The organism is Paenibacillus sp. J23TS9, assembly GCF_018403225.1.
Classification (GTDB): domain Bacteria; phylum Bacillota; class Bacilli; order Paenibacillales; family Paenibacillaceae; genus Paenibacillus_AQ.
In genome coordinates this window covers 115,343-173,013 of record NZ_BOSG01000004.1, presented here as the reverse complement: position 1 = coordinate 173,013, position 57,671 = coordinate 115,343, and the positions used below count along the sequence as shown (strand labels likewise).

Below are 57,671 nucleotides of genomic sequence, written 5' to 3'. Positions count from 1 at the left end.
CATAATACCCAGATTAACATAACATCAACATCAAAGGATTATCATATCGGAGTGCAAAGTCCGTGCTGTGAACTCATGCCACTGTCGCAATACTCCAGGATGGAGGAGATATTGCGATTTTCGGAAGTTATCCGAAACCTCCGTGTCTGGTAAAGAGCTTATTATTTCTGGCTTAAACATAGTAAAAAATGGAAATATAAAACAAAAACGAGCTTGAATTAGTTAGAGACATTATGCACCGACTAACCACATCGCGGCGGCTCACTTTGTTCGCTCGGTGAGGGTTCTTGGATGCAAGAACGTTAGCAGAAATAAGTGCTGAATGGTTCTAAGAAAATCATAAGATGAAGATATACAATAATCATTATCAATGTTGGAGTCGAATAGTGGTGGGAGAGGGGATTTAATGAAAATCAATAAGGAAATTTTCAATCTATCGGCATGGTTAGCTCTGCTTACCATATTTATTATCCCGGGTAAAGTTTCTATTGTTGGGATACAAATGACACAGTATGGATACCCATTCAGATTTATTTCACTTTTCAATACTTCAACTCATATGGATAAATGGCTAATCAAAGATATTAATGTCCTACTACTCTATTACTTTTTTGATGTCATAATAATATACTGGATTATTCTTGGAGTAATGTTTATTAAAAATAAAATAAGATGATCAAGAAAAGAAAAGAATATCGTTTGCTTAAGTTGGTGGGAAGTCGTGAATACAAAAAACGTTATCCGAAATTCATGCATGACCTAGTAAATAATATTTTATAGATAACATAAATTCAATAAAGGAATGACTAGAATGTCTGAGAAGTTAATGGGTGCTGCAGCAGTTATCTTTAATTCTGAAAGACAAGTTTTATTAGTAAAACATAGTTATGGTAAGAACAATTGGGATTTACCAGGAGGGAAATCTGAAAAAGATGAGTCAGTGCAAGAAACAACTAAGAGAGAAGTAATGGAGGAAACGGGACTCGATGTGGAGATAGGCCAATTAACAGGGATTTATTATGATCCTAACTATGATATGCATCATTTTGTTTTTATCTCAACAATCAATCATGACCAAGAACCTGAAGCGACTTCACCTGAAATATTAGAATGCAGATATTGCTCGTTAGATGAATTGCCAAAACCAATAAGTGATTTTACTATAAGACGAATACATGAAGCGATTGAGATTAATTCAAAGCAATTATTTCACGTTATTGGTCCGAGAAAGTGGATTGAATAAATAACTTCTGAAACTATTCAATATCCCTTGTGATTATAACGAGGAGGGCATGAACAACGGGTAACACCCTATTCATGCTTCGGGCCATTCGGCCTCGGTCCGGCAGGAGTCCGAAGTGAATTCGGGGCATTTCAGTAGCTAGGTTTAACCGGACACCTCCCTCCACCTAACTGCATCGCGGCCGGTCACTTCGTGACCTAAAGGTAGAGAGACGTCGTTATAAGAAAACGGGTAGCCTTTTTGTAGTTAGTTTAAACGTTGGAGAATACGTTATTCGCCTCTCCGCTTTTTGTTTCGATAGTTCGATGAAAATACAGATGACCCGCAAGAGGGTCACTTTTTCAAAGTTTCCATCTTACGGGTCAGGAGTTGACGGTTTCTCATTGGTGAAGCTGGAATATTGCTTACTTCTTCATATTCTGCTGTTCTTCACGAGTAGGACCGATTAAACCTGGTACGGGAAGTCCTGCTTGACGGAGAAGAACCGTCATTTGACCGCGATGGTGAGTTTGATGATCGATCAGCATACGAAGAATAGCTCCGCGCGGCGTAGGACCGGAGAATGTCTCTACACTTTCTGCCATCATCTCATCTGTTAGCGTTTGCGCTGCAGCAGCCTTTACACGCTCTACAACTGTCTTATATGTAGCAAGAATCTCGCTCGCAGAAGTTGGAACGGACTTAGGATCGCCTACAGGTTCAACCGTAAGTCCTGCCATACCTGTGAAGAACACCGGGCATGTTGCCAGATGCCATCCTAGCCAACCGAGAGAACTGTGTCCCTCTACAATGGATTGATTTAACTTGTCATCCGTTAATGCTTCAAGCACCCTAATCGTTCCAGTTGCGGCATGTGACCAATCATTGACAAAGTCTTGTGCTGTTCTATACATAAACTACACTCCTTCAACGTTTATTGTTAGTTCATTAGCTAATTAACCCCACCCAACTATCATAGATAGAAATGGCAAAGAATTCAAACGGTATGAGGTGCTATATTTTTCTTTTTATTTTAGTAGGCTTAATTATATTAACGGGTTCGGTTTTTGAATACAAAAACATTGAGAAGATTGGAGAAATTGGATCATTGAAAGAAATAGTGGTTTACTTGAGGCAGTAGAAGATGGGATTTGTCAGTACTGGATAGAACTATAAGAACATGTGGGTATCTCGAAGAAGTGGCGCCATCTGATACTAAACCCCCAAAATTGATTGAAGGGATGAATCAATCATGAAAGAGTACTTTGGTAAAGATAACTCGATGAATTTGGCATATTCTCAAGCAATCAAAGTTGACAATACTATATTTGTTGCGGGCCAAGGACCGAATAATTTAGATGACCCTATTGATGAACAAGTAAGACAAACGATCAGAAATATGAAGAAAGTGCTTAATGAAGCAGGAGCCGATCTAAAAGACATAATAAAAACAACTGTAATTTTAAACTACAAATATATAACCCCTGGACAATTCGAAGTAATATATAAGGAGTTTTTTCAAACGCCATACCCAGTTAGAACGATTTTTAGTAGTGAGATAGGGTTTAATGTACAAATTGATGCAATTGCAGTAACACCATAATCGGAGCAAACATTAAGTGAAATCCATGCAAGAATATTAATAAGGAGAAACAATGAAAACATTAAATGATTTACAAACTAAACCTTCCAGTCGATATGATGAATTTGATCCCGCTCAAGATGGGAATAAAAACACTAAATTTTCAGATCTAATTATTGATGGGAAATCTCTTTATCAGATGCTCAAGAAATATGACATGGTCCCATCTTTAGGGTGGGGGAGCGAAGACCATCAAAGACAAGTTATTGACTATTTTTTACTGAAGAAACAACACGAGTATTTATATTATAGATATCCAATATTAGTATGCCCTTGGTGCGGGGATGAAGAATGTGGTTTTATATCAGTGAAAATTGATAAAGAAGAAGATGTTGTTATATGGAAGGACTTCAATTTGGAACACGAAAATAAACCAATACATATAGGTCCTTATTATTTCAATTGGGTAGACTACGAAAGAGTCATTAATGATACATTTGGAACAGAAGGAATCTAATAATATTAAATTGAGTAATTCATAGATGAAAGAGGCATCACTTAACACTGTATTTACGCAGAGAATTTTTAATGAAGCGAGATAGGTAAATAAACCTGTACCACCTAACCGCATAGCGATCGCGCCTTGGACTAAGGTGTGGGGCTTTGTAAATACAACAACATTGACTGAATTTGCCCAAAACCAAAGAAAAGGAGTCATATTATGGGGGAATATTATTGGGACGAAAAAATCGAATATCTAATGAACACAAGGAATCTTTATTATAACGATGATTACATTTCTTTTTTAGTTAGTAATGTTTGGAAGATAACTGAACCGGTCAATATAATTGATTTTGGGTGTGGCTATGGTTTTTTAGGCTTGAAGTTAATGCCGTTGTTGCCGAAAGGATCAAGTTACACTGGGGTCGATTTAGGTGACCGATTATTAAGCAAGGCAAAAGAAATATTCGATAATCTTTCATACGAAGCAAATTTTATTCAATGTGATGTGAATGAATTTGTAACTGAAAAAACATTTGATGTTGCTGTTTGTCACGCGCTTCTACTCCATATGTCCGATCCTGTACATACGCTCAATCGGATGATCGATTGTATATCTGATAACGGAAGAATCATCTGCTTTGAACCTCATTGGATAGCCAATATGTCAACATACAATGTAGACAAAGTAGACCAAACTAATATTGTCAAACTTGGGATACTGCAAAATTTATATGAAATGCAAACAAAGCAGAATGGTAAAGACGGAAATGTTGGCATCAAAATCCCAATATATTTAAGCCAACTGGGGGTGAAGAATATTGAATGCAGAGTGAGCGATAAAGTATTATTTCTTGATCCGAATTCAGATCTGGAGAACCGATCAAAGCTATATGAATCATTAGTCGAAGACGGAATTGGGAGTAATCCAGGTGAACTTGAAATCATTGTTAACCGACTCATGGAACAGGGGCTGGATATAGAAGATGCAAAGAATCAATATAATGCTGAACTTAATTTGCATAATCAGTTTTCTATGTCTTCAGCATTTGTTGGATCTGCCGGTATGAAAATAACGTCTGGAATCATTCAAAGATAGAGTGATTCTATTTCAAGGAAGTGGATGTATTTTTACTGCAAACTTGATTGGCAGAGTGTTATTCGATATTTGTTTACCTAGGGTCCCCTAATCCGCTTGAACATCAGGAATGCCCAAACGTTATCCGATTTCAGTGCTATAACTAAAGCCGTAGAAATGACAATCAGAGAGGGGAAACCAATTTGAATGAACAAAGTCAAAAAAATAAAAAAGCATGGGAACATCGTGCATATGAATTTTGGCATAAAAGAGATGGTTCACCTAAGGAGAAAGCAACTCAAATATTAGAAAATCCAATAGCAAATCTTAAAAAACATAAACATTTATTCGAACAAGTTGAAGGAAAAAAAGTTGCTAATCTTTGCGGGTCGAATGGAAGGAAGGCGGTTCCATTAGCTCTACTAGGAGCAGAGGTGACCGTATTCGATATTTCTGAGGAAAATAAAAAATATGCCTTAGAATTAGCTGCAAGTGCGAACACATTAATTGATTATATCGTTACTGATATTTATAACATTGATCTAGAGATGTACGGAGGATATTTCGACATTCTATATTTAGAAGGAGGCATATTACATTATTTTGGTGATATCAATAAATTTATGTCTATTCTTTATGGACTATTGAAAGATGGAGGGGAATTGATTCTTAGTGACTTCCATCCCTTAAGAAAATGTGTCATTAGTCAAGGAGAAGTGGACTATTTTGATACGGAATTAAGAAGCGGAGATGTGGCATACAAGGAGTTCTTTGACGAACAGGAACAGTTGGATTTTCCTGATGTCTCCATTCGATTATATACTTTAAGCGAGATTATTAATTCTGTCCTATCCGCAGGTTTCAAACTGAAGAAATTTGATGAACATCGTGGATGGAATAATGAAAATATTCCTTGGGAATTTACCATACTGGCGGATAAATAATATTCAAGTTCGTAGTTACAATAACATTATATGAAATCCCCCGCTAAACAAGAAAATCATAATAAAGAAAGCGAGATCAATTATGAACATATCCATTCGACAAATAACTGAACATGATCCGAAAACTATTTCGGATGCTTTTAAAGAACAAGGCTGGGACAAACCTATTACTCTGTATGAGAGATATATTGGTGAACAGAATAACGGGGAAAGAGTTACTTTGATTGCCGAAGCAGACGGACGATTTGCTGGGTATGTAAATGTCATTTGGAAATCATATTATCCAGCATTTAGGGAGGAAAGCATTCCGGAAGTTAATGACTTTAACGTTTTGTTGAAGTATAGAAGATTAGGAATTGGCTCTAAATTGATGGATCGCGCCGAGGAAATAATAAGCGAAAGATCATCAGTTGCTGGAATCGGAGTAGGCGTATTTTCTGATTATGGTAATGCTCAAGTACTGTATGTAAAGCGTGGTTATGTCCCAGATGGTAAAGGGATACACAATGGACAGTATTATGTTGCATATGGGGAGAATGTTGTCATAAATGATGATATTGTTCTCTACTTAACGAAGAATTTAAAGAATTAGACTATCTAGAAAGCGAGTGGTTGTTTCATGGAAATAAAAAAGTTAACAAGTTTTAAACCGGATGAATTGGGTCATTTTGGTTATACCTCAAGCACTAAATATGAAATACATAGAGAAATGAATGATAATAAATTGTCAATTACACTTGAATTGTTACCGCTAGAAGCTGAATATGACAAAACTTATCCAAGGGATCAAAGTGATATTGATAGATATGAACATCTAATACCGTTGGGATATTCTTTGGGTGCATATAAAGGCGAAGAATTGGTTGGAGTAGTTATTTGTGAACCTCAAGAGTGGAATAACACATTATATATATGGGACTTACAAGTCTCTTCCGAATACAGGAGGAGAAACATAGGAAGATCATTACTAAACAATGTAACAGAAAATGCTAAGAAAGTTGGATTCAGAGCAATTAGACTAGAAACGCAAAACTATAATGTACCAGCGATTAGATTTTATAATGAATGTGGTTTTACGATTGATGGCATTGATACATCATTGTACACGAATACCGATATGGAGACTGGTGAAGTCGCTCTCTTCATGGCAAAAAAATTATAGTATGAAGACATTGTTTGCTAATTCTAAGAGGTACCGAGCATCGCATAACAATGAATTCACGCTGCCGCCTTTTCATCAAGATAAAGCGAATCAAGATGGTTTTAGAAAGCTAAGTAGGAGGTGTGAATTGAAAAGAAAACATGCAGACCGATTAGACTGGAATCGAATATTAAATAGAGACTTTGTATGTAGTATTTTTGATGAAGATGAGTTTAAGGGTCATATAACCCTGATAAGCATTCATCAAGTAAAGCAACCACTAATCAGAACTATTCATAATCAAGAAATTTGTTTAGTCGATGACGGTTATTACTGGATGCAGCACTTTCCATCAAAATCAAATTACTGTGTTACAACGATGATAAATGAGAAAAAAGAAATAATTCAATGGTATTTTGACATCGCAAAGAGTGTTGGAACTAATGAGCAAGGAATACCCTATTGGGATGATCTATATTTAGATGTAGTCGTTTTCCCTAATGGTGAATTCTATATTAAAGATGAAGATGAGCTGGAAGATGCTTTCAATAATAATTACATTAATGCAGACGATTATAAATTGGCAAAGAATATTATGAATGACCTTATCAAAGAGATTGAAACAATGGAAAACGCTGTCATTAAGAACAGCATGAATCATTTTAAATATATTTTAAAGAGATCTCAGGAAGGGCATTAACATCTTTTGGAGGAATACCATGATAGAAACTAAAAGATGCAGATTAATTAGAATACAAGAGCATGTCTATGAAGACTGTTAAGCAACATTTACGTGATGGCACTTATAGCCAGCTTGGAATTACCGCAAAGTTAATCGGTCTGGCCTTGAATGGTTGAATGCGGAAAAATTTTGGTAGTATGCACTGAAAGGTGAGGTGAAATATTATAGGTTCGCTTGGTTATTGCGAATAGAATTGCAGAGAGTCTCTCGATAGAAGATAAAGGGCTATTTTTACTTGGAAGCATTGCTCCAGATGCTGTCTCACCAAAAGACTTATCACATTTTTTTAAAGGCGAGATACAAGATTATTCGAGATACATTGATTATAAAGGATTTTTACATAAATATAGTAAGCAAATAGAAAGCCAATATATATTGGGGTATTTTACACATTTAATCGCTGATGATATATGGCTGAAAGGTTTCAATCTTCCTTGGTTGAGAAACAGAATGGAAGCTGATAAAGAATTATATAATTTATCCCATAATGATTTCCGATTACTGAATGGAAAATTATTAGAGTACTATGGTTATACAGATGAATTAAGAGAAATGATCAGCTATCATCCAACAATCTTTGATCTGGAAGAGGTTAAGTCCAAAGATGTTGAAGAATTCATTCCTTTTGCATTAGAAGATTTGGATTACGATAAGGAAGTTATCAATGAAAAACTTAATGTTTTTACTTTTACTCAGATCATTGGTTATATAGAGACCTCAGTTGATGTGGGGTTATTGAATCTAAAACCTATATTTACTTAATATGGGTTTACTTCCATAGATCTGCCGAAGGTCACGAATACGACATCTTGAAGCTTCGAGGTAAAAATAAGGATGTGATTTTTAATGAATAAGTATCTTTTAATATCATTCATATTCATTTTTTTATGTACAGGATGTAAGGTGAAGTCATCAATGAATGTTCAAAAATCGGATGGCTCTGTTGAGTATATAGATCATAAAACTAAAATTAGTTTGCAGTATCCTTCGAATTGGAGCCTGGACACCACCTACCTACCTTCTATTAGATACGCAGGAGAGAATGGTTTTTTTCAAATGGATGCAGGTGGAACTGGATCTATATCTATTGATGAATTCGCTTCATTAAACGCGCATCATAAACTGAATCCATACGGAACTAATCCAGAAATAACAGTTGTAAATATTGATAATCAGGATGCAAGATTGATAAAACCTTCAGATGATCAACCAGAAGAGATGAAAAATCAAACATGCCTAATCGTTAAATACCCAAAACCGATAAAAATTGGTGATACAATGTATAATTTTTTTATAGTATACGCTGACTCGGAAAATATCGAAGCAATTACTGAGACAATTCATTTTATTATGTAATGATTGTTGGACAAATAAAAAAAGTAGTGGGTATGTTGCCTTATTTATTGTCCATTTATTTCAGAAAATTAAAGGAGATAAAGTGATGAGTTATTTTTCGAATTTGCTGCAAATATTCCCGACAACTGACTTTTATAAAACAGCAAAATACTATGAGAAATTGGGATTTAGATCTGTCTATTATCTGGATTCCATGGAACCACATATTTGTCTATATAGGGATCGCATAGAGATCGTTTTAACAAAATCAAATCAAGAATATATAGTCCCTAATCGAGAAATGCATGGATATGGTTATGATGCTTATTTAATTACAGATAACCAAGAGGAAATGGAGAACGATTTTAAAAAATTAGGAGTTAAAATTGTGCGACCTCTATCCACGACAGATTACAACAATAGGGAATTTGTTTTTGAAGACATAGATAGAAGATGGATTGCGGTTGGCATGAAACAGTGAATCATGAAATACGAAGGATTATTAAGACAGCATGTTAGAAAATGGGGTGAATATGAGGACCTTGTGCATTATGGACTCTTAAAGAATGAATATAATTTAGAGAATAACTAAGGTTCGTGAGTTCGGGAATGTTATCGGACGCATTCAACTGAAAAGGAGATGTAAATCATGAAAGCATTTATCTTTGACATGGATGGCGTCATTATAGATAGTGAACCGATCCATTTTGAAATTGACGTTGAAACCATGAAGTATTTTGGAGTGACAATTACTCCGCATGAACTTGAAAGATTTGTAGGAATGACTAATCCGGAAATGTGGAGTGTTTTAAAACAGGATTACAGTCTCCCCCAATCTGTATCTGAGATTATTGAATACCAACTCAAATTAAAAATTGAATTGATTAGATCCATTGATCTGGCACCGATTGAGGGAATTCAAGAGTTAATCTTTGATTTAAAGCAAAACAATATCTCTATCGGACTCGCTTCATCGTCACCAATTTCTTTTATCCATGAGGTTCTGAGAAAGTATAACTTTTTTGAATATTTTGATAGCATTGTTAGTGGTGAAGAAGTGGCGAAAGGCAAACCAGCTCCTGACATTTATCTTGAAGCCTCAAATCAATTGAATATTAAGCCAAGCGAATGTTGGGTACTTGAAGATTCTAAACATGGTATTCAAGCAGCGAAATCTGCAGGAATGAAATGTATCGGCTTTATTAATCCAAATTCAGGAAATCAGGATTTATCAAGAGCGGATACTATCATTAATAGCATCAGAGATATTAAAGTGACAGATCTCTTGTTGGAATAATCGAAGAGGTCAAAAGAGGGAAATTGAATGGCTCACCAACACAGACGTCCACCTAAGATTTGACTATCTATGGTGGACGTTTGTCGTGAACATTTGTATGCTATATAAAATCAGCGCATGGAGATGTAGTGAATCATAAGGGGGAAGAAATTTGTCAGAATACGAGGAAGTCCTGACCGGAGGAAATATTAATGAAGTCGTAAAAGTAGGGGGAACCGTTCGCCGTGAAGCGAAGCCAAATCCTTATGTGTATGAATTGCTTAAACACCTTGAAAAGGTGGGCTATCCCTACTCCCCCAGATATTTGGGATTAGATGAGAAGGGGAGAGAAATCCTTTCTTATCTTGAGGGCGTTGTTCCCGGGAATAATTACCCTGAAAATGAAGGATATATGTGGTCAGATGAGGCGTTAGCTGAACTTGCCAAGCTCTTAAGAAGCTATCACGATGCAACTGTAGGCTTTACGACATCCACGAAGTCTATAAATGATTATCCAATGACGTCTTTACATGAAGTCGTATGCCATAACGATGCTGCATTGTATAATGTTGTGTTTAAAGACAAGCTTCCTGTAGGGATTATTGATTTTGACATGGCAGGGCCAGGGCCCCGTATATGGGATATTGTTTACACTTTGTATACATCTGTTCCGCTTGCAGGGTTTTCACCGGGTGAAGGAGATCGAGTCGTTGTTCAATATCATAAAGAGCATCATGCATCTATACGAAAAAGACGTATAGAGATTTTTTTTAATTCTTACGGAATAGATGTGCCAAAGGATCTTAAGGAGTGGGTTATTTCCCGTATTAACTTCATGTGCACCACGTTATCGGACCGTGCTGCATCCGGAGACCCTGCGTTTATAAAACTAGTGGAAGAAGGCCATTTAGCTCATTACGTTAAAGAGGTCGGATTTCTTGAAAGGCATTTCGATGACTGGAGGTAATAAAAACAGAGGTGTGAAAAAACAAGCTCAATTTTAAGATAAGGGGAGATCGTATATGAAAAAATTGCCGACAATCCAATTAGAAAGATTAATATTAAGACCTTTCAGTATAGATGATGCAGCGGTAGTTCAACAATTAGCAGGTGATAAATATATTGCTGAAATGACATTAAATATCCCGCATCCATATGGGGATGGGATGGCTGAAGAATGGATAAAAACACATGTGGATAATTTTAATGAAGATCGTTCTCTTACATTAGCTATTGTGCATCAAGAAGAAAAGTATTTAATCGGCACGATAAGTATTGGATTTAATAAGATGTTTGATCATGGAGAACTGGCATATTGGATTGGAAGAGAGTATATGAATAACGGTTATTGTACGGAAGCAGCAAAAGGAATCGTAAAATATGCATTTGAAGAAATGAAACTAAACCGTATACATGCCCGTCATCTAGGGAAGAATCCTGCATCGGGAAAGGTTATGGAAAAAACAGGAATGAAATATGAAGGATTACTAAGGCAGCATGTTAAAAAATGGGGCGAATATGAGGATCTTGTGCAATATGGTCTTCTGAAGGATGAATATAGTTCTGAAAATAATTAATTAGTGGATTTGCATAGGAGAGATAAGAATGCTTGAAATCATTAAAGTTCCTTATGAAGATAAGGTCGTTTTAAATCATTTAATCCAATTTTATAGATATGATTCAAGTGAGTTTGATGATCATGTGTTGAACAATCATGGTGTTTATCTTTACAAATATTTAGATCATCAGTGGACGGATCATTACCGACACCCATACTTTTTGAAAGTGGATGGTGAATTAGCAGGTTTAGCTTTAGTTCTATCCAATGTTCCGAAAGAATTTGTGAAAGTGAGTACGGCAGAGGAGACTAATGTAATAAGTGATTTTTTTATAATGCGAAAATTTAGAAATAAAGGCTATGGCAAACAAGCAGCTCATAAGATTTTTAATGAGTTTAAGGGAACTTGGGAAGTACGACAAACAACAAAGAATACCCCGGCGAATACATTCTGGAATAAAGTAATTAATGATTACACGGCCGGAGAATATACTGAGATGATAGTAGACGATGAGAAGTGGCATGGACCTATTCAGGTATTTCAGAACCCATAAAATAAAAGAAAGGGAGTTTTCCATGGAACTTCAAGAAATCAATCGAAAGTTAAAAGAAACAAGAGATGAATTATTAGGAATTCTTAATGGATTGAATGGAGATCAGTTAAACAAACGTAAAGACTCCAGCTGGAGTATCAGCCAGGTATGTCAACACCTAGCTAAGACAGAGGAATTATATGTCGTAGCCATAAGGAAAGGATTAAGGAGCTCAGAAGATTCATTCATAGAAAATAAACCCTTAGAATTTCTACTTGATAGGAGTAAAAAGTTAGAAGCTCCTGACATTGCTAAACCAACAGATGAAATTCTAGAAAAAGAAGAAATTGTCGAACAACTGAACAATTCAAGAGAGAAGTTAAATGGATTATTAAACACATTAGAAGACCCATCAGTGCTGAGTAGAAGACATTTTATCCACCCCGTCTTTAAAGAAATGTTATTAATTGAATGGGTGAGATCACTGTACATACATGAACAAAGACATATTAAACAAATTAATGAAATTATAGATGGATTCAAGTGCTGACAGAGGGGATATTATGAAAACATATATTTATATGGTCAGACATGGCGAATCGCCAAAAATTGAAGGGAACGAAAGAACGCGTGGTTTAACAGAGAAAGGCAAGATTGATGCTCATAAAATTACTGAATTATTGAAGGATGAAGGAGTGGACACATTCATTTCGAGCCCCTATAGCCGTGCTGTTTTGACAATAGAGAAATTAGCTAACTTTTCAGGCAAAGAGATTTTAGTATATGAAGACCTTAAAGAAATAATATTTTCAAATGAAGATAAGATATTGCCGGATAAGGAAGTATATCCAATCGTAGAGTTAATGTTTACCGATCCGGATTTTTCGTTAAACGGAGGAGAATCGAAATCGGATTGTCAAATACGGTCTGTAGCAGCTTTGAAAAATATATTAAAGGAATTTAAAGGTCATAAAATTGTATTAGGAACTCATGGTGCAGTCATGACTATAATGATGGGGTATTTCGATAGTCAATACGGATATGAATTCTTAATGAAAACCTCAAAGCCGGATGTTTACAGGATGGAATTCAATGATGAAGAATTAATTGATATAAAGAGATTATGGACTTGATCGAAAAGGAATTAATAATCTGGCCTTATCGGCATATTTAACGGGAGGTAAAGATGGAAAATAATCGAAACCCTATCGAACCTATGATCGGTTCAATTTTTATACAAGTTCATGACATGAAAAGAGCTGCATATTGGTACGCGAAACTATTAGGAGACTCTGTTGTATTAGAACCTGAGGAAAAGATTTATTCAATGAAATTAGACAATCTAATTTTATTACTGGACTCTCATAGATCCGAAACATTTCAGCCATCAGAACACCCGTTATTTTCCTTCTCAACAGATGATATAGAGAAGTCTTATGAATTTCTAATAAATAATAATGTAGAGATTTTTGGCGATATAGAACGATTTCCGGATATTTCTTTTTTAACAATAAGAGATTCGGAAGGTAATCTAATAATGGTGGTACAAGAAAATTTTAAAGACCAAGTGCGCTAACACTTGGTCTTTATTCAATATCTGCTACCAAGCAAGAAATAATAAGTGTAATTGAGGAATTCGGATTTCCATAGGAATGGAATAGGCTTGGAGATAAGGGGCCTGAAAGATATATTGAGGTTCAAATATGGAATGAAGAAATAATTAAGAGCTATATTTTGAACTCCTAGAATTTCACCTCGAAAAAAATCCTTACCCAATTTGAAAGAATGGAGAGATGTTGATGAAAAGGTTGGTGATTATAACAGTCGGTAAAACCCATAGCGGGAAAACAACATTTGGTAGAGCTTTGGAACAAGAAATGCCCAACTCACTGGTGATTGACCAAGATAATCATGCCGAATTCATCAATACCTACTATAAGACCTTACTGCCTAAACAAGGCCATAACACGATCAAGTTCGCTATTACTCAAACAATTGTGGATTACGCTGTTAACCAGACTATTTTTCATCTCATTCTTTGCAGCTCTAATCGCAGTAGTAAAGGTCGTTCAGATTTACTTGCTTATTTTCGGGATAAAGGATTTATCTGTATTTTAGTCAATTTTGATCTTCCTGATCATATTCTTGAAGAGCGTGTTTGTAAAAGTCAGCGCAGCACAACAATATTTAGGAGTGCATCTTCGTTTGAGGAAGTACTTATTCGGCAACAGGCTGAATCTCGCAACGGTGAGGTGACACCACCCTTAGAAAGGGAAGCTGATCATTTCTTTGTAATTAAAAACACTGATGAAGTTCAGGATGTTATACAAGCAATTGTGGATATTGCTCAAAGTCAATGAGAATGCTTCGAGAGAGAATACTGAAAATAACAAGATCTATATATCCCAAATATGGAATTTGTTATAAAATAGGAGTGGATTCTAATAAGCCCTAAAGCATAGGGTTAAATAAAGGTGAATATATGAAAAAAATTATAGTGATGGTCATTTCTCTGGCCGTATTAATGGGAACAGCATCTTCTGCTTACGCACATTCAGGAAGAACGGATAAAAATGGCGGACATAATTGCTCTGCAAAATCAAAACAAAAAGGGCTTTGCACAGGGTATCATTATCACAATAAGAAAAAATAAGATGAGAAAAAGGAAAAATTAAAAGAACAAACAAAGCATACAATGCAATTATTAAACCCAGCTAAAGATACTTTTAAGGCTGGGTTTATCAATTTGATGGGAAATCAGGCTCAGGTGTTGTACATCCAACAATATAATAGAAAAGGATAATGACAATGGAAAATGAACATCCCAAGCATATGGTTTCAGTTTCTGCTTTCGTGATGAATGAAAAGGATGAGGTTTTATTACTTAGAACTCATTGGCGTTCAGATACATGGGAAATGCCTGGAGGAAATGTCGAAGCAGGGGAGCCTCTGGATCAAGCTGTTTGCAGGGAGTTTTTAGAAGAGACCGGGATTATAATTCGCCCAATAGGTGTAACCGGTGTGTATTTTAACGCAACGAAACAAGTATTATCGGTAGTATTTAAAGCTGAGTATGTTAGTGGTGAGATCAACATTCAACCCGATGAAATTCAAGAAGCCAGATATATTAAATTAAGCGAATCGAATATAGACGAATACATAACACGGCCACAGCAAAAATCTCGTACGCTTGATGCAATGAAAGCAAAGTGTTTCATTCCATATGAGACATGGGAAGTAAATCCATCCTATAACTTAATATCGAGGTTATATAGCGAGAATCTTGAATAGGTTGAGCCGCGAAAAAAGAGCAGTGTTTTCACTGCTCCTGGCAAAAGGATTATCGTTCGCGTTCTAGTAACAAAAATCCGGTGAATTTTGAGGTTTTTTTGCTGAATACGACTTTAAAACCAATGTCATGGTCCAATAAGCAGTTTAAGGCATTGATAACCAATGCACCGGGTACCAAAGTACAGGGTTTGGCATTTCCAATCACCCTTGCCGAAACAATTCGGCGTGCTGAACCGGGAACCAGAGGGTTTCTTGACCAACTGATCAATACCAAATCATGCTGTAGAAGAGCTTTCGTGCGAGCCATTCGGATCACCTCTTTTCATTATAGTTCTTTATATTAAATGAAAAGTAGATGCATATTGTGCTAATCAAAAGGCGGATTGAACTTTCTCTCAACAATGCTTACTATACGAAAAAAAAGGCAGAAGAGACCTTGATGAACAAGGATTCTTCTGCCTTTTCTCTATTTACGGTGTGTATCATCTGTCATGGTTTCCGAGGCAGGAATGCCGGCAATTCCCCAATGTGTCTTTGGAATCTCTGTTACTAACACGCGAATTCTCTCTCGAGGGGAGTTCAACTCTTCGGATACAGCTTCAGTAACTCGCGCAATAAGAGACCTTACTTGTTCCGCAGATCTGCCTTCCATAATTTGAATATTCGCAATTGGCATAGGAAGATTCCTTTCATCATAAACATGACACCGTATCAATATTTTTGTGCGAAAATAACACCTTGTCACCAATATCAAGGTGCAGACCTGTCTTGAATACCTGAAACGCATAAGGGTAAAATCCGTGCATTGTAACCTGGTTTATAAGTATAGGGCGTCCGTATACATGGTGGTAATCGTCCTGGCGATTTCATCCAGCGAGACTTCATGCCGGTTAAAGACAATTTCCCACTGATACATTTCATTGGAATAAAACCACTGGCGTGCAACGATTTCTGCTTTCAGATCCAAGCGAGCAAGACCATGCTGCTGAGAATACGAGATATCATTGGTGATATTCTGAATGAGCTTATGACGGATTTGCTCCCATTTCTTATTAATATCAGAGGAGAGGCCCATCGCTTCAGAAAATACCTTCATCATATCTCGCTCTGACTCGGCAATTCGGAAGAAAGTATGTACTTGATCAAGGATCAGATTACGAGCTTCTTCTTTTGATGTGGGATAAAAAGAGATATCTGCAATATCGAAAAATTTCTGCATTACATCTTCCATCAATACAATGAGTAGATCATCTTTTCCTGTAAAATGCGTATAAGCTGTTCCATATCCCGTATTTGCCAATTTAATAATTTGTTTGATGGTGGTATTCTGGAACCCTTCTTGCAAAAAGATATCTCGTGCAGCTTCTAAGAGCTTTTGTCTCGTCTGTTGTGATCTAAGATGTCTCCCATCGGGACTTTTTGTTGCGTTTTCCATTAAACATCTACCTTTCAAGGGAAAGATGGCAGTCAAATACTGTGATTGTGCGCTAGTCACATGATAACCATATCATAAAATAAATTGCAAATTTTGTTTTGTCATTTATTATTTTTTATAATTTAAATTTACAGTAATTTATATTGACACGGTGTCAGTATTATCATAATATTAGATCAACTCAGAGATTACATTCATTTACATTCACTTTGTAAGCGTTTTATTATGATTATAGCTTATAGACAGAGTAATCACATTATTTTTTTTGAACAATACTGACAAGATGTCATATTTATGAATGTAAAAGAAATTGGGGGGCTATAGATGCGAATCGACGTACATACGCATATTATTCCGGAATCTCTTCCCGACTTCGTTCAGAAATACGGCGGGGAGCGTTGGCCGATATTAAATAGAACCTGCACTTGTGGCGCAACGATTATGGTCGCGGGAAAACCTTTCCGTGAAGTGACAGATCAGGTATGGAGCCCGGAAAAGCGGATCGAGGATATGGACAGGGAAGGCGTTGATATGCAGATTCTGTCTCCCATTCCAGTTACTTTCTCTTACTGGGCATCCATTGCAGAAGCGGAAGAGATGGCTCATATCCAGAACAATTTCATTGCAGAGACTGTTGCGCAGAACAAGACACGGTTTGCTGGACTAGGTACGGTTCCTATGCAGGATACAGAGGCTGCGATTCGGGAAATGGATCGATGTATCCATGAGCTCGGTTTGAACGGCATCGAACTCGGATCCAATATTAACGGTAAAAATTTAGATGATCCCTCGTTTATAGAATTTTTTAGAATGGCCGAGCAATGGAATGTCCCCTTATTTATTCATCCATGGGAAACGATGGGCAAAGATCGTACACCAAGACACAATCTCATGTACACTGTGGGAATGCCAAGCGAAACAGCACTAGCCGCAGCGACCTTTGCATGGAGTGGTTTGATGGAGAAATTCCCGAATTTGAAAGTATGCTTCGCCCATGGCGGGGGTTCCTTTCCTTATCTTCTCCCTAGACTGGATCAGGGATGGAACGTATGGCCGCAGCTTCGTTTGACAACACATCCACCAAGTTACTACGCCAAGAAAATGTACTACGATTCCTTAGTATTCGATCCGCTGAATCTTAAGTTTATGATTGACCGCTTTGGTCATGAGCAGATTCTAATGGGTTCTGATTATCCTTTCCTACTTAGGGAGGTTCCTCCCGGTCATATCATCGAGCAAAGTCTATCATTAACAGCAGAACAACAAGCCTGCTTATGGGGCGGGAATGCAGCTAAATTCTTTCGCATAGGAGGTTATATGCTTGATCCAATTCAGCAAAATAAATAAGCATTATGGTTCCCATCACGTCCTCAAGGATATTGATCTGCACATTAAAGAAGGGGAAGTTGTCGTCATTATCGGTCCATCGGGGTCGGGTAAAAGCACACTTCTACGCTGTATTAATCGACTTGAGAGCATTACTTCTGGAGAACTGATCGTTCATGGCAAGAAAGTGAATGATAAACATACGAATATCAACCTGCTTCGTCAGGAGATTGGGATGGTGTTTCAGCATTTTAATTTGTATCCACATAAAACCGTCTTAGAAAATATCACGCTCGCGCCCATTAAAGTAAGAGGAATGTCCAAGAAAGAGGCAGAAGAACGGGCGATGTATTACCTGGAGAAGGTAGGAATTAAGGAAAAAGCCAGTGTGTTTCCTTCTAACTTGTCTGGTGGACAGCAGCAGCGGGTGGCGATCGCAAGAGGTCTTGCAATGAAACCGAAGATTATGCTGTTTGATGAGCCGACATCTGCTCTGGATCCTGAAATGGTAGGGGAAGTTTTAGATGTGATGAAAGCGCTAACAAAGGAAGGCATGACGATGGTTGTCGTCACCCATGAAATGGGCTTTGCCCGTGAAGTAGCCGATCGGGTGATATTCATGGATCAAGGCCAAATCGTAGAAGAAGGTACACCGGAACATTTTTTCACCAATCCGAGTGAAGACAGAGCTAGACTGTTTCTTAGTCGAATTTTGGTTCATTAATAAATTGAAATGAGTTTATAAGGGGGAAGCAAGTATGAAGAAGTGGCAAAAAAACTGGGGCATTGCACTGGTATCCGTGTTATTGGCCATAAGTGTAGCAGGTTGTGGAAAGAGTGATGATGCATCTCCAGCCCTCGCAAATAAGTCAGAGAAATCCATTAAGGATATGGATAAAATCGTAGTAGGTATTGGCTCCGATGCCTTTCCGTTTGGTTATGTCGATACAGCCGACAAGAAGACCAAAGGATTTGACCTTGATATTGCGGCAGCAATTGTAAAGGATATTTTGGGAGCCGATGACAAAATCGAATATAAAGATGTGAATGGGAAAACAAGAATTCCAATGCTCAAAAATGGAGATATCGATCTGATTGTCAAAACGATGACGATTACAGATGAGCGCAAACAGGAGGTCGATTTCTCTGATCCCTATTTTAGCGCAGGACAGTCACTTCTTGTACCAACGGGTTCTTCCATTAAAAGCATTGATGATCTGAAGGGCAAGAAGGTTATTGCTGTTAAAGGGACAAGAGATGGTAAAACCATTCAGGAAAAATCACCAGAGGCTATTGTATCGGAATATGAGAATCTGGGTGAAGCCTTTACAGCCCTTAGCACGGGTAAAGGTGATGTACTGACAACGGATAATGCCATCTTGATGGGCCTATCACTCGAGAACCCGGGATATGAACTTGTGGGCGGCGTTATTGACGACCAGCCATGGGGGATCGCTGTACGAAAAGGGGACAAAGAAATGCTGGATGCTGTTAATGCATCGCTCAAGAAGCTAAAGGAAACCGGAGAATATGACAAGATCTACGAAAAATGGTTAAAACAAAAACCTGAATAAATTCAAGGCGTGAGGATGATAGGTGATCTGTTGTCCTCACGTACCTCCTTAGTCATTCAGAAGCGAAAGAGGGCTGGAATGAATGTTAGATTTCTCAATTTTGATCGAACATAAAAAGGAATTTTTAGCCGGTTTTCTAACGACGCTTGAAGTCAGTTTGCTCGCCCTGGTACTGAGCTTGATCCTGGGGACTGTGCTTGCCGTGATGAAAATTTCGCCCCTTAAACCTCTTAAGGGCCTGGCAACGGTATATATTGAGTTTATTCAAAATACACCGCTGCTTATCCAAATTTTCTTCTTCTATTTCGGTTTGCCAGCAGTCGGGATTCAGTTGAATCCATTTATAAGCGGGACACTAGGGTTAGCGGTTTACTCAAGTGCTTACATCGCTGAAGCGATACGGGCAGGCATTCAGGCAGTCTCTCATGGACAAGTGGAGGCAGGACGTGCATCGGGTCTTACGTACATACAAACGATGCTGCATATTATTCTTCCACAAGCGATTAAAGTGGTTATACCACCGCTAGGGAATCAATTTCTTAATCTCGTGATGGGTTCTGCCATTCTCGGTTCCATCTCTGGAAAAGACTTGATGTATTACGGTGATATCATATCTTCGGATACATTCGTAGTATTCGATGTATACATCTTTGTGGCTCTGTTTTATTTAATATTGACCGTTCCGCTCAGTCTCTTCATTAACTATCTAGAACGAAAATTATCCGCGAGTGATTAGAAAGGAGAAGCTGTCATGGACTTCATAGGAGCTTACTCGGCTAACAATCTCATATACCTGCTCAAAGGCTTTCTGGTTACGATCGAAGTATCCGTTTATTCTATCATTCTGGCATTTATTGTAGGGACTTTGATGGGGATCATCAGATATGCCAAGATCCCGATACTCTCGCAGGTTATCGCTTTATATGTTGGACTAATTCGTAATGTTCCTCTTTTACTCGTGTTTTTCTTTATATTTTTCGCTCTTCCGGAAGTCGGTCTTAAGATGAGCGTGTTCACAGCATCCGTGACTGGATTAACCATATATGCATCTGCGATGTTATGCGAAATCGTACGCAGTGGATTGAACTCTATCCCCAAAGGACAGATTGAAGCAGCCAGATCTTCAGGATTATCTTACATCAGTACAGTGAGATATATTGTCCTACCCCAGGCGTTAAAACGAATGATTCCACCCATTGTGAGTGAGTGCACATCCATATTGAAAGGTTCATCACTTGCGATCGTTATCACACTGCCGGAAATGATGCGCAGCGCACAGATTATATACAATTATGATGTGAAGTTTGTTATACCGATTCTGATTATGGTGGCCATACTTTATTTCAGTGTGAATTTCACATTGTCATTCTTTGCACGCAGGCTGGAAAAACGATTAACCCTCAGCTAATTCATTCCGTTTCTGCAAACATGTGCATACTCGCAGGTAAAGGTGTTTAAGAAAAATATGCGTTAAAACACCGGTGGGAGTATGCACGTGTGCCTTTTTATGGCTATATTTCGACACCGTGTCATATTTAATTGTTAGGGGAGTAGGGCTGTTTAATCTGCAGGATGTATTTATTGAAGAGGGGGGTATATTGATTTACACAGAAGGTAGCTCATTTTTTGGTAAGCATTTCCGTGAAAAATGAATAGACTCAGGAGGAATATATTCATGAGAAAAACGTTAATGCAGCGCTTCTTAAATCATGTAGCTACCGTTTCGGTAGCGATAGCAGTCGGTACGATGTTGGTACCAACAATTCCGGTTATGGCTGCAGCGGAAACAACGGACTCAGGCACTTTTGTTGCACCGCGTACAGGAGCTAACCTAAATGCGCCAGAAGCGGCCCAGCCTTATGAGAAAGAGAATACTAAAAAGCTGCTGCCCGGGGAGCCTGCTGAACCTGCTGCAGATACCTGGGGATATGATGTGAAAACAGGTATATTCACTCATCCCAAGCAAATGCCAGACAACGAAGGGCCGCAGCCTTTTAATGGAAGCTTACCTTATCTAGACCAAAATCAATATATCAAGAACATGAAGGTTGAAGCATTCTACCCGTATGTTGCAGGATATGGACACAGCTGGCAGACCTCCTTTGATTTGGACGGACGCCGATATCTCTATGACTATGAGACCAACCAATACAATCTGTTTGATATTACAGATCCTAAGAATGCCAAGCTTATTAAGACCAAGTGGTTCGATAGTAAGGTTGAACATCAATTTGGACCTTTTAACGTGAAATATAACAAAACATTAGATAAGAATATTGCCGTTCAGTGCTATGAAGTTCCCCGGTACGGTAAAATCACCAACAAATATGAGAATGCGGATGAAGTGAAGGCCATTCGTGATTTCCAAATGCTGCGTGGATTCCGTATTTATGAGGTGAATGGACCGAACTGGTCTGACTGGAAGGTACTCTCGGAGACACCGTTGGATGGTAGCGTGTATACCAAAGGGACGGTACAGCAGGGCTCAGGCTGTCAGGACATTCCGGTATACTCGGGGGACAAATACCTGTTTGTTGCGGGGGCTCCAGATGATACCTACAGCAACACGGAGTACAAGACATACCTCTATTCAGGTGCACAGTTAGCTTATGACATTTCCGATCCGAGCAATCCGAAGAAACTTTCCACCTGGTCTGTACCAGGGCAGCGTAAAGGCGAAGAAGCAGATTATAACAAAAATCCGCGTGCGGGTAACAAAACGAGCTGGATGGGATCAAGAATGCCATTGTTTATTCCTAAAACGGTTGAGCAAGGCGGGAAGTATGGTTATGCAGCCATGGGAGGCTTAGGATTCTACATCGTGGATATTACCGATCCGGCGAATATGAAAACTGTAGCTCATTTGGATATGCCAATGGCCTTCACTGGTACAGAAGGCGATAATATTGACGTTTCCAAAATCGATACGACAGGCATGGTGTACTTCAGCGGATACCCACTCAGTGATGATTGCCATGAACCATACAAAGAGATCTATGCCATTGATGTACGTGATCCATTAAACCCGAAAATTGCTAACGTGATGCCGCGTCCAACTCCACCAAAAGATGCGCCGTTTACGGACTATTGTCAGCGCCGGGGTAGCTTCGGACCTAAACGCTCAGGTTATGCCGCCATTCAGCCGGGCATACCTAGCCAACAATATATGCCGTATTCATTTTATAATGCTGGCGTACAAATTTTTGATCTGAAAGATTCCAGCAATCCGACGATTGCCGGTTATTTTGTACCGAAAATGTCTGGTGAAGTAACAGGTGAAGACGGAAGCAAGTACATGAGCGATCAATCTGATCCCGTGCATGGTACTTTCGTGGAGTGGGATCGTAATCTCGTCTGGGTATTCTCCGGTCATGGCATGTATGTGCTGTCGACGTCATTACTTGGAGATCCAGTCACTACAATGCCTAAAGCAGGTCTCCAATTGGATAGCAAGGCCAAAGTTACCTTAGATTCACAGCCGTTTATCAAAGATGGAGCGACTCTTGTGCCGATTCGCAGCATTTTTGAGAACCTGGGGTATACCTTTAGATGGGATGCTTCCATGCAAATGGTCACAGCTAAAAAGGATGGTTCAACCATTCAGCTTCATGTAGGGAATAAAGAGGCTTTTGTGAATGGGGATAAGAAGGAAATGAAAGTCGTGCCCGTGAACATGGACGGACATATTTACATTCCTTTGCAATTTATTGAAAGTGCAACCGGATATAAATCGACGTGGAATCAAGAGCAAAAGACAATCATGATTAGTACCATTTAGACATCCTATTGCACAGCATAGGGATGACTCCTGAATACATCAGGAGTCATCTTTTTCAACATGGAAAATAATAAAAAAACAGTCGGGACAAGGGATCTGAAGATTCGTAAATGAATATGACATTGAGTCAATATTAATATTGACACCATGTCGACATTATCTTATAGTGTGGTTAACATCCAGTATTTTCAAAATTAAATCCAAACTGAGAGTGAGGGCTACACATGGCTTTAGCGAAATCATTGGCAGCGTTTAATTTATTGAAATGGATTGAGGATAATCAGGAGTATTTGAAGCCTCCCGTTAACAACAAGGTTATTTGGGAAGATTCCGAGTTTATAGCCATGGTACTTGGAGGACCTAACCGCCGCAGAGACTTTCATGTGGACCCTTCAGATGAATTCTTCTATCAGGTTAAAGGCTCATGTTATGTGGAATGCATCACGGAAGAAGGAGAACGTAAGGTGGTGGCTGTAAACGAGGGCGAAGTCTTCATGCTGCCAGCTATGGTACCGCATTCACCACACCGTGTGGCAGACACATTCGGGATCGTGATTGAGCGCAAACGTGATCTGGGAGAACTGGAGGATTTCGTCTGGTTCTGTGATCACTGTAATAAGGAAATGCATCGTGTACGAGTTCAGTTGACTGATATCGAAACTCAGGTAAAGGGAGCTATACTCAGTTTTAATTCAGACCCTGAGGTGCGGACATGTAAATCTTGTGGTCATGTAATGCCCGAAGAGGTAAAGGAATGGAAACCTGAATAAGAAGGTGGGTACATGGATAATCAAGCGATAAATAGATCGGAAGCACTGAGTACGCCTGAAGCACAAATGATAAGTTTAGGTATTGAACTGGGGCAAGTAAGGCCGTTGGTCGGTAACTATGTGACCTGTGTCCGAACGGGAAACCTATTGTTCACAGCAGGTCAGGGTGTAGACGAATATCACGGCAAATTAGGCCGGGATTTAAGCGTTGAAGAAGGCTATCAGGCCGCCCGGCAGTCTATGATCAATCTGCTCAAGGTTGTAAAAGCAGAGCTTGGGGAACTCGGTAAGGTGAAGCGCATCGTCAAGATCCTTGGTTTTGTAAATAGCACGGAAGACTTCACACAGCAGCCGAAGGTGATGAATGGAGCGTCAGATCTGTTGGTAGCCGTATTTGGGGATAAAGGGAAACATGGACGATCTGCGGTTGGTATGGCTCAACTGCCGAACAACACAGCCATTGAAATTGAGATGATTCTCGAATTTGAAGACTAGGAGGGCTGCAGGTGAATCCAGAGATGACAACGAGCCCTATGGACGTGAAAGATGCGAAGCTGTTTATTGGGGGTGAATTCGTAGATTCGGTCTCGCAAGCGACGTTTGACACGATGAATCCCGCAACAAACAAGAAGCTGGCTTCCGTTGCGATGGCTAATGAAGCAGATACGATAAGGGCGATCGAGGTAGCGCAGCGTACATTTAATAGCGGCGTCTGGAGCAACATGACTGTAGAAAAGAGGGCGGAGATTCTATGCCGTATGAGCCATCTCATCATGCTTCGTCTAGATGAAATAGCTGTGCTCGAAACACTTGATGTCGGTAAGCCGATTAAAGAAAGCCGGGGATTTGATATTCCAAGGGCAGCGTCAAACATGCGCTTCTTTGCTGAGATGGCACTCTACCATCATGCCGAGAGCTATGAGAAACAAGGGATGATGTCCTATACGAAATACGCTCCAGCAGGCGTGACCAGCATCATTATTCCATGGAACCTTCCCTTTATGCAGATGACATGGAAAGTATCAGCGGCTTTGGCTGCAGGAAATACAGTGGTTGTGAAGCCTGCATCATATACACCGCTAAGTGCGTTCGTCCTTGGGGAAATCGCTAACGAAGCGGGGCTGCCACCAGGTGTTCTCAACATTATTGCGGGACCCGGAAACAGTGTAGGCACCGTGATGGCATCCCATCCGTATGTGCGCCGTATTTCGTTTGTGGGTGAATCGGGGACGGGTAAGACGGTGATGCGGAATGCCTCTGAATCTCTGATTCCGGTGTCGCTGGAGCTGGGCGGCAAATCTGCCAACATTATTTTTGAAGATGCAGATTTGGATGAAGCCCTTCAAGGATCGATTGATGCGATTTATCGTAATCAAGGGCAAATCTGCTTGGCAGGCTCGCGGATGCTGATTCATGAAAGCGTATACGAGGAATTTTTGGGGAAATTGATTACGGCTGTGAATCAGATTAAAGTAGGCCTTCCGCTTGATGATGAGACAGAGATGGGAGCGCTCGTATCCAAATCGCATTTGGAATCCGTTCACAGCTATGTGGACATTGGTCTTGCTGAAGGTGCGAAACTTGGCTGCGGTGGTGAGAGAGTAAAGGGGCTTGGGGAAGGTAACTTCTATAAGCCAACCGTTCTCTATGATGTCGATAATCAGATGCGAGTGGCACAGGAAGAAATTTTTGGTCCTGTACTCGTGGTGATTCCTTTTAAAACAGAAGAGGAAGCCATCCGCATAGCTAACGATTCGATTTACGGGCTTGCAGGTGTTGTGTGGACCAATGATCTACGGAGAGCACACCGAGTGGCTGCACAAGTGAATTCCGGACTGTTCTGGATTAATTGTTGGTATTTCCGCGACTTACGCACACCATTTGGTGGATCCAAAGCTAGTGGAATTGGTCGTGAGGGCGGCCGTCACAGCTTCGATTTCTATACAGAAGCTAAATCGATCACGATGAAGTTATAAAAGATGGTGGTGACGCTCCCGTCACCATCTCATTTACTTTTAGTAGAAAAGAGGCCGATTCATCATGGATTCAATCAGAAATAAGCTTGCATTCGAGTTAATGGCTGCGGAATCATCGCAGGTTGCGATACTACCGTTAACGGAGCGCTACCCGGATCTGACAGTGACGGATGCGTATCACATTCAATTGCAGGTCGTACAAGAAAGACTCGAGGCTGGACGTCATATTATTGGCAAGAAAGTTGGTCTGACGAGTAAAGCCATGCAAACGATGTTAAATGTGAATGAACCTGATTATGGACATTTACTCGATGACATGGAGGTTGCAGATCAGAGTGTTGTTCATGTGAGTAATATGATATCCCCGCGAATTGAAGCGGAAATCGGATTTATTTTGGAACGGGATATTAGCGGACCGGATGTGACTTTTCTTGATGTGCTGCTTGCAACGAAATATGTTGTTCCGACATTGGAAATTATTGATAGCCGCATTGCAGATTGGAAAATTAAACTTGTTGATACTGTAGCGGATAATGGCTCGTCTGCCCGAGTTGTTGTTGGACAACAAAAAACACCGATTGATCATATCGATCTACGGGCGCTCGGAATGGTCCTTCTAAAGAATGGCGAACTCATCGCTACTGGCGCGGGAGCAGCTGCGCTTGGACATCCCGCTCATGCGATTGCCTGGCTTGCGAATAAGCTCAGCGACTTTAATATTACGCTAAAGGCAGGTGAGATTATACTGCCTGGTGCTTTATCCGGAGCAGTCAATGTGTACAAGGGTGATTATATTGAGGCGCGGTTCGGGCAGCTTGGTAATGTATCTGTCGCTTTTGAATAGGAGGAGAATCCACGATGGGGAAGATGAAGGCGGCTATTATCGGGTCCGGTAACATTGGAACAGATTTAATGTATAAGCTCGAACGCAGCGAATGGCTACAGATGACGGCTATGGTAGGGATCGATCCCGGCTCGGAAGGCCTGGAACGTGCTCGGCAGCGCGGTTACGTAATATTTTCAAATGGAATTCAAGGACTTGAGGAACATCCGGATTTAGCGGACATTGTATTTGACGCGACATCAGCTAAAGCACATCTGAAGCATAATGAAGTGCTGCAGAAGATGGGGAAAATGGTCATTGACCTAACTCCGGCTGCGGTTGGACCTTTTCTATCCCCGGCGGTTAATATGGGGCAGCATATGAACGCAAGAAATGTAAACATGATTACCTGCGGAGGACAAGCGACCATTCCCATAGTTCATGCGGTCAATGAGATTGCAAATGTGAGCTACGCCGAAATTGTGGCTACGATTTCAAGTAAGAGTGCAGGACCAGGGACCCGTGCAAATATTGATGAGTTTACCATAACGACACGTAGGGGAATCGAAGAGGTAGGCGGGGCAGAACGCGGCAAAGCGTTGATCGTCCTGAATCCTGCTGATCCACCGTTTATGATGCGAGATACCGTCTATTGTGAAGTGGAGCATATGAATGAAACTCTTATTCATGAAGCTATACATGCGATGGTCAAACGAGTTCAAGATTATGTACCGGGATACCGGCTGAAGCAGGAGCCTTTATTCGATGGAAATCGGGTCACGGTATTTCTGGAGGTGGAAGGTGCGGGAGATTATTTCGAGCCATACGCCGGTAATCTCGATATTATGACAGCAGCGGCCGTTCGGGTGGGGGAAGATATTGCAAAAGAACTGCTTATGGAACTTGAGGGAAAAGGGAAGCGGGGGGTGGATTATTCATGATTCGGAAAAGTGATAAAACCCTTCAAATTACAGAAGTATCGTTACGTGATGGGAGTCATGCGGTTGCCCATCAATTCACAGAATCACAGATTCGCAGTGCAGTACATGCACTTGACGAGGCGGGTGTACACAATATTGAGGTCAGCCACGGTGATGGTTTGGGTGGGTCTACCTTACAATATGGGAGATCCCTCGTGGATGAAATGAAGCTCATTGAAGCTGCGGTTGAGGAGAGTAAGCAGGCCCGCATTGCCGTTCTGTTGCTGCCGGGAATCGGAACAGTGCATGAACTGAAGCAGGCGCATGCTTTGGGCGCCCGTCTGGTTCGTGTGGCTACCCACGTGACGGAAGCTGATGTATCCGCGCAGCATCTGTACATGGCCAGAGAACTTGGGATGGAAGCGATCGGATTCTTAATGATGTCGCATTCCGCCCCTGTTGAAAAGCTGGTGGAACAGGCTAAACTTATGGAGAGTTATGGAGCTGAGGCAGTTTACGTGACAGATTCGGCAGGCGCTCTGCTTCCGCATCAGGTGAAGGAACGGATTAAGGCACTGCATGAATCGTTGTCGATCGAGATTGGTTTCCATGCGCATAACAACCTATCGCTAGCGGTTGCAAATACGCTTGTGGCGATTGAGGAGGGCGCTACTCGTATTGATGGGAGTGTGCGTTGTCTTGGAGCGGGTGCAGGTAACACGCAGACAGAGGTTCTAGTTGCTGTCCTGCAAAAGATGGGTCTCGATATTGGCATTGACCTCTATCGAATGATGGACTTGGCGGAACATGTTATCGGGCCGATGCTACAGCGCCCGCAGGAAATTCTGACAGGCAGCCTCGTTATGGGTTACGCGGGTGTATATTCGAGCTTCCTATTGCATGCACAGCGTGCTGGTAAGCGATTTGGCATTGACTCCCGAGACATTCTAATTGAGCTTGGACGCAGAGGAATCATTGGTGGGCAAGAAGATATGATTCTAGATGTCGCGGCAGAACTTGCACATACCAACAAAAACGAGGTGCTCTAAATAATGGCTATAACACAGGCGATGCAGCAGGATATTGTTAATTACCTACTCGATGCTGAGCAAGAACGTAAAGAGGTATTGAAGTTGACGGAGAATTATCCGGAACTTTCGTTGAACACGGCATATGATGTGCAGACGCTCCTCATTCGGCGCAAGATTGAAGCCGGGACCCGGTCCATTGGATATAAGCTTGGGCTGACGAGCAAGGCGAAGCAGGAAATGATGGGAGTTTACGAAGCGATCTATGGTGTACTGACCCGTGATATGTTAGCACTGGAATGGGAACCGATGGATCATAAGCAGTTCATTCATCCAAAGGCAGAGCCTGAAATTGCCTTTTTTATAGGAGAGGATTTACAAGGCACGGATATTACGGGCGAAGATGTTCTTAGGGCTACGCAGTATGTAGCAGCTGCCATTGAAGTGATTGATAGTCGCTATCTGGATTTTAAATTTACACTCCCTGATGTTGTAGCTGATAATTGTTCATCAGCTAAGTTCGTTATTGGAAGCAAGATGGTCCCCGTTCGCGATGTGGAGTTACCCGAACTTGGTGTGGTCATGACCAAGAATAGTCAGGTCGTAACGACCGGATCGGGTGCTGCTGTCTTAGGAGATCCTGCTGTCTCTGTGGCTTGGGCAGTTAATAAGCTAGGTGAACGCGGACTAGGACTTCGCAGGGGAGATGTTGTGCTGAGCGGAGCCATCACCGAGGCTATTGCCTTCAAACCCGGAGATACCATTCAAGCCCAATTCGCTCATCTTGGAAGTGTAACGTTAAGTTGTGTGTGACCTGTTAACGAAGCTCCCCTTATATTGCTGCATGCAAATTGGATGCGCAGTATAAGGGGTTTTGTGCTTTTAAGACAGCAGGTAAACACAGGAAAGCACTCTTATCCCGATTCTGTAGAATAAGAGTGCTTTGCAATGTGCTAGCGATCCATTAGGCTACAACACCACGCTGAGTATCGAAGGCTTCGTATTGTTTCTCTACAATGATAAGCTTAAGTATTTGTACCGTTTTCCACACATCTTCATATGTCGTGTAGAGAGCAACAGGCGCTAGACGAACTACGTTAGGAGAGCGATAGTCTGGGATGACTTGGTTTTGCTTCAGCGCTTTACAAATTCGAATAGCCTCATCATGCTCCAAGCTGATATGACCTCCACGGCGGGCATCGTCCATCGGATTCGCAATGGTATAACCGAGACCTTGGAGCTCGTGATTAATCAAATCAATCATGTACCGGCTGATATGCAGAGATTTTTGACGAATCTGTTCAATGGTCGTCATCTCGAAAATTTCCAATGAACCGATCAATGGAGCGATGCTGAAAATATGCGGCGTTCCAATTTGATAAGCACCTGCGGTCTGTTCAACAGTCAAGCTGTGCTCCATATCAAACTGTTTATCCTTGTTAGAACTGTACCAGCCCGTAAGGCCAGGAATACGCCCAAAATGCTTCTTGTTAACATAAAGAGAGGCTACGCCGCCAGGTCCACCATTTACATACTTATAGTTGCACCATAACGCGAAGTCAACCTCCCAATCGCTTAAATAATGGGGAATGGAACCAACGGAATGACAGCCATCGAATCCAATTAAAATGCCACGGGCATGTGCTTCGGTTGTTAGCCGTTGCATATCCAGCAATTGACCGCTGCGGTATAACACGGTTGGAAGCAGGATTAGAGCGACTTCATCAGACATGGCTGCGATAATATCATCTTCTTCGATCATACGTCCATCCCGGCTTGTGACACGAATCAGATGCTGATCAGGATCGAAGCCTTTTAGACGAAGCTGGCTTTGCAAAGCATAAATATCTGTAGGGAAATCGAGCTCTGTCGCCATAATTTTCGTGCGTTTACCTTGGGGTTGATAGAATGTCGAGACTAACTGATGAATGTTACTTGACGTAGAACCGGTAATAATAACTTCTTCCGGATCAGCGCCGACCAGCGCGGCCATTTGTTTGGAAAGAGTTTCAGGCAGATAGAACCAAGGGCGCTCGCCTTGAGTCCAGCCATCAATATGATGTGTTTTCCAAGATTCGAGCAGTTCCAGCATCGTTCTTTCAGCACGTTTTGAGATTAAGCCTAGAGAATTTCCATCCAGGTAAATCATGTCTTCACGGACATAAAACTCATCCCGCAACGGTGCTAATTCATCCAAAGCATCCAGTTGTTTGGCGAAAGCAAGCGAAAAGTTATTTGTAATCGCTTTCAATAATGTCACCTCTTCTAGGGAAAATGAAAACTTATGATGTGTACACTATAATATAATTATGACACGGTGTCAATATTATTTGAATAGTGCTCAATTCAGCTTGAGAGTCAGGTAAATAAAGGAGATTCCCATTATCTAAAAGAGCTATCGAAAGATTAGTTGCATCAAAAGAAGGAATATTTAGAAACAAATACAATAATATGGATTATATTATTTACAATATGATTTAATGGATGGAATGAGATAAGACATCTAGGCAAGGAGAAACAAAGTTTATGATTAAAGGATAAGAGTTATATAGCGAATCATTCAAAGTAGTGGTGTACGTCAAATAAAATCTATAAAATTCAAAAAAACAGGAGAACGAAAAATGAATTCTTTACAACAGGCTGGCGAAAAGTTAATAGAAGCAAATCTTATTTTAAATGAACTTGATTTACTGAATTTATGGAGTGCCGTTGGGGAACCGGTGTTAGTCGGAGCAGCAGCCTATAACTTGATTTTTAACCGTGATATTGATATGGAGATCTATTGTGATCAACCGGAGGTTGCTTCCGGATTTCGAGTTCTCGAGAGCTGTGTAAAGAATCCTAAAGTCATTGGAGCAAGATATTCGAACCATCTAGATGGAGAAGATCAGGGAATATATTTTCAGTTGAGATACAAATACGAGAACGATTTAATTTGGAAGATTGATATGTGGCTGTTAGCGCATGATCATCCGGGCCCGTGTGCAAAAGATCTCGTGGAACCATTGAATCGGGTATTAACGGATGAATCCAGAGAATCCATTCTTACGATTAAAAATCAGATCGCATGGAATGCAGAGAGTATTGCCTCTATTCGAATTTACGAGGCTGTTATTGACTACAACATACAAACATATAAAGAGTTCATGGAATGGCATTCGAAGTATGCGCCCAAAGGGCTTACAAGTTGGAAACCAAAAGCGGAATGAAAGAAGTTGTTGAGGGTGATTGTGGGGGGGATGTAAATGTACGGAGTCGTGCTTCATTTTGAACAAGAAATTGAACTTATGATTAAAAAAATTTGGGGAGAGTTAAGCGAACTCTCTATATCTAATTATGCTGAAGAAGTAATAGACAGAAAACCACACATCACTTTGGCTGGTTATCAGAATATGAACATCGATGATTTTATATATTCATTTGATAGGCTATTTGACATGCAGTCAAAGTTTCACCTTGAATTCAACGTCTTAGGGACATTTATCCATTCAGGGACATTATTTTTGACACCGACACCTGCAAGAGAGCTTCTGGATATTCACGCAAAGCTCCACAAAGAGCTTGGCAAATATCCAACGGATTCTGATCTTTATTTACCGGGCCAATGGATTCCACATTGCACGATAGCTAATCGGTTAAGTCAAGATAAATTATTAGAGGCATTCAATTACTGCACTAATAATATGGAAATGATCACAGCGTTGGTAAATGAAGTATCGATCATAAAAGCAGAATATCAGAACAATAAATGTATAAGTGCTCCAGCTATTTATACGAAGATACTCAAGTGATTGATGAACTGGTATCGCAGCAAATGAACGATCGAAGGTTTATATGTGAATTCGCGAAACGGTATTGGAAATTCGCTAAAGGATGTGAGAATAGCATATGAAGCAAGAAATAGAAGCCGTATTTATAGACCGCGATGGAACAATAGGTGGGAATGGACATTTTATTCATCCTAATCATTTTGAGCTTTTTCCGAATGCACAATTGGCTATTGATTTGAACATTCCTACATATGCCCGCATGGAATAAATGATAATTGTACTTGTAGAAAACCCAAAGCAGGAATGCTGATAAGAGCCGCTAAAGAGTTTCAGCTGAATTTATCCAACTGTGCAGTGATTGGTGATGTAGGGGATACGGATATGTTAGCCGCGCATCAGGTGGGTGCCAAAAAGATACTTGTAAAAACAGGATGGGGAGAAGAATCTTTAGGCCAATTTCGAGATCAATGGAAAGAAACAGAACCGGATTTTATTGCGAGTGACATTTTAGAAGCGGCTCATTGGTTAGTAACTCAATCACGGCTATAATGAATGAAATAGAATACCTGATGATGAGAAAAGGAGGTATTGATCTATGTACGAATTAAAAACTAAAGAAACAGACCATAGTGTCATTGAGTTTATTGAAAATGTGGATAGTCCTAAGAAACGTGAAGACGCATACAAATTATTGGATATTTTCACGGAAACGACGGGCTATGATGCGAAGATGTGGGGACCAAGTATTATTGGATTCGGTGCATATCATTATAAATATGAATCTGGTCACGAAGGCGATGCACCACTGGTGGGCTTTTCACCTCGCAAAGCGAAAATCAGTTTGTATTTTGCAGTAGGTGATGACACAAACCGAGAATATGTATTGAAGGATTTTGGAAAACACACAACAGGAAAAGCATGTGTATATATCAACAAAGTAGCAGACATTGATATTGAAGTATTAAAGGCATTAATCAACCAATCTGTAGCGTTCTTGAAAGAAAAATATCCGGATCATTAATCCATGTCCATCGAGTATTAAGTAATATGCCAATGAAAGCGGGAGGAAGCAAATGAAAAACCATGAAGATCTCATTAGAAACTCCTGGAATCAATGGTCTGATATCTGGTATGTAGGATAGCCTGTGCAATTGGAAATCGAACCCTCTGGCAGCTCTTCCTCAATGGTTATCGATATATGCAACTAAATAAGACAGACAAATGAAAGTACATAAAAACAAAGGATGATTAGGAGAGATTATGGACATCAATCTTATTCCAGTAACCCAGACAGAAAGAAAACTATTGTCGAATTTGTATCAATTATATCATTACGACTTTAGCGAATATACCGATCAAGATATCCAATCAGACGGGAAGTATGAAGGAGACATTGATTAGGAAGATTGCCCAGATGCAAGCGAATACCCCGGCCATATCCTTTTGGAGAAAAGTGATAAAGAATTATACCAAGGATCATTATACAGAAATATTTAGAGAAGACAGACAAAAATATATTCAAGCATTCAGTAATAAATAATAAGTCCTTACCGAAGGTGGAGATGATGTGAAACCACAGATTAATCTAGAGGGTATTGTTGATCTTTTCAAAAAAGAGTTATCGGAATCCCTCACAGGAATATATCTTCATGGATCATTGGCTTTGGGAGGCTTTAATCCAGGCCATAGTGATATCGATTTGTTAGTCATCGTTAAGGAAAAGCATGAGGTGGACACCTATAAAAGAATTGCATCCCAGCTTATTTTGATTGAAGAAGAGCTGGAAATCATAAAGGGCATTGAATTGAGCGTGGTGTTGGAATCGTATGCGGATGAATTTGTTTATCCCACTCCGTTTGAATTTCACTTCTCTGCATTTCATAGAGAAAAATATAAAGCAGATACGAGTTACTTTTGTGGAGGATTCGAGGATCCAGATATCGCAGCTCATTTTACTCTCATCTATGATCGCGGAGTTGTCCTTTACGGCAAACCGATCAGGGATGTCTTCAAGCCAATAGATAAACAGTATTTTATACATTCCATTATGTCGGATATCGAAGGTACGCTTGAAGGAATAGCTGACAATCCCGAGTACTACGTATTGAATTTATCCAGGACCCTTCGTTATATGAAGGAATCCGTTATCTCTTCAAAGAGAGAAGGCGGTGATTGGGCCTTAAAGGTAGTGCCTGATCAATATGTTGATGTCATTAAGCAATGCCTTGCTAAATATAATGGTGAGATGGAATACATAGAATTGAACAACCATATCCTTTTCGATTTTGCACATTATATGTTAGATGAAATTGCGAACAGCAGGCAAATCAAATAATCCATTGGGGGAAAGCAAATGTTGGATATGGACAAAATCTATCTCATTACCGATATACCTGGGTATTCGCCTCAAATTAGCCGCCTGCTGTCGATGATGAATTACGCACGGTTTACAACCCTTCAAGCCCTAAACAGTTTATCTGTAGATCAATTGGATTTTCTAATGGATCCTGAGAGTAATTCAATTGGTGCATTGTTACTCCATTTTGCCGCAGTTGAGTATGTATACCAAGTTTATACTTTTGAAAAAAGAGAATTAAGTGAAGAGGAAGTATCAAGATGGGGAGCGGCCTTAAATCTTGGCGAAGAAGGGCGAGTTGGGATTCGGGGAAATGATTTGGACTTTTATTTGAATAACTTAAATGAAGTCAGAAATCGGACATTTGAATTATCTAAAACGGTGAATGATGATTGGTTAGAACAAGAAGAAGAGTTCTGGAATGAAAAACAGGCCAATCATTATTTCATGTGGTTTCATGTCTTTGAAGATGAAATCAATCACAGAGGCCAGATCAGAATAATCAAGAAGAGACTTACAGCGTGAAAATCAAGAAGGGATTCATGCTGCCGGCATTCATTTGTTTGCTGAGTTCACCCTTGATTTTCGCAGCCATGTATATAGATTATTTTTATAAATATGCCGCTTTTTATTTTGTAGTCATTGTATTCCCGGTGATATTCATCAGAAAATCCAAGCATTTATTCATGCTTGTTCTCTTGTCTTGTATCGTATCCAGCGTACTGGTTCATGTTTACATGCCTCCGGATACGGCCCCTTTTTTTGTACCCTTTGATAATATTTTGGAGGTTCTGGTCATTCTGGAAGCATTTTTTTTCGGAATCGCACAGGCATTTCTGCTATTTCTAATCAATATTCTTATTAAAATAATAAAATCTGCACGCTCTGGGAAGGGCATGTAAAGGAAAGTTCTATGCCGGACTAAAAGGCTGTGTTCATCATCGGGTATTTATCATAGCTCATGATGGAACTATCCATAGCTACAGACAGCTGTTAGGTAAGCATGGGTTATCCAGAGCAGATTTTCCAGGAGAAGCCGGGTATTTTGCTTCTACATACATCCGATAAAGTGAGGGGATACGATTGGAGAAGAACTCTAGCCTGAATTTTTATAATGAGCTTTCGGAAACGTACCATCTGATTTTTCACGACTGGTACCGAGCGATTCATTGGCAAGGTGATTTTTTTAATGATTTCATTCGCTCCCAATATCAACATAAAGGTGATGGCTTGATCAAGCTTTTGGATGCTTCTTGTGGTATAGGAACGCAGTCGCTGGGTTTGGCGCAGCATAAGTTTACCATAACGGCTACGGATCTTAGCGCTAAGTCGGTTGAACGGGCAGTGCGGGAGGCTGAAAAAGCAGGAGTTCATATCGAGTTTGGTACTGCAGATTTTCGAAGTCTTGAACAAGACGTTCCTGGGCAGTTTGAGGTTGTTTTATCGGCTGACAATGCAATCCCCCATTTGCTTACAGATGAAGATTTAAAAGCGGCATGCCGCAATCTATATTCCAAGGTTCTAGACAACGGCCTGCTGATCATTTCCATGAGGGATTATGATAACGAAATCAAAGATAAGCAGCGCGCGACTTCTCCGCGAGTCATGGACAAAGGCAAACGTATTTCTTTTCAAGTCTGGGATTGGATGGGGGACGATAACTTCTATATAACCCATCAATTTATTATGCAGGAGATCGATGGAGTGTGGCAGACCGAAGTAAACAGTACATCCTATAGAGCATTATTGAGGCATGAATTAAGTGCGTTTTTAAGCGACGCTGGTTTTACAGATATCAGGTGGCATATGCCTTCGGAATCCGGTTATTATCAGCCTATCGTTACCGCCAAGAAAATAGAATTCAAATAGTATGAGCGCCATTTTTCAATACAGGATCATACACCTTACAAAATGCAAAAATAAGACAACCGTTTATCATTGTTTTTAATAGAAGGCTTCTTATAATTTATCTATGGTTTGAAAATCATAACCCGCATTCCATGCGGGTTATCTGCATTTCAACGATGTGATGAAGAGAGGGGCTGTTCTATTGGGGAGAAAGGATACTCCATTATTTTATCGCTATTTGCTCTCGTATGTTGTACTTCTGCTGATTCCGATTCTTCTAATCGGTCTACTCAATTATCAAAAGTTTGTTGGCATTCTACAAGAGGAAATTACCCTTGGACATCGGCATGTTCTTGAACAGGCCAGAAGCACGTTTGAAGGTAAAATCAGCGAAATGAATAAAATTGCGATTGAAGTTTCCTCCAAACCCGAGCTGTCTCCATACAAACTCAACAAATCCATGTCTTATGCACTCGATGCGAAGGATGCTCTCCGTTATACGGCTGCCAATCAGTTTATTCATAATGTCGTGCTTTATTTAAAGGACAATCAATACATGTTCTCCTCGAATACGACGTACCCGGTTTCCATATTTGCCAAGACCATTTATCAGTACGAAAATTGGCCTTCCGATCAATTTCTTTTCGACATCCGTAATCTGAAAAAACCTCAACTAAGGCCTGCTGAACCCATCTATTCAAAAGAACTGAACACGGACCACGTAATAACCTATATGGTGCCCATCCCCTATAACAGCTCAACTCCTTCCGGTGTCTTAATATTCATTGTGGAAGAGGAGTCTGTGAAAAAGCTGCTTGAAGGCACGCTGGAAGAAAGGAATGGAAATTCCCTGATTCTGAATAGCGACGGGGAAATCGTAGCTGCGCTGCATCATGAAGCATATCTGGAAAGCCCAGAATTCAGACAAGCGATCAAGTCCGCAACAAGCGGCATGACGATCACGGCAATCAACAATGAAAATTACGCCATTTCTACGCTTAAAGTGCAGAATGATGGTTGGACTTACGTGACGATGCTCCCTGAAAGCGACTTTTTGAATAAAACGAGTCTGGTGAAGACGCAGTTTTTCTTCTCTATTTTGATTTTGCTGCTTATTGGCAGCGTGCTAATCTTCTTGCTCATGCGACTGAACTATAGGCCGATTGATCAACTGCTGGCTTTTATAAACAAACAATGGGGGGGAGCTGCCCGCACGCTTCATGATGCACATGGAATGATCGGCCGCTTAGCGGAAGACCATCAGGAGCTGAAAATTAAATTCCACAATAACAAAGCGGCGGCACGTAACCATTTGCTTCTCAGCTTGCTGAGAGGAAGGATTTTCGATAAGAATATTTTTCAGGCAGATGGAAACGACGTTGGAGTAGCTTTTACCAACTCCCTTTATTTTGTGGTCATGTTGGAAATAACGGTTGAATCTCCGTCTGCTGGAATGGACGAGCAGGAGATTCCTGGCCTAGAGGTCGTTTTCCGAGCTTATTTCGAGAGCTATCATGTGGATACGATGGATGAAGCAAAAAGCACCTTCATCTGCGCGGTCACGGAAGAAGAAAAAGATCATTGGCACCGGCTTTTGCTTAACTTACATGGTAAGCTGATCGAGTCTTACGGAAACAAAGTGACCATGGGGGTAGGGGGAATTTATGGTGATATCAGCCTAGTGGGGAAATCGTATATTGAGGCCTCTACCTCCATGGATTACAAGTTGATCAGAGGTTACAACACACTGATAACATATGGGGAAATCACAGCAGAGAATTTTTCGGCTAATTGGTATCCCAAAGAGGAAATGGAACAGCTGATGTTATATATGCAGCAAGGGGACTCAACGAAGGTCGAGGATATTTTGCAGAGCTTGCAGAGCTATATGCAGCAGAATCCCATTCCTTTGCATATCGCCCGCTGCATTTGCTACGACGTTGTTGGCTGCATGATCAAAACGCATTTTAGACTCAATCCCTACAAGCATGAGGAACCCTATCCTGATGTATTCAGCCTGGCTAAATTTGATACGATGCAGGATTTGGTATCACTGGTCCGCCATATCTGCTTGTTGGTTCAAGAATCGAAGGACCCTCTTCAGGGAGTCTCTGAGGTTTGGATTTCTCATATTCAAGAGCATTATGCGGAGCATGAATTTTCCGTTCAGCGTATGGCAGATCATTTTTCCGTATCGCGTTCTTATTTGAATTCCTCATTTAAAAAGTATACCGGTCAAACCATTGTAGACTTTCTGGACTATTACCGAATGGAAAAGGCTAAAGATTTACTGGTCAGCAGTGATTTCCCTTTAAAAGATATTGTACAGATGATTGGTTACTACGATGTATCCAGCTTCATTCGAAAGTTTAAGCAACGGTTCCGGATTACACCTGGTGAATTTCGTAAACTGTATGTGCAGGACAAGGATGAACTTGAGTTCTAATGCCGTATACCATCCCTGTAAAAGATGAAGGTAAGCGCTAAAAAACCTTGGTGTATCAAGGTTTTTTTGGTTTGAATTCAATTCACCAATCGGTTGTTGCTTTCGCATATTTACCTGATTCCAACACATGGATAAAGTTGAATTGTTCCAATGCTTATCAAACGGGAAAAGGAGGGTATGGATTGAAACTAGCTCAACAAGGAAAGCTGCAAGCGAGGCCAAGTTTGCAAACCTCAAAATGGAAGCGGATACAAAAATCGTATGAGCTATATCTTTTTCTGCTGCCGACCATTGCCTACTTTCTTATTTTTCATTATGGACCCCTTTACGGCCTGCAGATCGCTTTTAAGAATTACATTGCTGTCAAAGGAATATGGGGAAGTCCCTGGGCAGGACTCGAGCATTTTGAACGGTTTTTTAATTCACCGCAGTTTTTGATTGTTTTGAAAAACACCTTGCTCCTCAACCTGTACGAATTGGCGGTGTCGTTTCCCATCCCGATTATTATGGCGCTCCTGCTGAATCAGATCAACAATGTCCGCTTCAAGAAATTGATCCAGACGGTTACCTATGCGCCGCATTTTATTTCGGGTGTCATCATCGTGGGCATGTTATTTGTGTTCCTGTCCCCAAGGAATGGGCTGATCAACGAGCTGATTGTTTTTTTCGGCGGGAATCCAGTCTATTATATGGCCCGCCCGGAATGGTTCAAGACGATTTTCGTTTTCTCCGGCCTTTGGCAAAATGCAGGCTGGTCCATGATTATTTATCTCGCAGCACTGACGAATGTCAGTCCGGATCTGCATGAGGCAGCCACCGTAGACGGCGCCAATAAATATCAACGGATCTGGCATATCGATTTGCCCTCCATTATGCCAACCGTCATGATTCTGCTTATTTTGAATATCGGGAATTTCATGAACGTGGGCTTCGAAAAGGTATATCTGATGCAAAACGCCTTGAATATCGACGCTTCCGAAGTAATCCAAACTTATGTTTACAAATCCGGCCTGCTGAGTGCCCAATACAGCTACAGTGCAGCTGTCGGGTTGTTTAATGCGGGTATTAATTTCATTCTGCTTATTTCGGTTAACGAGCTGGCCAAGCGGCTTAAACAGAATAGTCTTTGGTAAGGGAGAGGAGATCCATTATGAGTATACATACTCGCAAAAGCGGGTTCGACCGTGTGTTCGATATCGCAAATTACACGTTGATGTCCTTGATCTTGCTGGCGATTATATATCCGCTTTACATCGTCGTCATCTCCTCATTCAGTGATCCGGACAGCGTGAACACCGGAAGCGTATGGTTGTTTCCCAAGGGCATTACCTTTGAGGGGTATCATCGGATATTCATGGAAGGGAATATATGGAACGGTTATAAAAACACCCTGATATATACGTTTCTCGGAACTTTATTGAGTGTTGTCTTAACCTTGCCGGGTGCTTATGCGCTATCCCGCTCTGAACTGATGGGACGTAACTTTTTTATGCTGATGATCGTCTTTACGATGTTTTTTGGCGGTGGGCTGATTCCCACTTACCTGTTAGTTAAAAATCTTGGAATGACCAATACCATCTGGTCCCAAATCGTTCCGGGCGCCTTAACGGCTTATAACATGATCATTACCCGTACCTTCTTTCAATCGAGTATCCCGAAAGAGCTGCAGGAATCTGCTGAAATCGATGGAAGCTCGATTACCCGCTTTTTTCTTAAAATCGTATTGCCTTTATCCATGCCGATCGTAGCCGTGATGGTGCTGTTTAACGCGGTCGCTCATTGGAACGCTTATTTCCAGGGTCTCATTTATTTGCGGGATGAGCGTCTATATCCTTTGCAGCTGGTATTACGTGAAATCTTAATTGTGAATGAGGCTCCGGCTGAATCGACTCTGGGTGCATCCGATGACGGAAGCATGCTTAGAATCGCAGAGATTATGAAGTATGGAACGATTATTGTTTCGAGCTTGCCGGTACTTGTGCTGTATCCTTTCTTGCAGCGGTATTTTGTAAAGGGAGTCATGATAGGGTCCATTAAAGGCTAATGAGTTCAAAAATAATCGGATAGATAAAGGGGATTATTGAGATGAATGTTAAAGGTATCCTTCGGCCTGCTCTGCTACTAGCAGTAACAATGGGGGTGATCCTCTCTGGCTGCAGCAAAACCTCTTCTTCTGATGAGCAAACGGCTCAACCGACGAGTAATTTCAATCTAACAGGTTATCCCATCGTAAAAGACAAACTTACGCTGAAATTTGTGATTAGTAAGGCGAACCAGCAAAAAAAGAACATGGATCAGCTGAAGGTCGTACAGGACATGGAGGCACAAACGAATATACACATTGATTGGGATGCTTCCGAGCAAGGCTATGAGGAGAAGAAGAATTTGATGTTTGCCAGCGGTGACCTGCCGGACGCCTTCTTCGGCGGCAGCAGTCTGACGGATGCGGATATACTCAAGTACGGCACGCAAGGATTATTGATTCCGCTTGAGAAGCTGATCGACCAATACGCACCCAACATCAAAAAGCTGCTGGAAGAAAACCCGGACATCAAGAAGGTGGTTACAGCTCCCGACGGACATATCTATTCGATTCCGAATGTAATAACAGAAGGTGCTAATGAACTGGGGGAAGTGTATTTCATCAACAAGACCTGGCTGGATAAGCTCGGACGATCCGTACCAACGACAACAGCGGAATTCGAACAGGTTCTGAAGGCATTCAAGGATCAAGACTTGAACGGTAACGGAAAAAAGGATGAGATTCCATTCAGCTTCTCCAACGGAAATACACTTAACGGCATCTTTGGACTGTTCGGGTCATTCGGGCTTCCGGACAACAGCTCGCATGTGATGGTTCAAGACGGCAAAGTGTCCTATACAGCCATTACACCCGAATTTAAGGAAACCATCAAATATTTGAATACCCTTTACAAAGAGGGCCTGATCGATCCCGAAGCCTACACCCAGGACCGTAATCTCTATTTCGCTAAAGGCCACAGTACAGGCGGTCCGATTCTGGGGGCATTCACGGGGTATAATGCTGAAAACGTGGTTGGGTCGGAGAATGCGAAAAACTATGTTCCGACGAAGCCGTTAAAAGGCCCGCAGGGTCAGCAGATTGTTAATATGTATGAAACCCTTGCCGTATCCAAAAGCGGATTTGCCCTTACTTCAGCTAATAAGCATTTAGAGGAATCGATGCGCTGGATCGATACGATCTATGAAGAGCGCCATTCCATTGAATGGGAGCTCGGCCCCGTAGGCGTTAATTTCAAGGAAACGAACGGAGATAAATATGACTTCCTCCCGACTCCGGAGGGAATGAGCTATGATGACTTCCGATGCTCGGAAAGTCCTTGCTACGGCGGAACCGTTGCTATTCTGGGGGATACGTACAAAAAAATTGAACTGTCGTCCAAAATAAAAACACGGTTGGAATATTTGGACATTTACCAGCCATTCATGAAGAAATTCACGCTGCCAGCTGGCATGTTCTTCACCGTGGAGGATTCGGACCGTTTGAACGTGCTGAGCACTGACATATCTACATTTGTGAAAAAGAAGCAGGCACAATGGGTCATTGATGGAAATATTGATGCGGAATGGGACGGATATCTGGCACAATTGAAGAAGAGTGGACTTGAGGAGTTCCTTCAAATCTATCAAAATACGTATGACCGCTTTCAGTCGATTAAATAAAGCTTAAGCCAGTTGCCGTAAAGATATCATGCACTTCGATTCATAAGAAGGAGCCCAGGTGTGAACCCGGGTTCCTTCTTTCTGTAAGCTGTTCATCAATTAGAAATTTCTCCATAATCGTGGAATAGGGCTTGAAAATGATAAAACAGATGTATAGTATTCGCTTCCTATATTATGTAATTATAGTAAACTGTGAGTATACCTGTGTAATATCGGTGAATTTATGAACTTGAATGAATGGAGGTTATATCATGCCCTGGCCAATGGTTCATTTTGCAATAGCAGAAAAAGTTTGTCTTTCCAATCCTTCACCTGGATTTCTGTTAGGCAGTATTTCACCAGATGCCATTCATGCGCGAGATCATGTAACCAGAATTGAAAAGGGTGCTACTCATCTGATGAGTGAAGGCCGTTTTCCAAGTCATGAAACGCTTAAAACGAATTGTGCTGCATACGTAGATAAGAACCCGGAAGCGGAATGGAAGGAATTTGTGCTGGGGTATTTTGCTCATATTTATGCGGATATCAGATGGACACATACGGTTTATGCTGATTTTGAAAAGGAATATTCAGGAGAACAGGGCGACATAAGGAACACTTACAATCTAGAAGTCAGCCAGGTTGAATTTAATCTATTACAATCTGAAGAATGGGCAGATCATGTAATTACCGGATTGCAGAAGGCATATGCCTATCCTATTGCCCCATTCGTGACACAGCAGGAAGTAAGCCAATACAGAGATATTAAGATAGCATGGCTTCAAGATGCACGGAATGGACCGGCAATCGAAACCCGTTATTTTAATGAAGATAGAGTAAAGACATTTATTGAAAATACATCGAATGAATTAACTGCTTTATTCTATGAATGGGGAATGGATGCCGAGAGGAGGCTTTCATAAATTGATAATGCATATCAGAAACATAAAACGAGAGCAGGCGAATGAATTCTGGAAGCTGCGGCTGGAAGCATTACAATCCAATCCGGAGGCCTTCGGTTCTTCCTATGAGGATTACGTGCACACGCCGATGAATGAAGTTATATTGAAAATTAACAATGAACCTGACAATTATATTTTAGGAGCATTCACTGAGAACAACGAGCTGATGGGGATCGCGGGGTTCCGGAGGGAACAGGGCATGAAAGTCCGGCATAAAGGAATGATCTGGGGAGTGTATGTGTCTCCTGAACACCGGGGAAAAGGAATCGCCAGAGACCTTATGCAGGAAATACTCAACAGAGGGACAGAAATCGAAGGTCTGCAGCAAATCCAGCTCTCGGTCGTCACGGCAAACCATGCAGCGGCAGAGCTGTATAAAAGATTGGGTTTTGTCACCTATGGAGTCGAGAAGGATGCATTAATCTATCAAGGACAAGGATTTGACGAAGAATTGATGACTTACTTTGTGAAGTGAAAGAGTTCATTACCCCCAATTTTATGCTGTTAATCTAACGTACAGAGGTGAAGTATGGATCAACAAGTTATCCAAACCGCAAAAGAATTATCCATTCAAGTCATACGGCAGGCTGGACAAATCGCCAAGGAAAAATTTGATGATATTGCCGATATACAAGCCAAAGACGAATTTGGAGATGTCGTAACCGAGGTGGATCACCTTGCTGAGGGAATCATCCTTGAGCAGATTCGGGCTGTTTTCCCGGATCATCAGATCCACAGCGAGGAAGCCGGGATCATTGGACCGGAAAATGATTGGCTGTGGCTGATCGATCCGCTCGATGGAACGAATAATTTTGCCATTGGGCTTCCGGTTTTTTCGGTATCCATAACGCTGATGTATAAAAAACACCCCGTTCTTGGCGTCGTTTATGAGCCATTAACAGACCGGCTGTTTGTCTCTGTGGCTGGTGAGGGAACGTATTGCAATGATAAGCCGGTTCATGTTAAAAGCAACCCCAACTTCCTCAGGGGGAACATTGGATGGATTCAAGGCCACAAAGTACAAAATGACCCGAAGGCGGTTCAACTGCGGCAGTTTATTGATATAAGATTTAAGCGAATGATGCGGCTGTGGGCGCCAACCTTGCAGTGGTGTATGCTCGCCAAGGGCGATCTGGATGGAATCGTCTTGTACAATTCGGAAGGAGATGATTTGTACTCCGGCATCTTGATGGTCAAGGAAGCTGGAGGAGTCGTCCTTGATTTTGATGGCAATCCATTTGACGGCATGAGCAACGAACCCTACATGATTGCATGCCATCCCGATCATCAAGAACAGATGCTGCAATTGGTGAGAGAAGGACTGAGTTTAAAGGCTGGAGGTTAGCATGTACAATCGGATACATATATTTGGCGCATCAGGTACCGGAGCTACGACTCTTGGAAAAGAACTGAGCTTGCAACTTCCTCATGTGAATATGGATGGAGATGAATATTTCTGGATCGAAAAATTCAGCAAGCCGAGGGAGCCGAAGGAGAGAATTAAGCTTTTAAAAGAAGACCTCTCGCAGTATGAGAAGTGGATTCTATCTGGAGCCATTTGCGGTTGGGGAGACGAGGTGAAGACCGCGTTCGACCTGGTTGTTTTTCTATATGTTCCACAGGAGCTTCGGCTTCAAAGATTGAGAGAACGGGAATTACATAGATATGGGGAAGAAATTCTTCCTGGCGGCCGTATGTATTCGCAATCGCAGGCATTTTTGGAATGGGCAGCGCTATATGATTCAGCGGGAAAAGAAGTCAGAAGCAGGGCCCTGCATGAAGATTGGATGTCCGATTTGGCTTGTCCGGTTCTCAGAATCGAAGGGGATCAATCGGTGAGCGAAAGAGTGGATGCCGTAGTCCGTTTTCTGCGGTCATAATCCTGTGTAACCCTCAAGGAGATACTTATGCCATTTACATTCGCACATCCCATATATATCATTCCGGCCAAGTTTATGAAACCGGGCTATATCAGCATAACCGGGCTTATTCTTGGGAGCATGGCCCCGGATTTTGAATATTTCATCGCTTTGGAGCCGTATCAGTGGATTGGGCATACGCATAAAGGGCTGCTGCTGCAAGCCATCCCGATTTGCACCGTGATTCTATTATTGCTGCAGCTCATCATGAAGCCATTCGCCTTACATTTGCCGTCTATGTTTAACCTGGATGTAAGGACATCCGGACTTATCAACGCCTTTGACTATCGTCGGCTGAAGAGCTGGGTTGTTTTTTTGGTTTCCGTTGTCATTGGATTTTACAGCCATGTATTTATTGATGCATTTACTCATAAATCCGGATATTTTGTGTTGAGGTTTCCGGCCCTGCAAAGCATGTATTTCGGCCTTCCGGCCTTTAAACTGCTGCAATACTCGCTGTCGGTTTGCGGTATTTTGGCTGAACTGCTCATCATATTATTTCTATTGAACAGAGCGACCTGTTCAACCACAGCTTTGAAAAGAATATCCATGAACCGAAAGATGAGATACTGGACAGGCGTAATCGTCACCGCCATGGCAACCACGCTGGGTAAGCTGCTTTTTACAGCAAGTACGAACTTACCAGGAGTTCTTGTCGTTTCGCCCATATCGGGTTTGATTTTAGGAATCATCATGATGGGGCTCCTATTCCGGAAGGTCTAGGGAGTAAAGCGGCAGCCAATCCTTTCCGAAGACGTATTATGATAACGCGAAGGGTAAGACGATCGAAGACACGTACAAGTGGGATGGCCAGGAATTTATAAAGACAACGACAAAGTGATTTTGCCAATAGGGTCATTGTAAAAGTTCATATGGATAAGTTAACGAGACCAAGGGATACCATCCTTTGGTCTTTTTGATGTTCGTTTTTACGTTCGAAAACGCTAACTTCCCGGTGGAAGGATGATCACTACGGGGGTGTTTCGCTTGGAATTTCTTCCAATTTTATGATGGTTGGTCAAAATTGATGTTAAAATGAAAGCCTTTACTTCGAGCAAAAATGACATATTGTCTTCTTGTCATCTTCAGTTGTCAGTGTCTTAAAAACCTTGATGTATAGCGCTTTCAGGGGATACGGAAAATGACATATTTACGAAGATTCTAGCGTCATCTATCGTAAAACATGTAAGCGCTAGCAAAACTCACATTTCATGAGAACGAGTGCTGGAGAAATTACATTTAAAACAGGAAGGGGTGATCCTATGCAGGATACTAAAGTTTCCATCTCGGGCAGTGCGATGCTGAAACCGAGAAAGGCAGACAAAGGTGTATGGAAGAGAATTATTCAGAACTGGGAACTGTATATCTTCATTGCACCCGCATTTTTCTACTTTCTTATTTTCTCTTACGGACCGATGTATGGCATTCAAATCGCGTTTAAAAACTTCATTCCAACAAAAGGGATTACGGGCAGCCCTTGGGTCGGTTTCGATCATTTTACTCGATTCTTTGATTCTTATTACTTTTGGGACTTGATATGGAACACATTAAGCATCAGCTTGTATGAACTGGCTATCGGATTTCCGATTCCGATCATTCTGGCACTTGCCTTCAATGAAGTGAGAACGGGCTTCTTTAAGAAATTGGCTCAAACGGTCACGTATGCGCCTCACTTTATTTCCGTCGTCGTCATGGCGGGGATGATCATTACATTCCTGTCTCCGTCGACCGGGATTGTCGTTCATCTGATTGAAGGGCTGGGGTTTAATGCTCCTGATTTTCTAACGGATCCACGATGGTTTAAGACGATGTACGTCTTCTCGGGCGTATGGCAGAGCGCAGGCTGGGGAACGATCATTTATTTGGCAGCGTTATCGGGAGTGGATCCGGGGCTTCACGAAGCAGCGATCATTGACGGGGCGTCACGGTTCCAGCGTATTCGTCATATTAACATTCCAACGATTATCCCGACGATGACCATCCTGCTCATTCTGAATATGGGAAGTCTGCTGGGAGTAGGTTTTGAAAAGATTCTATTGCTGCAGAACCCGCTGAATATGGGATCTTCAGACGTCATTTCCACTTTTGTGTACCGCTCAGGGCTAGTGGATGCCCAGTACAGCTTCTCGACAGCGATCGGTTTGTTTAATTCCGTGATCAACGCGGTACTGTTGGTTGTCGTCAATCAGATCGTCCGCCGGACGAGCGAGAATAGTTTGTGGTAGAAAGGAGGGACATGGATGCTTTCAGGTGTTAGAGAAACCAAACGCGATAAATTGTTTCTGCTGTGCAATTACATTTACGTATTACTTGCTTTCCTTGTCGTATTCTATCCCTTGGTCTATATGATCAGTGCGTCGATCAGCGATCCGAAGTATGTCGGTTCCGGGGAAATGTGGCTGTGGCCGAAAGGGATTACTTTTGACGGATACAAAAGAGTATTTGAGAACTCCAGCATTTGGACGGGTTACGGGAACACCATCCTATATACCGTGGTGGGAACGACCATTAATCTGGTTGTTACGCTGCCAGCAGCTTACGCATTAAGCCGCAAGGACTTTGTCGGACGTAACTTTTTTATGGGGATGTTCATGGTCACGATGTTTTTTGGTGGGGGCCTGGTGCCAACCTACCTGCTGATCAAGCAGCTGGGCATGATTAATACGATGTGGGCAATTGTGATCCCATCGGCTGCATCCATCTGGAACATCATTGTTTCCCGCACATTCTTTCAGAGCTCAATTCCGAAGGAGCTGCAGGAGGCTGCCCAGATTGACGGCTGTACCAATATGAGATTGTTCATTAAGATTATCCTGCCGCTGTCGATGCCGATTATCGCGGTAATGGCATTGTTCTATGGTGTGGGCAACTGGAACAGCTATTTCTCGGCTCTCATTTATTTGAATGATTCAGCGAAATATCCGCTGCAGCTTGTTTTGCGCCAAATTCTGGTTCTGCAGGAAATGGCCGCTCAGGGCGGCGGGGCGATTGACGCTTCTACAGCAGCAGCGATGAACAGCAAAGCCGAAATTGCAGCATTGGTTAAGTATGCAGTTATTATTGTAGCGACGGTTCCGATCATTGCTATTTATCCGTTCCTACAGCGATATTTTGTCCAGGGTGTTATGATTGGTTCCGTAAAGGGCTGATCTTTGCCATAAACAACATAAAGGGGAGTTGTATCTATGAAAAATCTTCGCAAGGTATCATCCATCTTACTCTGCCTTACAATATCCGCAACGATGCTCGCAGCCTGCGGTTCATCGAAAGAGGATGGGGGTTCGAATGCTTCCGGATCAGCCGAAGTGGAAGGCGTAAAGAAAGAAGGCTTTCCGATTGTAGACAAGCCGCTAACGCTCTCGATTATGTCACAGGACGCCGGCGTTGCGGACTGGAACCAGATGCCCGTACTTAAGGAAATGGAGAAGTTGACCGGAATCAAATTTACGTATCAGCTTGCGCCGATTGACAGCTTTGAGACTAAGAAGAACCTCGTTTTTGCCAGTGGAGACCTGCCGGATGTATTCTACGGTGCGGATCTTAAACCGGCAGATCAGGTGACTTACGGTACGCAAGGTGTACTTATTCCTCTGGAAAAATACATTGATGAAGGATATGCGCCGAACATCAAAAAGATATTTGACGAGCATCCGGACATCCGCAAATCGTTTACAACGCCTGACGGACATATCTACGCGCTTCCGAATATCGACTTGTCGGCCGTGTGGTACCGCAGTCCAATGTGGTACAACGGTAAGTTCCTGAAAGCCTTGAAGGTGACAGAGCTGCCGAAGACGACGGACGAGCTGTATACCCTTCTGAAACGTGTGAAGGACGAAGATCCAAATGGCAACGGCAAGGCCGACGAAATTCCGCTGACTTCGGTGAAGCTGGATGATTTGCGGATGTATTTCCTGGGTTTCTGGGGAATTTATGACGAGCAGGTCTACTCCGACAAGGATGGTAAGGTTCACTATACGCCGCAGGAAGAGGGATACAAAGGTTACTTAACCTTCTTGAACCGCCTGTGGAAGGATAATCTGCTTGATCATGAAACCTTCTCGCAAACGCCTGAACAGAAGAAAGCAAAAGGGCAAAACAACCAAATTGCGTTGTTCAATGACTACTACCCTTACTTCACACTTGGTGGTGAACCAAGCGGTGACAACCCGCTGATGACGCCGGTGAAGAGCGAGGTTCCAGGTTCTCCGGTATACGGCAAGCATCCGGGCATTTCCGCGAACGGAACCTTTGCCATTACGAGTAATGACAAGGCGCCGGAAGCAACCATGCGCTGGATTGATTATCAGTACGGCTACGATGGCGCGACGCTGTTTGCGCAAGGGCCTGAGAATCTGCTCTGGAAATACACCAATAAAGAAACCCATGAGAAAGAATGGCTGCCTGTTCCAGGCGGGAAAGAACGTGATGAATTCCGCGGCACGCTTACGCCGAACTATGGCATCCTGACACCGGGCATGAATTCAAGCGAACTTACCAAAGGACTCAAGACTGATTTCGATACCTGGATCGATAAAGAAAACGCGGAGAAGCTCACACCGATCGGAAAAGCGCCGTTCCCTAACGTATATCTGACGAATGATGAGCAAAGCGAGGCCACGGCATTATTGTCAGACCTGAATACGTATGTTAAGCAGATGGAAGCGAAATTCGTAACAGGACAAGAGCCGCTATCCAATTGGGACAAGTATGTGGCACAAATCAAAAAAATGGGCGGAGACCGGATCGTTGAGCTGTATCAAGGAGCATACGATCGTTGGAACTCTGAGAAATAAACCCATTCAAGCATAAAAAAATGAAGCCAACATGTCCCGGTCATCATGACCGGGTGTTGGCTTTCATAATTATTCGTCGTCCATACCGGTACCTGGCTCGCTGCCCTGCGACGCGAACATCTTGCGGTATTGGCCTGGCGTATAACCGGTTTCCTTCTTGAATTTACGGATAAAATTAGGCGTATCCAGATAACCGACCTTAAGGATGATGTCTTTGAGCGGGTCGTTCGTCGTTTTAAGCTGGTGCATAACCTCTTCCATTCTTTTTTGCCAGATATATTGAATGAAATTAAGTCCCATCTTTTCCTTGAACGAACGGCTGACATGGGATGGCGAAATGCCGAACTCAAAGGCTACTGTCTCAAGGCTTAAGGTATTGTCCATATAATGTTCGTCAATATAAGCAACAACCTGATCGATGATCGATTGCTCTTCCTTCTGATTGTCCTGCTCGACTTGATTGCAGATCTGGGAGGCGAGATTCAGCAAGCTGCGTTCCAATTCATCCAGGGAATTGCTGTAAATCATATGTGGAGCAATTTTCTGCATCATACTGTGATCGCCAAGCTCGGATGCCGTTTTCAGGATCGTATTCAGAAGGTCAAAGCATATGCAGCGGGTGAGCAGCGCTGAGAGCTCAGACGATTGCAGGCTTTGAATGGCTGAATGAATCATTTGGGCTGCTACATCATAACTGCCTTGCTTCAGACTTTGCGAGAGCTTCAGCAATGTGTTGTTCGGAATCCAGAACGCATGATCCGGTGTATATGACAGCTTTTCAAAATAAGTGATGGTACCATGACCGGTAGATACTCGGAGTTCAAACGCAGAACAAGCTTCGATGAACGACTGATTCAGCAGATCCGGGCTTGTATAGCAGGTTCCAACGCCAATCATGGGAGCAACATCGAATGATTCGAGCATATTGCTACGTACGGCTTCGACAATCTGCTGGATATGTGAGAATTCGTCCATCTTGCCTCTGAGATTGAAGCTGATGATGAGTCCAAGCTGATCCAGCTGCGACAGCTCAACGCCGTACCCGTGGGCAGCCAGTTCCGGGAATTCAATCTGATTGAGCAGCTCCAGCATATCCTGTCTTCCATTCTGTTCATCCTCGTCCCAGCCGATGACCATCACGAAATGATGGGACCGGTCGAACTCTAGATTAAAGGCTTCCTGGAGCTCTGGAGTAAGACTTTGGGCACTGCCGTATTTGAGCAGCATGGACAGAAAATGATTACGGGCAAAAGGTTCCTGCAAGTCTACCCGTGAGCTGTATTCCTGCAGTGCAGTCCGGATACGGTCAAGCTCATTCCCGGGTAGAGCAGAACCATCTTCTGAAGGCTTGGAATGAGATTTGGAAGCTGCAAATTCGACCAGCATTGAGATGGGCTGATACTGCATTCTGGCCAGTACGAGTGCGATCGCAGCGCCAACGACCACGACGATGATGAACAGCAAAATGATGAAACTGCGCACATGCAGGACGCTGCTGAAGAATTGGGCGCTTGGCATGATGGTCACATAAGTCCAGCCGTTATTTTCCGACTTTACAGAGACGATCGAATGTGCCATTCCATTCAGGGTTTTATCGTGAATACCTGCTGATAGATTATTAAATAAGGATTTCTCTTCAGCGCTCGTCAGTGATTCGCCTTGACGGTTGTCTACCAGAATATGGCCATCGTTGTCCAGGATATAAGTCATCCCCTGGTAGTTTCCAAGAATCGAATCGATCAGGCCTGTAAGCTCGGACTCCTTGATCAGATACATGATCGTACCGTGTGGATTAGGACTGTTGGGCGTAATCGGAATTAAGTATGCAAGCATCGTCTCATGGAGTCCTGAAGGGGTGCTTACGATATCTGCCGGACGCATCGTCGGATATTTGACATTGTTTAAGTCGCGGAAGAGCGCATCTTTATTCCAATTTTGAAAGCTGAGATTATTCGTAAATACGTCAAAATGGTTAAGGCCTTTGCCCGAGTAGATTCGATCATCCTTATGAAAATACAAATAGATTTCACCAATGATTGAACTGGTGGATTTGTATTGATCCAGTGCTCGAATAGCTTCTCCGCTGTAAATCGAGTCATGAACCCGGTAGGGCGTCAACCGCTCGTCATAGGAGACACGGGAAGCAATTTCACTGAGCTCCTTCATCCGCCCGTCAATAATCACCTTGGCCTGAGTTAGCTGGGCAAGACGGGATTGTTCAATCTCGGATTTGAGATTGGTGACTGCGTTTTCATAAATAAAAATGGTCATAAGCACTAAGGGGATAAGTAAAATAAACAAGTAGGACCAGATATATTTTAAGAATAGCTTCGATTTAAAGTAGTTCGGTCTCAATTATTCTGCCTCCTGTTTGCTGACGTATTCGTTAAGATCTATCTAATGATACCAACAATACGGCTGTTTGGACATAGACAGCAAGGAGGAAAATGTCGAAAATTGTGGATTAAATATAACAATTCATCAAAAAAATATGGAAATCACGAAAAAGGTATACCAAATTGAGCGTTGGAGGGATAACATATGAGTGAGATCAAATTAACCGAAGAAGAGTTGGAGTCCGTCGTTGAGCAGGGGGTGCACAATTACAGCAGTGAAGAGAACTGGGTGAAACCGGAAGATCCGCTGCTGCTCGAGCAGCTGGAATGGTTCAAGGACCAAAAGCTGGGTCTCATGATGCACTGGGGGCCTTATTCCCAGCTCGGCCTCGTTGAGTCCTGGGCGTTAAGCGATAAGGATGAGGAATGGTCCCGCAATGAGATCGATTGGGATATTGATGCGGAAGAACTGAAACGACAGTATTTTGACTTGAACAAGACCTTCAATCCGCTCCGTTTTCAGCCTGATCTTTGGGCAGATCTCGCTGCGGAGAATGGCTTCAAGTATTTGAATTTCACAACCAAGCATCATGACGGGTTCTGCATGTGGGATACCCATACAACCGATTACCGCGTTACAGGTCCGGATTGCCCATTTCATACGCATAAATATGCGGATATCACCAAGCAGCTGTTTAACGCATTCCGTGCCAAAGGCCTCGGGATCTCCGCATATTTCTCCAAAGCCGATTGGCACACGCCTTACTACTGGACGCCGGGAATGCAGCCGGGAACCTCAACATCTCGGGGACCGACCTATGATCCGAAGGAATATCCTTGGCTGTGGGAGCAGTTCGTCCAATTCACCCATGAGCAGATCATGGAGCTGATGACTAATTACGGCCGGATTGATGTGCTATGGCTTGATGCCGGATGGGTCAATGACTACCGTGACCAGAACATCAGATTGGGCGAGGTTGTGGAAAAGGCCCGTAAAATCCAGCCTTGGCTTCTCTCCGCGGATCGTACCGTTGGCGGGCCTTACGAGAATCTGATTACCCCGGAGCAAACGCTTCCTGAGCGTGCGCTGAATGTACCATGGGAGAGCTGCATTACGATGGGATCGGCCTTCTCTTTCCGCTATGAGGATAACTATAAATCGGTGCGTCAGCTCATTCACTTGCTCATTGAAATTGTGGCCAAAGGGGGCAATCTGGCTCTGAATGTCGGACCTCAACCAGACGGAAGAATATCGAAGACGGCTATTTCCAGAATTCAGGGCATGGGTGCATGGCTGAAGGTTCACGGCGAGGCCATCTATGGGACAAGAATCTGTGAACCTTACTCGGTTGGCAATGTCCAGTTTACTAAAAAAGACGACACCATCTATGCCTTCTATTTGTACAAGGATGAGCATGAGGCAGTTCAAGAAGAACTTCATCTCCCGCTGCAGACAGGCTTCACCAGCATCGATTTGGTAGGGGGACAGGATAAGCTCGAATACCGCCGGACAGAGAATGGGGTTATCGTCCAGCTTCCGGAAACGGAGCGTCAGACCAAAGCTCCAATCGCGCATGTATTCCGGATCCGGTAGAAGAGCTATTTTAACCTTATAAAATGAATTCATATAAATTGGAAGGTGCTGACTGGTATGCAAAAGTGGTTTGAGGAAGCGAAGCTAGGTATTTTCATTCATTACGGTATTTATGCGGTTGACGGCGTTGCTGAATCATGGTCTTTTTATAACGGGAGAATTCCGTATGAACAATATATGAAACAATTGGACGGGTTCACCGCGTCTAAGTTTAATGCAGAGCACTGGGCCGATCTGATTGAAAAATCTGGTGCGAAGTACGCCGTGTTAACGACCAAGCACCATGATGGTGTGGCGCTGTGGGATACGCAGTACAGCGATTTGAACGTAGTGAAGAAAACGCCGGTCAAGCGGGATTTGATCAAGGAATATGCTGAAGCGATTACGAAAAGAGGCATTCACCTTGGAATGTACTACTCGCTAATTGACTGGTCGCATCCGGATTATCCAAGCGTGTATGAAGGTGGTAAGGTTCCCGAGGATCCAAGTCAGGCGAATCCATTTTCGAGTCCATTGGACGGCGTTCAGGATGAGGAGAAGTGGAAGAAATTCTTGCAGTTTAACAATGACCAGTTGAAGGAAATTCTTACGAACTACGGTAAAGTGGATCTTTTGTGGTTTGATGGAGATTGGGAACGGAGCGCCGAGCAGTGGAACCTTCCGGAGTTCAAGCAGTATCTCCAGTCTTTCAACCCGGATATTATCATTAACTCACGCCTTCAAGGCCACGGGGACTATAAAACGCCGGAGCAGGGAATTCCGATTACGAGACCGGAAGGTCCATGGGAATTCTGCACCACTATTAATACCTCTTGGGGTTACGTGCCGACAGACAATCAGTATAAATCGCTAAACCAGATCATCCGGATGTTCTGTGATTGTATCTCCCTGGGAGGCAATATGCTGCTGGACATCGGTCCGAAGGAAGACGGTACCATAGATAAGAGACAGGAGGATATTTTGCTCGGTCTTGGCGAATGGATACGTACGCATGAAGAGGCGGTCTTTGGAACTGAGGAAGGGATTATGACTCGCTATTATCTGGGAGGCAGCACGCTTTCAAAAGATAAAAAGACGCTGTACCTCTTTGTCTACGACGATCCGAAAGAGAATGTATGCCTTAAGGGATTATGCAATCCGATCAAAAAAATCACGGTACTCCACTCGGGCAAAGAGCTATCACATGAAATTCACGGTGGTGTTCCTTGGTTCAACATCCCGGGAACGACTTGGATTCATATGACGGCTGAGGATACTCATGAGCAGGTTACGGTGCTTAAGCTGGAATTTGACGAAGAAGTAGAAATGTACGGCGGCTCCGGAGCTGTTGTAACGCATAATTAAAACGTTTTGAAAGTAAAGGAGATTTAACATGGAACAATTCAGATTACCCAAAATCAAGATGCCTGAAATCCAGCTTCCAGAAGCGGTGGAGAATGTCCTGAAGGAAGCTGAGGAGAAGCTGGCGCATCGGCCGAAGCTGCTGCAGATGTTCAAGAACTGTTTTCCGAATACGCTGGAAACGACAACGAAGCTCCTGGATGACGGGACGACTTTTGTCATTACGGGTGATATCCCTGCCTCATGGCTCCGGGATTCGGTTGAGCAGGTGATGCATTATGTACCGCTGGCGAAGGATGATGAGGATTTGCAGCGCATCCTTTCCGGCTTGATCAAGCGGCATATTCAATACATTCATATAGATCCGTATGCCAACGCGTTTAATGAATCAGCGAATGATTGGCACTGGAATAAGGCGGATATTACCGATATGTCCCCTTGGGTATGGGAGCGTAAGTTTGAGATTGATTCGCTGTGCTTCCCTATGCGTCTCGCTTATGCCTATTGGAAAGAGACTGGCCTGACGGATATCTTCGATGCGGGATTTAAATCTGCGATGCGTCTGATCTATGATGTGTTCAAAACAGAGCAGCGGCATTTTGAGCAGTCGCCGTACCGCTTCGAAAGAGATAACGGCATCCGGACGGATACGCTGGGCAACGATGGCCTTGGCATGCCAGTCAATTACACGGGAATGGTCTGGTCGGGTTTCCGGTCCAGCGATGATGTGTGTGATTTTCACTACAATATTCCGGGAAACATGTTTGCGGTCGTTGTACTTCGCTACATGCAGGAATTTGCCGAATGGGTCTTCCGGGATACGGATTTCTTGAAGGAGCTCAAAAAGCTCGAAGCTGATATTGATCACGGAATCCAATTGTATGGCATCTACCGCCATCCGGAGTTTGGTCCCATCTATGCTTACGAGACAGACGGGTATGGCAACTACTGCCTGATGGATGACGCAGGCACACCAGGATTGATATCGATACCATATCTCGGGTATGTGTCGGCGGATGATGAGGTGTACCAGAACACAAGACGGTTTGCGCTGTCGAAAGAGAATCCGTTCTATTTTGAAGGAACAAAAGCCAAGGGAATCGGCAGTCCGCATACACCGGACGGGTTCATCTGGCATATGGCGTTGTCCATGCAGGGCATTACGGCAGCAACGAAGGAAGAGAAGCTTGCCATGATTGCAATGCTCGAATCAACAGACGCAGATACGGGATACATGCATGAAGGCTTCCATGCGGATGATCCATCCAATTTCACGAGATCCTGGTTTGCATGGTCCAACAGCCTATTCTCCAAGCTTGTCTATGAGGCGATGAAAGATGGGATTCTATAAGGCCGCCCTTCATCGTATAGATGAAGGTTCTGGCATAATTTGAAGGATGTCCGGAGGGAACAACATGAACCGAAGTGGAGTACCTGAGCCTAAGATCGAGTATGATCCCAAGCATTATATATGTCGGCGCGCTGGAGAGCCTCCCGTCTTGGACGGGCGGATCGACAAGCCGTTCTGGCAGGTGGCAGACTGGTCGGATGATTTCGTTGATATTGAAGGAGATCTGCGTCCGAAGCCCGCTAAGCAGACCCGGGTTAAAATGCTGTGGGACGATGAATATTTTTATTTTGGAGCGGAGCTCATTGAGGACCAGATATGGGCGACGCTCACGGAGCGGGATTCAGTCATTTTTTATGATAATGACTTCGAAATCTTTATCGATCCGGATGGGGATACGCATCAGTATTACGAGTTCGAGATCAACGCGCTGAATACGGT

At 42.2% G+C, this 57,671-nt stretch carries 66 protein-coding genes (1 of these 66 cut by a window edge); 60 read left to right on the top strand and 6 right to left on the bottom strand.

All coding sequences use genetic code 11. The features are described 5' to 3' along the window. Positions 1-406 precede the first annotated feature (406 nt). Together KJS65_RS22365 and KJS65_RS22360 are read left to right on the top strand one after the other, a co-directional pair. On the top strand, positions 407-676 hold the full coding sequence (locus KJS65_RS22365; protein WP_213652063.1) for a hypothetical protein: 270 nt from the start codon (positions 407-409) through the stop codon (positions 674-676). 135 nt (positions 677-811) lie between these two features. Next, complete coding sequence (locus KJS65_RS22360; RefSeq protein WP_213652062.1) at positions 812-1,243, top strand: NUDIX hydrolase; 432 nt, start codon at positions 812-814, stop codon at positions 1,241-1,243. Between the two features lie 404 nt (positions 1,244-1,647). Here the strand turns inward: KJS65_RS22360 and KJS65_RS22355 are convergent, their stop codons facing one another. Beyond that, positions 1,648-2,136: a DinB family protein gene (locus KJS65_RS22355; protein WP_213652061.1), complete on the bottom strand. Its 489-nt coding sequence runs from the start codon at positions 2,134-2,136 to the stop codon at positions 1,648-1,650. Between the two features lie 338 nt (positions 2,137-2,474). Between KJS65_RS22355 and KJS65_RS22350 the strand changes: the two genes are divergently transcribed. The 20 genes from KJS65_RS22350 to KJS65_RS22255 all read left to right on the top strand — a co-directional run bounded on the left by KJS65_RS22350 (position 2,475) and on the right by KJS65_RS22255 (position 15,203). Continuing rightward, on the top strand, positions 2,475-2,825 hold the full coding sequence (locus KJS65_RS22350; protein WP_213652060.1) for a RidA family protein: 351 nt from the start codon (positions 2,475-2,477) through the stop codon (positions 2,823-2,825). A gap of 52 nt (positions 2,826-2,877) precedes the next feature. Further along, positions 2,878-3,321 (top strand): oxidoreductase, encoded by a 444-nt coding sequence (locus KJS65_RS22345; RefSeq protein WP_213652059.1) that lies wholly within the window; start codon positions 2,878-2,880, stop codon positions 3,319-3,321. A gap of 204 nt (positions 3,322-3,525) precedes the next feature. After that, positions 3,526-4,404 (top strand): class I SAM-dependent methyltransferase, encoded by an 879-nt coding sequence (locus tag KJS65_RS22340; protein ID WP_213652058.1) that lies wholly within the window; start codon positions 3,526-3,528, stop codon positions 4,402-4,404. 182 nt (positions 4,405-4,586) lie between these two features. Next, complete coding sequence (locus tag KJS65_RS22335; protein WP_213652057.1) at positions 4,587-5,327, top strand: class I SAM-dependent methyltransferase; 741 nt, start codon at positions 4,587-4,589, stop codon at positions 5,325-5,327. An 82-nt stretch (positions 5,328-5,409) separates the two neighbouring features. Then, on the top strand, positions 5,410-5,919 hold the full coding sequence (locus KJS65_RS22330; RefSeq protein ID WP_213652056.1) for a GNAT family N-acetyltransferase: 510 nt from the start codon (positions 5,410-5,412) through the stop codon (positions 5,917-5,919). A 27-nt stretch (positions 5,920-5,946) separates the two neighbouring features. Next, positions 5,947-6,489 (top strand): GNAT family N-acetyltransferase, encoded by a 543-nt coding sequence (locus KJS65_RS22325; RefSeq protein ID WP_213652055.1) that lies wholly within the window; start codon positions 5,947-5,949, stop codon positions 6,487-6,489. Between the two features lie 127 nt (positions 6,490-6,616). After that, positions 6,617-7,168, top strand: coding sequence for a ribonuclease FAU-1 family protein (locus tag KJS65_RS22320; protein ID WP_213652054.1), 552 nt, complete (start codon positions 6,617-6,619; stop codon positions 7,166-7,168). 216 nt (positions 7,169-7,384) lie between these two features. After that, positions 7,385-7,972: a hydrolase gene (locus KJS65_RS22315; protein ID WP_213652053.1), complete on the top strand. Its 588-nt coding sequence runs from the start codon at positions 7,385-7,387 to the stop codon at positions 7,970-7,972. Between the two features lie 153 nt (positions 7,973-8,125). Beyond that, entirely contained in the window at positions 8,126-8,566 is a 441-nt protein-coding gene (locus KJS65_RS22310; protein WP_213652052.1) for a hypothetical protein, read from the top strand. 85 nt (positions 8,567-8,651) lie between these two features. After that, positions 8,652-9,026, top strand: a complete 375-nt coding sequence (locus tag KJS65_RS22305; RefSeq protein ID WP_374706208.1) for a VOC family protein — start codon at positions 8,652-8,654, stop codon at positions 9,024-9,026. A gap of 168 nt (positions 9,027-9,194) precedes the next feature. Then, the gene (locus KJS65_RS22300; RefSeq protein WP_213652050.1) at positions 9,195-9,842 is read left to right on the top strand and encodes an HAD family hydrolase; all 648 of its coding nucleotides are present in this window, start codon (positions 9,195-9,197) and stop codon (positions 9,840-9,842) included. Between the two features lie 151 nt (positions 9,843-9,993). Further along, positions 9,994-10,788, top strand: a complete 795-nt coding sequence (locus KJS65_RS22295) for an aminoglycoside phosphotransferase family protein (protein ID WP_213652049.1) — start codon at positions 9,994-9,996, stop codon at positions 10,786-10,788. A 55-nt stretch (positions 10,789-10,843) separates the two neighbouring features. Next, positions 10,844-11,398: a GNAT family N-acetyltransferase gene (locus KJS65_RS22290; RefSeq protein WP_213652048.1), complete on the top strand. Its 555-nt coding sequence runs from the start codon at positions 10,844-10,846 to the stop codon at positions 11,396-11,398. 28 nt (positions 11,399-11,426) lie between these two features. Next, positions 11,427-11,933 (top strand): GNAT family N-acetyltransferase, encoded by a 507-nt coding sequence (locus KJS65_RS22285; protein WP_213652047.1) that lies wholly within the window; start codon positions 11,427-11,429, stop codon positions 11,931-11,933. A gap of 22 nt (positions 11,934-11,955) precedes the next feature. Next, positions 11,956-12,462 (top strand): DinB family protein, encoded by a 507-nt coding sequence (locus KJS65_RS22280; RefSeq protein ID WP_213652046.1) that lies wholly within the window; start codon positions 11,956-11,958, stop codon positions 12,460-12,462. Positions 12,463-12,475: 13 nt separating this feature from the next. Beyond that, positions 12,476-13,045 carry a histidine phosphatase family protein gene (locus tag KJS65_RS22275; RefSeq protein ID WP_213652045.1) on the top strand — a complete coding sequence of 190 codons (570 nt, stop codon included), beginning with the start codon at positions 12,476-12,478 and terminating at the stop codon, positions 13,043-13,045. Between the two features lie 53 nt (positions 13,046-13,098). Continuing rightward, complete coding sequence (locus KJS65_RS22270) at positions 13,099-13,488, top strand: VOC family protein (RefSeq protein WP_213652044.1); 390 nt, start codon at positions 13,099-13,101, stop codon at positions 13,486-13,488. 223 nt (positions 13,489-13,711) lie between these two features. Continuing rightward, positions 13,712-14,272 carry an AAA family ATPase gene (locus KJS65_RS22265; RefSeq protein ID WP_213652043.1) on the top strand — a complete coding sequence of 187 codons (561 nt, stop codon included), beginning with the start codon at positions 13,712-13,714 and terminating at the stop codon, positions 14,270-14,272. A 122-nt stretch (positions 14,273-14,394) separates the two neighbouring features. Continuing rightward, complete coding sequence (locus tag KJS65_RS22260; RefSeq protein WP_213652042.1) at positions 14,395-14,565, top strand: YHYH domain-containing protein; 171 nt, start codon at positions 14,395-14,397, stop codon at positions 14,563-14,565. A gap of 155 nt (positions 14,566-14,720) precedes the next feature. Continuing rightward, on the top strand, positions 14,721-15,203 hold the full coding sequence (locus KJS65_RS22255) for an NUDIX hydrolase (RefSeq protein ID WP_213652041.1): 483 nt from the start codon (positions 14,721-14,723) through the stop codon (positions 15,201-15,203). Between the two features lie 49 nt (positions 15,204-15,252). On the opposite strand, the gene KJS65_RS22250 is transcribed toward KJS65_RS22255, so the two are convergent. The 3 genes from KJS65_RS22250 to KJS65_RS22240 all read right to left on the bottom strand — a co-directional run bounded on the left by KJS65_RS22250 (position 15,253) and on the right by KJS65_RS22240 (position 16,638). After that, a complete protein-coding gene (locus KJS65_RS22250; RefSeq protein WP_213652040.1) occupies positions 15,253-15,510 on the bottom strand; it encodes a hypothetical protein in 258 nt (85 codons plus the stop codon). A 159-nt stretch (positions 15,511-15,669) separates the two neighbouring features. Continuing rightward, positions 15,670-15,879, bottom strand: coding sequence for a 4-oxalocrotonate tautomerase (locus KJS65_RS22245; RefSeq protein ID WP_213652039.1), 210 nt, complete (start codon positions 15,877-15,879; stop codon positions 15,670-15,672). 141 nt (positions 15,880-16,020) lie between these two features. Further along, on the bottom strand, positions 16,021-16,638 hold the full coding sequence (locus tag KJS65_RS22240) for a TetR/AcrR family transcriptional regulator (RefSeq protein ID WP_213652038.1): 618 nt from the start codon (positions 16,636-16,638) through the stop codon (positions 16,021-16,023). A 324-nt stretch (positions 16,639-16,962) separates the two neighbouring features. On the opposite strand from KJS65_RS22240, the gene KJS65_RS22235 reads away from it, so the two are divergent. The 13 genes from KJS65_RS22235 (at position 16,963) to KJS65_RS22175 (ending at position 29,646) form a co-directional block, all read left to right on the top strand. Next, on the top strand, positions 16,963-17,985 hold the full coding sequence (locus tag KJS65_RS22235) for an amidohydrolase family protein (protein WP_213652037.1): 1,023 nt from the start codon (positions 16,963-16,965) through the stop codon (positions 17,983-17,985). After that, positions 17,960-18,688, top strand: a complete 729-nt coding sequence (locus tag KJS65_RS22230) for an amino acid ABC transporter ATP-binding protein (RefSeq protein WP_213652036.1) — start codon at positions 17,960-17,962, stop codon at positions 18,686-18,688. The genes KJS65_RS22235 and KJS65_RS22230 overlap by 26 nt, the downstream gene beginning before the upstream one ends. A gap of 34 nt (positions 18,689-18,722) precedes the next feature. Continuing rightward, positions 18,723-19,538 (top strand): transporter substrate-binding domain-containing protein, encoded by an 816-nt coding sequence (locus KJS65_RS22225; protein ID WP_213652035.1) that lies wholly within the window; start codon positions 18,723-18,725, stop codon positions 19,536-19,538. 82 nt (positions 19,539-19,620) lie between these two features. Further along, complete coding sequence (locus KJS65_RS22220) at positions 19,621-20,274, top strand: amino acid ABC transporter permease (RefSeq protein ID WP_213652034.1); 654 nt, start codon at positions 19,621-19,623, stop codon at positions 20,272-20,274. 15 nt (positions 20,275-20,289) lie between these two features. Then, positions 20,290-20,946, top strand: a complete 657-nt coding sequence (locus KJS65_RS22215) for an amino acid ABC transporter permease (protein ID WP_213652033.1) — start codon at positions 20,290-20,292, stop codon at positions 20,944-20,946. A 267-nt stretch (positions 20,947-21,213) separates the two neighbouring features. Further along, complete coding sequence (locus KJS65_RS22210) at positions 21,214-23,316, top strand: copper amine oxidase N-terminal domain-containing protein (RefSeq protein ID WP_213652032.1); 2,103 nt, start codon at positions 21,214-21,216, stop codon at positions 23,314-23,316. A gap of 224 nt (positions 23,317-23,540) precedes the next feature. Continuing rightward, a complete protein-coding gene (locus KJS65_RS22205) occupies positions 23,541-24,086 on the top strand; it encodes a 3-hydroxyanthranilate 3,4-dioxygenase (RefSeq protein ID WP_213652031.1) in 546 nt (181 codons plus the stop codon). A 66-nt stretch (positions 24,087-24,152) separates the two neighbouring features. Next, a complete protein-coding gene (locus tag KJS65_RS22200) occupies positions 24,153-24,581 on the top strand; it encodes a RidA family protein (RefSeq protein ID WP_374706213.1) in 429 nt (142 codons plus the stop codon). 23 nt (positions 24,582-24,604) lie between these two features. Then, on the top strand, positions 24,605-26,062 hold the full coding sequence (locus KJS65_RS22195) for an aldehyde dehydrogenase (RefSeq protein ID WP_213652353.1): 1,458 nt from the start codon (positions 24,605-24,607) through the stop codon (positions 26,060-26,062). 64 nt (positions 26,063-26,126) lie between these two features. Beyond that, entirely contained in the window at positions 26,127-26,906 is a 780-nt protein-coding gene (locus KJS65_RS22190) for a 2-keto-4-pentenoate hydratase (protein WP_213652029.1), read from the top strand. A gap of 14 nt (positions 26,907-26,920) precedes the next feature. Beyond that, a complete protein-coding gene (locus KJS65_RS22185; RefSeq protein WP_213652028.1) occupies positions 26,921-27,826 on the top strand; it encodes an acetaldehyde dehydrogenase (acetylating) in 906 nt (301 codons plus the stop codon). Further along, positions 27,823-28,854, top strand: a complete 1,032-nt coding sequence (dmpG, locus tag KJS65_RS22180; protein WP_213652027.1) for a 4-hydroxy-2-oxovalerate aldolase — start codon at positions 27,823-27,825, stop codon at positions 28,852-28,854. Before KJS65_RS22185 ends, dmpG begins: the two co-directional genes overlap by 4 nt. A 3-nt stretch (positions 28,855-28,857) precedes the next feature. Continuing rightward, positions 28,858-29,646 carry a 2-keto-4-pentenoate hydratase gene (locus KJS65_RS22175; protein WP_213652026.1) on the top strand — a complete coding sequence of 263 codons (789 nt, stop codon included), beginning with the start codon at positions 28,858-28,860 and terminating at the stop codon, positions 29,644-29,646. Positions 29,647-29,797: 151 nt separating this feature from the next. On the opposite strand, the gene kynU is transcribed toward KJS65_RS22175, so the two are convergent. Beyond that, complete coding sequence (gene kynU, locus KJS65_RS22170) at positions 29,798-31,084, bottom strand: kynureninase (protein ID WP_244864722.1); 1,287 nt, start codon at positions 31,082-31,084, stop codon at positions 29,798-29,800. A 370-nt stretch (positions 31,085-31,454) separates the two neighbouring features. Between kynU and KJS65_RS22165 the strand changes: the two genes are divergently transcribed. From KJS65_RS22165 to KJS65_RS22070, 21 genes are all read left to right on the top strand, one after another. Then, a complete protein-coding gene (locus tag KJS65_RS22165; RefSeq protein WP_213652025.1) occupies positions 31,455-32,042 on the top strand; it encodes a hypothetical protein in 588 nt (195 codons plus the stop codon). Positions 32,043-32,078: 36 nt separating this feature from the next. Further along, positions 32,079-32,624: a 2'-5' RNA ligase family protein gene (locus KJS65_RS22160; RefSeq protein ID WP_213652024.1), complete on the top strand. Its 546-nt coding sequence runs from the start codon at positions 32,079-32,081 to the stop codon at positions 32,622-32,624. 97 nt (positions 32,625-32,721) lie between these two features. Continuing rightward, entirely contained in the window at positions 32,722-32,871 is a 150-nt protein-coding gene (locus KJS65_RS30185; protein WP_306432986.1) for a hypothetical protein, read from the top strand. Between the two features lie 35 nt (positions 32,872-32,906). Beyond that, positions 32,907-33,152: an HAD hydrolase-like protein gene (locus tag KJS65_RS30180; RefSeq protein WP_306432985.1), complete on the top strand. Its 246-nt coding sequence runs from the start codon at positions 32,907-32,909 to the stop codon at positions 33,150-33,152. A 46-nt stretch (positions 33,153-33,198) separates the two neighbouring features. After that, on the top strand, positions 33,199-33,624 hold the full coding sequence (locus tag KJS65_RS22150; protein WP_213652023.1) for a DUF1801 domain-containing protein: 426 nt from the start codon (positions 33,199-33,201) through the stop codon (positions 33,622-33,624). Positions 33,625-34,170: 546 nt separating this feature from the next. Next, positions 34,171-34,938: an aminoglycoside adenylyltransferase domain-containing protein gene (locus KJS65_RS22145; RefSeq protein WP_213652022.1), complete on the top strand. Its 768-nt coding sequence runs from the start codon at positions 34,171-34,173 to the stop codon at positions 34,936-34,938. Positions 34,939-34,956: 18 nt separating this feature from the next. Further along, positions 34,957-35,484 carry a DinB family protein gene (locus KJS65_RS22140; protein WP_213652021.1) on the top strand — a complete coding sequence of 176 codons (528 nt, stop codon included), beginning with the start codon at positions 34,957-34,959 and terminating at the stop codon, positions 35,482-35,484. Then, positions 35,481-35,861, top strand: a complete 381-nt coding sequence (locus tag KJS65_RS22135; protein ID WP_213652020.1) for a hypothetical protein — start codon at positions 35,481-35,483, stop codon at positions 35,859-35,861. The genes KJS65_RS22140 and KJS65_RS22135 overlap by 4 nt, the downstream gene beginning before the upstream one ends. Before the next feature lie 181 nt (positions 35,862-36,042). Further along, positions 36,043-36,828, top strand: a complete 786-nt coding sequence (locus KJS65_RS22130; protein ID WP_213652019.1) for a class I SAM-dependent methyltransferase — start codon at positions 36,043-36,045, stop codon at positions 36,826-36,828. 181 nt (positions 36,829-37,009) lie between these two features. Continuing rightward, positions 37,010-39,253, top strand: a complete 2,244-nt coding sequence (locus KJS65_RS22125) for a helix-turn-helix domain-containing protein (RefSeq protein ID WP_213652018.1) — start codon at positions 37,010-37,012, stop codon at positions 39,251-39,253. 182 nt (positions 39,254-39,435) lie between these two features. Beyond that, positions 39,436-40,386 (top strand): ABC transporter permease, encoded by a 951-nt coding sequence (locus KJS65_RS22120; protein WP_213652017.1) that lies wholly within the window; start codon positions 39,436-39,438, stop codon positions 40,384-40,386. 17 nt (positions 40,387-40,403) lie between these two features. Continuing rightward, entirely contained in the window at positions 40,404-41,297 is an 894-nt protein-coding gene (locus tag KJS65_RS22115) for a carbohydrate ABC transporter permease (protein ID WP_213652016.1), read from the top strand. 41 nt (positions 41,298-41,338) lie between these two features. Next, the gene (locus tag KJS65_RS22110; protein WP_213652015.1) at positions 41,339-42,955 is read left to right on the top strand and encodes a type 2 periplasmic-binding domain-containing protein; all 1,617 of its coding nucleotides are present in this window, start codon (positions 41,339-41,341) and stop codon (positions 42,953-42,955) included. Positions 42,956-43,206: 251 nt separating this feature from the next. Next, positions 43,207-43,857, top strand: coding sequence for a zinc dependent phospholipase C family protein (locus KJS65_RS22105; protein WP_213652014.1), 651 nt, complete (start codon positions 43,207-43,209; stop codon positions 43,855-43,857). Positions 43,858-43,864: 7 nt separating this feature from the next. Continuing rightward, complete coding sequence (locus KJS65_RS22100; RefSeq protein WP_306432992.1) at positions 43,865-44,371, top strand: GNAT family N-acetyltransferase; 507 nt, start codon at positions 43,865-43,867, stop codon at positions 44,369-44,371. 54 nt (positions 44,372-44,425) lie between these two features. Continuing rightward, the gene (locus tag KJS65_RS22095; protein ID WP_213652013.1) at positions 44,426-45,241 is read left to right on the top strand and encodes an inositol monophosphatase family protein; all 816 of its coding nucleotides are present in this window, start codon (positions 44,426-44,428) and stop codon (positions 45,239-45,241) included. Position 45,242: 1 nt separating this feature from the next. Next, entirely contained in the window at positions 45,243-45,776 is a 534-nt protein-coding gene (locus KJS65_RS22090) for an AAA family ATPase (RefSeq protein WP_213652012.1), read from the top strand. A 27-nt stretch (positions 45,777-45,803) separates the two neighbouring features. Then, positions 45,804-46,538, top strand: coding sequence for a DUF4184 family protein (locus tag KJS65_RS22085; protein WP_213652011.1), 735 nt, complete (start codon positions 45,804-45,806; stop codon positions 46,536-46,538). A gap of 575 nt (positions 46,539-47,113) precedes the next feature. Continuing rightward, complete coding sequence (locus tag KJS65_RS22080; RefSeq protein ID WP_244864762.1) at positions 47,114-48,040, top strand: ABC transporter permease; 927 nt, start codon at positions 47,114-47,116, stop codon at positions 48,038-48,040. Positions 48,041-48,055: 15 nt separating this feature from the next. Continuing rightward, positions 48,056-48,964: a carbohydrate ABC transporter permease gene (locus KJS65_RS22075; RefSeq protein WP_213652009.1), complete on the top strand. Its 909-nt coding sequence runs from the start codon at positions 48,056-48,058 to the stop codon at positions 48,962-48,964. Positions 48,965-49,000: 36 nt separating this feature from the next. Continuing rightward, positions 49,001-50,611, top strand: a complete 1,611-nt coding sequence (locus KJS65_RS22070; protein WP_213652008.1) for a type 2 periplasmic-binding domain-containing protein — start codon at positions 49,001-49,003, stop codon at positions 50,609-50,611. 69 nt (positions 50,612-50,680) lie between these two features. Here the strand turns inward: KJS65_RS22070 and KJS65_RS22065 are convergent, their stop codons facing one another. Continuing rightward, entirely contained in the window at positions 50,681-52,966 is a 2,286-nt protein-coding gene (locus KJS65_RS22065; RefSeq protein WP_213652007.1) for a helix-turn-helix domain-containing protein, read from the bottom strand. Between the two features lie 186 nt (positions 52,967-53,152). Between KJS65_RS22065 and KJS65_RS22060 the strand changes: the two genes are divergently transcribed. The 4 genes from KJS65_RS22060 to KJS65_RS22045 form a co-directional block, all read left to right on the top strand. Continuing rightward, positions 53,153-54,541: an alpha-L-fucosidase gene (locus KJS65_RS22060; RefSeq protein ID WP_213652006.1), complete on the top strand. Its 1,389-nt coding sequence runs from the start codon at positions 53,153-53,155 to the stop codon at positions 54,539-54,541. Between the two features lie 57 nt (positions 54,542-54,598). Then, positions 54,599-55,885 (top strand): alpha-L-fucosidase, encoded by a 1,287-nt coding sequence (locus tag KJS65_RS22055; protein WP_213652005.1) that lies wholly within the window; start codon positions 54,599-54,601, stop codon positions 55,883-55,885. A 28-nt stretch (positions 55,886-55,913) separates the two neighbouring features. Continuing rightward, positions 55,914-57,233 carry a glycoside hydrolase family 125 protein gene (locus KJS65_RS22050; protein ID WP_213652004.1) on the top strand — a complete coding sequence of 440 codons (1,320 nt, stop codon included), beginning with the start codon at positions 55,914-55,916 and terminating at the stop codon, positions 57,231-57,233. A 64-nt stretch (positions 57,234-57,297) separates the two neighbouring features. Then, on the top strand, positions 57,298-57,671 hold the 5' end (the start) of the coding sequence (locus KJS65_RS22045) for a carbohydrate-binding family 9-like protein (RefSeq protein WP_213652003.1). It continues 652 nt past the right edge of the window; only the first 374 of its 1,026 coding nucleotides appear in the window; the start codon lies at positions 57,298-57,300; its stop codon lies beyond the right edge, outside the window.

Bases quoted from the DNA above. Each gene is read 5' to 3' on its own strand.
- KJS65_RS22365 (WP_213652063.1), top strand. From the start codon at position 407: ATGAAAATCAATAAGGAAATTTTCAATCTATCGGCATGGTTAGCTCTG.
- KJS65_RS22360 (WP_213652062.1), top strand. From the start codon at position 812: ATGTCTGAGAAGTTAATGGGTGCTGCAGCAGTTATCTTTAATTCTGAA.
- KJS65_RS22355 (WP_213652061.1), bottom strand. From the start codon at position 2,136: ATGTATAGAACAGCACAAGACTTTGTCAATGATTGGTCACATGCCGCA.
- KJS65_RS22350 (WP_213652060.1), top strand. From the start codon at position 2,475: ATGAAAGAGTACTTTGGTAAAGATAACTCGATGAATTTGGCATATTCT.
- KJS65_RS22345 (WP_213652059.1), top strand. From the start codon at position 2,878: ATGAAAACATTAAATGATTTACAAACTAAACCTTCCAGTCGATATGAT.
- KJS65_RS22340 (WP_213652058.1), top strand. From the start codon at position 3,526: ATGGGGGAATATTATTGGGACGAAAAAATCGAATATCTAATGAACACA.
- KJS65_RS22330 (WP_213652056.1), top strand. From the start codon at position 5,410: ATGAACATATCCATTCGACAAATAACTGAACATGATCCGAAAACTATT.
- KJS65_RS22325 (WP_213652055.1), top strand. From the start codon at position 5,947: ATGGAAATAAAAAAGTTAACAAGTTTTAAACCGGATGAATTGGGTCAT.
- KJS65_RS22310 (WP_213652052.1), top strand. From the start codon at position 8,126: ATGAATGTTCAAAAATCGGATGGCTCTGTTGAGTATATAGATCATAAA.
- KJS65_RS22305 (WP_374706208.1), top strand. From the start codon at position 8,652: ATGAGTTATTTTTCGAATTTGCTGCAAATATTCCCGACAACTGACTTT.
- KJS65_RS22300 (WP_213652050.1), top strand. From the start codon at position 9,195: ATGAAAGCATTTATCTTTGACATGGATGGCGTCATTATAGATAGTGAA.
- KJS65_RS22290 (WP_213652048.1), top strand. From the start codon at position 10,844: ATGAAAAAATTGCCGACAATCCAATTAGAAAGATTAATATTAAGACCT.
- KJS65_RS22285 (WP_213652047.1), top strand. From the start codon at position 11,427: ATGCTTGAAATCATTAAAGTTCCTTATGAAGATAAGGTCGTTTTAAAT.
- KJS65_RS22280 (WP_213652046.1), top strand. From the start codon at position 11,956: ATGGAACTTCAAGAAATCAATCGAAAGTTAAAAGAAACAAGAGATGAA.
- KJS65_RS22275 (WP_213652045.1), top strand. From the start codon at position 12,476: ATGAAAACATATATTTATATGGTCAGACATGGCGAATCGCCAAAAATT.
- KJS65_RS22270 (WP_213652044.1), top strand. From the start codon at position 13,099: ATGGAAAATAATCGAAACCCTATCGAACCTATGATCGGTTCAATTTTT.
- KJS65_RS22265 (WP_213652043.1), top strand. From the start codon at position 13,712: ATGAAAAGGTTGGTGATTATAACAGTCGGTAAAACCCATAGCGGGAAA.
- KJS65_RS22260 (WP_213652042.1), top strand. From the start codon at position 14,395: ATGAAAAAAATTATAGTGATGGTCATTTCTCTGGCCGTATTAATGGGA.
- KJS65_RS22255 (WP_213652041.1), top strand. From the start codon at position 14,721: ATGGAAAATGAACATCCCAAGCATATGGTTTCAGTTTCTGCTTTCGTG.
- KJS65_RS22250 (WP_213652040.1), bottom strand. From the start codon at position 15,510: ATGGCTCGCACGAAAGCTCTTCTACAGCATGATTTGGTATTGATCAGT.
- KJS65_RS22245 (WP_213652039.1), bottom strand. From the start codon at position 15,879: ATGCCAATTGCGAATATTCAAATTATGGAAGGCAGATCTGCGGAACAA.
- KJS65_RS22240 (WP_213652038.1), bottom strand. From the start codon at position 16,638: ATGGAAAACGCAACAAAAAGTCCCGATGGGAGACATCTTAGATCACAA.
- KJS65_RS22235 (WP_213652037.1), top strand. From the start codon at position 16,963: ATGCGAATCGACGTACATACGCATATTATTCCGGAATCTCTTCCCGAC.
- KJS65_RS22225 (WP_213652035.1), top strand. From the start codon at position 18,723: ATGAAGAAGTGGCAAAAAAACTGGGGCATTGCACTGGTATCCGTGTTA.
- KJS65_RS22220 (WP_213652034.1), top strand. From the start codon at position 19,621: ATGTTAGATTTCTCAATTTTGATCGAACATAAAAAGGAATTTTTAGCC.
- KJS65_RS22215 (WP_213652033.1), top strand. From the start codon at position 20,290: ATGGACTTCATAGGAGCTTACTCGGCTAACAATCTCATATACCTGCTC.
- KJS65_RS22210 (WP_213652032.1), top strand. From the start codon at position 21,214: ATGAGAAAAACGTTAATGCAGCGCTTCTTAAATCATGTAGCTACCGTT.
- KJS65_RS22205 (WP_213652031.1), top strand. From the start codon at position 23,541: ATGGCTTTAGCGAAATCATTGGCAGCGTTTAATTTATTGAAATGGATT.
- KJS65_RS22200 (WP_374706213.1), top strand. From the start codon at position 24,153: ATGATAAGTTTAGGTATTGAACTGGGGCAAGTAAGGCCGTTGGTCGGT.
- KJS65_RS22195 (WP_213652353.1), top strand. From the start codon at position 24,605: ATGACAACGAGCCCTATGGACGTGAAAGATGCGAAGCTGTTTATTGGG.
- KJS65_RS22190 (WP_213652029.1), top strand. From the start codon at position 26,127: ATGGATTCAATCAGAAATAAGCTTGCATTCGAGTTAATGGCTGCGGAA.
- KJS65_RS22185 (WP_213652028.1), top strand. From the start codon at position 26,921: ATGGGGAAGATGAAGGCGGCTATTATCGGGTCCGGTAACATTGGAACA.
- dmpG (WP_213652027.1), top strand. From the start codon at position 27,823: ATGATTCGGAAAAGTGATAAAACCCTTCAAATTACAGAAGTATCGTTA.
- KJS65_RS22175 (WP_213652026.1), top strand. From the start codon at position 28,858: ATGGCTATAACACAGGCGATGCAGCAGGATATTGTTAATTACCTACTC.
- KJS65_RS22165 (WP_213652025.1), top strand. From the start codon at position 31,455: ATGAATTCTTTACAACAGGCTGGCGAAAAGTTAATAGAAGCAAATCTT.
- KJS65_RS22160 (WP_213652024.1), top strand. From the start codon at position 32,079: ATGTACGGAGTCGTGCTTCATTTTGAACAAGAAATTGAACTTATGATT.
- KJS65_RS30185 (WP_306432986.1), top strand. From the start codon at position 32,722: ATGAAGCAAGAAATAGAAGCCGTATTTATAGACCGCGATGGAACAATA.
- KJS65_RS30180 (WP_306432985.1), top strand. From the start codon at position 32,907: ATGCTGATAAGAGCCGCTAAAGAGTTTCAGCTGAATTTATCCAACTGT.
- KJS65_RS22150 (WP_213652023.1), top strand. From the start codon at position 33,199: ATGTACGAATTAAAAACTAAAGAAACAGACCATAGTGTCATTGAGTTT.
- KJS65_RS22140 (WP_213652021.1), top strand. From the start codon at position 34,957: ATGTTGGATATGGACAAAATCTATCTCATTACCGATATACCTGGGTAT.
- KJS65_RS22115 (WP_213652016.1), top strand. From the start codon at position 40,404: ATGAGTATACATACTCGCAAAAGCGGGTTCGACCGTGTGTTCGATATC.
- KJS65_RS22110 (WP_213652015.1), top strand. From the start codon at position 41,339: ATGAATGTTAAAGGTATCCTTCGGCCTGCTCTGCTACTAGCAGTAACA.
- KJS65_RS22105 (WP_213652014.1), top strand. From the start codon at position 43,207: ATGCCCTGGCCAATGGTTCATTTTGCAATAGCAGAAAAAGTTTGTCTT.
- KJS65_RS22100 (WP_306432992.1), top strand. From the start codon at position 43,865: ATGCATATCAGAAACATAAAACGAGAGCAGGCGAATGAATTCTGGAAG.
- KJS65_RS22095 (WP_213652013.1), top strand. From the start codon at position 44,426: ATGGATCAACAAGTTATCCAAACCGCAAAAGAATTATCCATTCAAGTC.
- KJS65_RS22090 (WP_213652012.1), top strand. From the start codon at position 45,243: ATGTACAATCGGATACATATATTTGGCGCATCAGGTACCGGAGCTACG.
- KJS65_RS22085 (WP_213652011.1), top strand. From the start codon at position 45,804: ATGCCATTTACATTCGCACATCCCATATATATCATTCCGGCCAAGTTT.
- KJS65_RS22080 (WP_244864762.1), top strand. From the start codon at position 47,114: ATGCTGAAACCGAGAAAGGCAGACAAAGGTGTATGGAAGAGAATTATT.
- KJS65_RS22075 (WP_213652009.1), top strand. From the start codon at position 48,056: ATGCTTTCAGGTGTTAGAGAAACCAAACGCGATAAATTGTTTCTGCTG.
- KJS65_RS22070 (WP_213652008.1), top strand. From the start codon at position 49,001: ATGAAAAATCTTCGCAAGGTATCATCCATCTTACTCTGCCTTACAATA.
- KJS65_RS22060 (WP_213652006.1), top strand. From the start codon at position 53,153: ATGAGTGAGATCAAATTAACCGAAGAAGAGTTGGAGTCCGTCGTTGAG.
- KJS65_RS22055 (WP_213652005.1), top strand. From the start codon at position 54,599: ATGCAAAAGTGGTTTGAGGAAGCGAAGCTAGGTATTTTCATTCATTAC.
- KJS65_RS22050 (WP_213652004.1), top strand. From the start codon at position 55,914: ATGGAACAATTCAGATTACCCAAAATCAAGATGCCTGAAATCCAGCTT.